Origin of the sequence: Stenotrophomonas sp. 169, assembly GCF_014621775.1 — a bacterium.
Classification (GTDB): domain Bacteria; phylum Pseudomonadota; class Gammaproteobacteria; order Xanthomonadales; family Xanthomonadaceae; genus Stenotrophomonas.
On the sequence record NZ_CP061204.1, the window covers coordinates 507,844 to 563,438 of the forward strand.

Annotated in this window: 53 protein-coding genes and 1 riboswitch (1 of these 54 running past the window's edge); of the genes, 30 read left to right on the plus strand and 23 right to left on the minus strand. The window is 66.7% G+C overall.

Annotated features, from left to right (window positions below):
* The first annotated feature begins 95 nt into the window (after positions 1-95).
* From ICJ04_RS02130 to ICJ04_RS02160, 7 genes are all read left to right on the plus strand, one after another.
* Entirely contained in the window at positions 96-512 is a 417-nt protein-coding gene (locus ICJ04_RS02130) for a YciI family protein (protein WP_188325922.1), read from the plus strand.
* Between the two features lie 17 nt (positions 513-529).
* Complete coding sequence (locus ICJ04_RS02135; RefSeq protein ID WP_188325923.1) at positions 530-958, plus strand: VOC family protein; 429 nt, start codon at positions 530-532, stop codon at positions 956-958.
* Positions 955-2,247 carry a sigma-70 family RNA polymerase sigma factor gene (locus ICJ04_RS02140; protein ID WP_188327171.1) on the plus strand — a complete coding sequence of 431 codons (1,293 nt, stop codon included), beginning with the start codon at positions 955-957 and terminating at the stop codon, positions 2,245-2,247. Before ICJ04_RS02135 ends, ICJ04_RS02140 begins: the two co-directional genes overlap by 4 nt.
* A 129-nt stretch (positions 2,248-2,376) precedes the next feature.
* Positions 2,377-4,026, plus strand: a complete 1,650-nt coding sequence (locus ICJ04_RS02145; RefSeq protein WP_188325924.1) for a M28 family metallopeptidase — start codon at positions 2,377-2,379, stop codon at positions 4,024-4,026.
* Between the two features lie 185 nt (positions 4,027-4,211).
* Complete coding sequence (locus tag ICJ04_RS02150) at positions 4,212-5,471, plus strand: histidine kinase (RefSeq protein ID WP_188325925.1); 1,260 nt, start codon at positions 4,212-4,214, stop codon at positions 5,469-5,471.
* Positions 5,461-6,231: a LytTR family DNA-binding domain-containing protein gene (locus ICJ04_RS02155; protein ID WP_188325926.1), complete on the plus strand. Its 771-nt coding sequence runs from the start codon at positions 5,461-5,463 to the stop codon at positions 6,229-6,231. Before ICJ04_RS02150 ends, ICJ04_RS02155 begins: the two co-directional genes overlap by 11 nt.
* Positions 6,232-6,263: 32 nt before the next feature.
* Positions 6,264-6,605 carry a hypothetical protein gene (locus ICJ04_RS02160; protein ID WP_188325927.1) on the plus strand — a complete coding sequence of 114 codons (342 nt, stop codon included), beginning with the start codon at positions 6,264-6,266 and terminating at the stop codon, positions 6,603-6,605.
* A gap of 88 nt (positions 6,606-6,693) precedes the next feature.
* Here the strand turns inward: ICJ04_RS02160 and ICJ04_RS02165 are convergent, their stop codons facing one another.
* Positions 6,694-7,308, minus strand: a complete 615-nt coding sequence (locus ICJ04_RS02165; RefSeq protein ID WP_188325928.1) for a hypothetical protein — start codon at positions 7,306-7,308, stop codon at positions 6,694-6,696.
* A gap of 317 nt (positions 7,309-7,625) precedes the next feature.
* Between ICJ04_RS02165 and ICJ04_RS02170 the strand changes: the two genes are divergently transcribed.
* A complete protein-coding gene (locus ICJ04_RS02170) occupies positions 7,626-8,537 on the plus strand; it encodes an oxygenase MpaB family protein (protein ID WP_188325929.1) in 912 nt (303 codons plus the stop codon).
* A gap of 46 nt (positions 8,538-8,583) precedes the next feature.
* Here the strand turns inward: ICJ04_RS02170 and ICJ04_RS02175 are convergent, their stop codons facing one another.
* Complete coding sequence (locus ICJ04_RS02175; RefSeq protein WP_188325930.1) at positions 8,584-10,701, minus strand: M13 family metallopeptidase; 2,118 nt, start codon at positions 10,699-10,701, stop codon at positions 8,584-8,586.
* Positions 10,702-11,004: 303 nt separating this feature from the next.
* On the opposite strand from ICJ04_RS02175, the gene ICJ04_RS02180 reads away from it, so the two are divergent.
* The 3 genes from ICJ04_RS02180 to ICJ04_RS02190 all read left to right on the plus strand — a co-directional run bounded on the left by ICJ04_RS02180 (position 11,005) and on the right by ICJ04_RS02190 (position 16,737).
* Positions 11,005-13,956: an EAL domain-containing protein gene (locus tag ICJ04_RS02180; protein ID WP_188325931.1), complete on the plus strand. Its 2,952-nt coding sequence runs from the start codon at positions 11,005-11,007 to the stop codon at positions 13,954-13,956.
* 187 nt (positions 13,957-14,143) lie between these two features.
* Positions 14,144-14,938, plus strand: a complete 795-nt coding sequence (locus tag ICJ04_RS02185) for a class III extradiol ring-cleavage dioxygenase (RefSeq protein WP_188325932.1) — start codon at positions 14,144-14,146, stop codon at positions 14,936-14,938.
* Between the two features lie 152 nt (positions 14,939-15,090).
* On the plus strand, positions 15,091-16,737 hold the full coding sequence (locus tag ICJ04_RS02190) for a Na+/H+ antiporter (RefSeq protein ID WP_188325933.1): 1,647 nt from the start codon (positions 15,091-15,093) through the stop codon (positions 16,735-16,737).
* Between the two features lie 112 nt (positions 16,738-16,849).
* Here the strand turns inward: ICJ04_RS02190 and ICJ04_RS02195 are convergent, their stop codons facing one another.
* Entirely contained in the window at positions 16,850-17,101 is a 252-nt protein-coding gene (locus ICJ04_RS02195; protein ID WP_188325934.1) for a DUF3297 family protein, read from the minus strand.
* Between the two features lie 148 nt (positions 17,102-17,249).
* Here ICJ04_RS02195 and ICJ04_RS02200 point away from each other — a divergent pair, with 148 nt between their 5' ends.
* Positions 17,250-17,792, plus strand: coding sequence for a hypothetical protein (locus ICJ04_RS02200; RefSeq protein ID WP_188325935.1), 543 nt, complete (start codon positions 17,250-17,252; stop codon positions 17,790-17,792).
* A gap of 6 nt (positions 17,793-17,798) precedes the next feature.
* Here ICJ04_RS02200 and ICJ04_RS02205 read toward each other — a convergent pair whose 3' ends face one another.
* From ICJ04_RS02205 to msrB (ICJ04_RS02225), 5 genes are all read right to left on the minus strand, one after another.
* Complete coding sequence (locus ICJ04_RS02205) at positions 17,799-18,077, minus strand: DUF4031 domain-containing protein (RefSeq protein ID WP_188325936.1); 279 nt, start codon at positions 18,075-18,077, stop codon at positions 17,799-17,801.
* 17 nt (positions 18,078-18,094) lie between these two features.
* The gene (locus ICJ04_RS02210) at positions 18,095-18,619 is read right to left on the minus strand and encodes a hypothetical protein (RefSeq protein WP_188325937.1); all 525 of its coding nucleotides are present in this window, start codon (positions 18,617-18,619) and stop codon (positions 18,095-18,097) included.
* A 77-nt stretch (positions 18,620-18,696) separates the two neighbouring features.
* Positions 18,697-19,653 (minus strand): flagellar motor protein MotB, encoded by a 957-nt coding sequence (motB, locus tag ICJ04_RS02215; protein ID WP_188325938.1) that lies wholly within the window; start codon positions 19,651-19,653, stop codon positions 18,697-18,699.
* 3 nt (positions 19,654-19,656) lie between these two features.
* Entirely contained in the window at positions 19,657-20,511 is an 855-nt protein-coding gene (gene motA, locus ICJ04_RS02220) for a flagellar motor stator protein MotA (protein ID WP_188325939.1), read from the minus strand.
* Between the two features lie 102 nt (positions 20,512-20,613).
* Positions 20,614-21,081 carry a peptide-methionine (R)-S-oxide reductase MsrB gene (msrB, locus tag ICJ04_RS02225; protein WP_188325940.1) on the minus strand — a complete coding sequence of 156 codons (468 nt, stop codon included), beginning with the start codon at positions 21,079-21,081 and terminating at the stop codon, positions 20,614-20,616.
* A gap of 143 nt (positions 21,082-21,224) precedes the next feature.
* On the opposite strand from msrB (ICJ04_RS02225), the gene ICJ04_RS02230 reads away from it, so the two are divergent.
* Both ICJ04_RS02230 and ICJ04_RS02235 read left to right on the plus strand, forming a co-directional pair.
* Positions 21,225-21,638 carry a classical arabinogalactan protein 4 gene (locus ICJ04_RS02230; protein WP_188325941.1) on the plus strand — a complete coding sequence of 138 codons (414 nt, stop codon included), beginning with the start codon at positions 21,225-21,227 and terminating at the stop codon, positions 21,636-21,638.
* A gap of 617 nt (positions 21,639-22,255) precedes the next feature.
* Positions 22,256-22,399, plus strand: coding sequence for a lana protein (locus ICJ04_RS02235; protein ID WP_188325942.1), 144 nt, complete (start codon positions 22,256-22,258; stop codon positions 22,397-22,399).
* Positions 22,400-22,458: 59 nt separating this feature from the next.
* Here the strand turns inward: ICJ04_RS02235 and ICJ04_RS02240 are convergent, their stop codons facing one another.
* Positions 22,459-22,938 (minus strand): Lrp/AsnC ligand binding domain-containing protein, encoded by a 480-nt coding sequence (locus tag ICJ04_RS02240; RefSeq protein WP_188325943.1) that lies wholly within the window; start codon positions 22,936-22,938, stop codon positions 22,459-22,461.
* A gap of 148 nt (positions 22,939-23,086) precedes the next feature.
* On the opposite strand from ICJ04_RS02240, the gene ICJ04_RS02245 reads away from it, so the two are divergent.
* Together ICJ04_RS02245 and alr are read left to right on the plus strand one after the other, a co-directional pair.
* Positions 23,087-24,394, plus strand: coding sequence for a D-amino acid dehydrogenase (locus ICJ04_RS02245; RefSeq protein ID WP_188325944.1), 1,308 nt, complete (start codon positions 23,087-23,089; stop codon positions 24,392-24,394).
* On the plus strand, positions 24,373-25,443 hold the full coding sequence (alr, locus tag ICJ04_RS02250; RefSeq protein WP_188325945.1) for an alanine racemase: 1,071 nt from the start codon (positions 24,373-24,375) through the stop codon (positions 25,441-25,443). Before ICJ04_RS02245 ends, alr begins: the two co-directional genes overlap by 22 nt.
* Before the next feature lie 60 nt (positions 25,444-25,503).
* On the opposite strand, the gene ICJ04_RS02255 is transcribed toward alr, so the two are convergent.
* Positions 25,504-26,076 carry a DUF3016 domain-containing protein gene (locus ICJ04_RS02255; RefSeq protein WP_188325946.1) on the minus strand — a complete coding sequence of 191 codons (573 nt, stop codon included), beginning with the start codon at positions 26,074-26,076 and terminating at the stop codon, positions 25,504-25,506.
* Positions 26,077-26,366: 290 nt separating this feature from the next.
* On the opposite strand from ICJ04_RS02255, the gene ICJ04_RS02260 reads away from it, so the two are divergent.
* Together ICJ04_RS02260 and ICJ04_RS02265 are read left to right on the plus strand one after the other, a co-directional pair.
* Positions 26,367-28,304 (plus strand): ATP-binding protein, encoded by a 1,938-nt coding sequence (locus tag ICJ04_RS02260; protein WP_223203030.1) that lies wholly within the window; start codon positions 26,367-26,369, stop codon positions 28,302-28,304.
* Positions 28,305-28,350: 46 nt separating this feature from the next.
* On the plus strand, positions 28,351-28,647 hold the full coding sequence (locus ICJ04_RS02265) for a DUF3247 family protein (RefSeq protein WP_188325948.1): 297 nt from the start codon (positions 28,351-28,353) through the stop codon (positions 28,645-28,647).
* 48 nt (positions 28,648-28,695) lie between these two features.
* On the opposite strand, the gene ICJ04_RS02270 is transcribed toward ICJ04_RS02265, so the two are convergent.
* A complete protein-coding gene (locus ICJ04_RS02270) occupies positions 28,696-28,959 on the minus strand; it encodes a hypothetical protein (protein ID WP_188325949.1) in 264 nt (87 codons plus the stop codon).
* Between the two features lie 163 nt (positions 28,960-29,122).
* Between ICJ04_RS02270 and ICJ04_RS02275 the strand changes: the two genes are divergently transcribed.
* From ICJ04_RS02275 to ICJ04_RS02285, 3 genes are read left to right on the plus strand one after another with little or no spacing between them, the layout of a single operon-like run.
* Entirely contained in the window at positions 29,123-30,181 is a 1,059-nt protein-coding gene (locus tag ICJ04_RS02275; RefSeq protein ID WP_188325950.1) for a class I SAM-dependent methyltransferase, read from the plus strand.
* Positions 30,178-30,879, plus strand: coding sequence for a pseudouridine synthase (locus tag ICJ04_RS02280; protein ID WP_188325951.1), 702 nt, complete (start codon positions 30,178-30,180; stop codon positions 30,877-30,879). The genes ICJ04_RS02275 and ICJ04_RS02280 overlap by 4 nt, the downstream gene beginning before the upstream one ends.
* Positions 30,876-31,562, plus strand: a complete 687-nt coding sequence (locus tag ICJ04_RS02285; RefSeq protein WP_188325952.1) for an HAD family phosphatase — start codon at positions 30,876-30,878, stop codon at positions 31,560-31,562. The genes ICJ04_RS02280 and ICJ04_RS02285 overlap by 4 nt, the downstream gene beginning before the upstream one ends.
* A gap of 96 nt (positions 31,563-31,658) precedes the next feature.
* Here ICJ04_RS02285 and fabB read toward each other — a convergent pair whose 3' ends face one another.
* Both fabB and fabA read right to left on the minus strand, forming a co-directional pair.
* Positions 31,659-32,867 (minus strand): beta-ketoacyl-ACP synthase I, encoded by a 1,209-nt coding sequence (fabB, locus tag ICJ04_RS02290; RefSeq protein WP_188325953.1) that lies wholly within the window; start codon positions 32,865-32,867, stop codon positions 31,659-31,661.
* Positions 32,867-33,382, minus strand: a complete 516-nt coding sequence (gene fabA, locus ICJ04_RS02295; RefSeq protein ID WP_188325954.1) for a 3-hydroxyacyl-[acyl-carrier-protein] dehydratase FabA — start codon at positions 33,380-33,382, stop codon at positions 32,867-32,869. Before fabA ends, fabB begins: the two co-directional genes overlap by 1 nt.
* A gap of 193 nt (positions 33,383-33,575) precedes the next feature.
* On the opposite strand from fabA, the gene dinB reads away from it, so the two are divergent.
* A complete protein-coding gene (gene dinB, locus ICJ04_RS02300) occupies positions 33,576-34,661 on the plus strand; it encodes a DNA polymerase IV (protein WP_188325955.1) in 1,086 nt (361 codons plus the stop codon).
* A 31-nt stretch (positions 34,662-34,692) separates the two neighbouring features.
* On the opposite strand, the gene ICJ04_RS18215 is transcribed toward dinB, so the two are convergent.
* Together ICJ04_RS18215 and ICJ04_RS02305 are read right to left on the minus strand one after the other, a co-directional pair.
* Positions 34,693-34,899: a hypothetical protein gene (locus tag ICJ04_RS18215; protein ID WP_223202964.1), complete on the minus strand. Its 207-nt coding sequence runs from the start codon at positions 34,897-34,899 to the stop codon at positions 34,693-34,695.
* A 14-nt stretch (positions 34,900-34,913) separates the two neighbouring features.
* Positions 34,914-35,330 carry an NAD(P)H-binding protein gene (locus tag ICJ04_RS02305; RefSeq protein WP_223202965.1) on the minus strand — a complete coding sequence of 139 codons (417 nt, stop codon included), beginning with the start codon at positions 35,328-35,330 and terminating at the stop codon, positions 34,914-34,916.
* Positions 35,331-35,428: 98 nt separating this feature from the next.
* Between ICJ04_RS02305 and ICJ04_RS02310 the strand changes: the two genes are divergently transcribed.
* Both ICJ04_RS02310 and gph read left to right on the plus strand, forming a co-directional pair.
* Positions 35,429-36,331: a LysR family transcriptional regulator gene (locus ICJ04_RS02310; RefSeq protein WP_188325956.1), complete on the plus strand. Its 903-nt coding sequence runs from the start codon at positions 35,429-35,431 to the stop codon at positions 36,329-36,331.
* A 98-nt stretch (positions 36,332-36,429) separates the two neighbouring features.
* Positions 36,430-37,104, plus strand: coding sequence for a phosphoglycolate phosphatase (gene gph, locus ICJ04_RS02315; protein ID WP_188325957.1), 675 nt, complete (start codon positions 36,430-36,432; stop codon positions 37,102-37,104).
* 346 nt (positions 37,105-37,450) lie between these two features.
* Here the strand turns inward: gph and btuB are convergent, their stop codons facing one another.
* The gene (gene btuB, locus ICJ04_RS02320) at positions 37,451-39,289 is read right to left on the minus strand and encodes a TonB-dependent vitamin B12 receptor (protein ID WP_188325958.1); all 1,839 of its coding nucleotides are present in this window, start codon (positions 39,287-39,289) and stop codon (positions 37,451-37,453) included.
* 116 nt (positions 39,290-39,405) lie between these two features.
* Positions 39,406-39,622, minus strand: a riboswitch (cobalamin riboswitch).
* 165 nt (positions 39,623-39,787) lie between these two features.
* Between btuB and ICJ04_RS02325 the strand changes: the two genes are divergently transcribed.
* Positions 39,788-40,375 carry a histidine phosphatase family protein gene (locus ICJ04_RS02325; RefSeq protein ID WP_188325959.1) on the plus strand — a complete coding sequence of 196 codons (588 nt, stop codon included), beginning with the start codon at positions 39,788-39,790 and terminating at the stop codon, positions 40,373-40,375.
* A 165-nt stretch (positions 40,376-40,540) separates the two neighbouring features.
* On the opposite strand, the gene ICJ04_RS02330 is transcribed toward ICJ04_RS02325, so the two are convergent.
* From ICJ04_RS02330 to msrB (ICJ04_RS02355), 6 genes are all read right to left on the minus strand, one after another.
* The gene (locus tag ICJ04_RS02330; protein WP_188325960.1) at positions 40,541-40,873 is read right to left on the minus strand and encodes a TfoX/Sxy family protein; all 333 of its coding nucleotides are present in this window, start codon (positions 40,871-40,873) and stop codon (positions 40,541-40,543) included.
* Positions 40,870-41,352: a GAF domain-containing protein gene (locus ICJ04_RS02335; RefSeq protein WP_188325961.1), complete on the minus strand. Its 483-nt coding sequence runs from the start codon at positions 41,350-41,352 to the stop codon at positions 40,870-40,872. The genes ICJ04_RS02330 and ICJ04_RS02335 overlap by 4 nt, the downstream gene beginning before the upstream one ends.
* 9 nt (positions 41,353-41,361) lie before the next feature.
* Positions 41,362-42,807, minus strand: coding sequence for a PLP-dependent aminotransferase family protein (locus ICJ04_RS02340; protein ID WP_188325962.1), 1,446 nt, complete (start codon positions 42,805-42,807; stop codon positions 41,362-41,364).
* A 146-nt stretch (positions 42,808-42,953) separates the two neighbouring features.
* The gene (gene msrA, locus ICJ04_RS02345; RefSeq protein ID WP_188325963.1) at positions 42,954-43,691 is read right to left on the minus strand and encodes a peptide-methionine (S)-S-oxide reductase MsrA; all 738 of its coding nucleotides are present in this window, start codon (positions 43,689-43,691) and stop codon (positions 42,954-42,956) included.
* A gap of 9 nt (positions 43,692-43,700) precedes the next feature.
* Positions 43,701-45,470, minus strand: a complete 1,770-nt coding sequence (locus ICJ04_RS02350; protein WP_188325964.1) for a cytochrome c biogenesis protein DipZ — start codon at positions 45,468-45,470, stop codon at positions 43,701-43,703.
* 37 nt (positions 45,471-45,507) lie between these two features.
* Positions 45,508-46,065: a peptide-methionine (R)-S-oxide reductase MsrB gene (msrB, locus tag ICJ04_RS02355; protein ID WP_188325965.1), complete on the minus strand. Its 558-nt coding sequence runs from the start codon at positions 46,063-46,065 to the stop codon at positions 45,508-45,510.
* Between the two features lie 145 nt (positions 46,066-46,210).
* Here msrB (ICJ04_RS02355) and ICJ04_RS02360 point away from each other — a divergent pair, with 145 nt between their 5' ends.
* Together ICJ04_RS02360 and ICJ04_RS02365 are read left to right on the plus strand one after the other, a co-directional pair.
* Positions 46,211-46,933, plus strand: coding sequence for a response regulator transcription factor (locus tag ICJ04_RS02360; RefSeq protein WP_188325966.1), 723 nt, complete (start codon positions 46,211-46,213; stop codon positions 46,931-46,933).
* Entirely contained in the window at positions 46,930-48,402 is a 1,473-nt protein-coding gene (locus ICJ04_RS02365; protein WP_223202966.1) for an ATP-binding protein, read from the plus strand. Before ICJ04_RS02360 ends, ICJ04_RS02365 begins: the two co-directional genes overlap by 4 nt.
* Positions 48,403-48,801: 399 nt before the next feature.
* Here the strand turns inward: ICJ04_RS02365 and queD are convergent, their stop codons facing one another.
* Positions 48,802-49,167: a 6-carboxytetrahydropterin synthase QueD gene (gene queD, locus ICJ04_RS02370; protein WP_188325967.1), complete on the minus strand. Its 366-nt coding sequence runs from the start codon at positions 49,165-49,167 to the stop codon at positions 48,802-48,804.
* Positions 49,168-49,342: 175 nt separating this feature from the next.
* On the opposite strand from queD, the gene ICJ04_RS02375 reads away from it, so the two are divergent.
* The 3 genes from ICJ04_RS02375 to ICJ04_RS02385 form a co-directional block, all read left to right on the plus strand.
* Positions 49,343-51,988: a TonB-dependent receptor gene (locus ICJ04_RS02375; protein WP_188325968.1), complete on the plus strand. Its 2,646-nt coding sequence runs from the start codon at positions 49,343-49,345 to the stop codon at positions 51,986-51,988.
* Between the two features lie 98 nt (positions 51,989-52,086).
* Positions 52,087-54,678 carry a M14 family zinc carboxypeptidase gene (locus tag ICJ04_RS02380; RefSeq protein WP_188325969.1) on the plus strand — a complete coding sequence of 864 codons (2,592 nt, stop codon included), beginning with the start codon at positions 52,087-52,089 and terminating at the stop codon, positions 54,676-54,678.
* A gap of 702 nt (positions 54,679-55,380) precedes the next feature.
* A protein-coding gene (locus ICJ04_RS02385; protein ID WP_188325970.1) for a DUF4198 domain-containing protein crosses the window boundary here: on the plus strand, positions 55,381-55,595 show its start. 580 nt of this gene lie beyond the right edge of the window; only the first 215 of its 795 coding nucleotides appear in the window; it begins with the start codon at positions 55,381-55,383; its stop codon lies beyond the right edge, outside the window.

Sequence of the window (55,595 nt, forward strand, 5' to 3'; positions counted from 1 at the left end):
GAAGGAATCTGCGCCCGGCGTGTCGATTCCACGCGCTCTGGTTCGTCGTCATGATGAAGGCCCGGCAGAACCGGTGCCACGCGCGGAGCACGGTCATGAAGGTGATGGTCCTGGTGAAATCCAACCCCCGGATCGAGGCGGGCGAGATGCCCAGCCACGATGCGCTGGAAGCAATGGGGACGTTCAACGATGCGCTGGTCAAGGCCGGCGTACTTCTGGCGGGCGAGGGGCTGCATGCCAGTGCGCGGGGACACCGGCTGCGCTTCGACGGGGCGGCGCCGCAGGTGCAGGCGGGGCCGTTTGCCGACCCGCATGGACTGGTCGCGGGCTTCTGGCTGTGGCAGGTGCGGTCGATGGACGAAGCGCTGGAATGGGCGCGGCGTGCGCCGTTTGTCGAAGGGGATGAACTGGAGCTGCGCCCGGTGATGAGCGAAGAGGACTTCGGTGAAGCCTTCACCCCCGATCTGCGCGCGCAGGAGCAGCATCTGCGCGACGTGTCTGCCGACCGTTGAAACGCCGGAGAATCCACATGAAACTGATTCCGTTCCTTGATTTCGACGGCCAGGCACACGACGCGATGGCGTTCTATGCGCACGCGCTGGGTGGCGTGGTGACGTCCGAGACGACCTACCGCGATATGCCGCCCTCCGACGGCCCGGGCTGCAACGAGATGCCGGTGGACACCCTGGACCGCGTCGCCCACGCGCAACTCGATGTCGGCGGCGCGACCCTGATGGCGGCGGACGGGCCCAGCGCCGGAAGTGCGGGAGGCACCACCATCAACGTGGAGGTGACCTCCATCGAGGAAGCCGAGCGGGTCTTCGCTGCACTCGCTGCAGGCGGCACCGTCCACATGCCCTTGGCGGAGACATTCTGGGCGCACCGCTGGGGCATGCTGCACGACCGCTACGGCAAACCGTGGATGGTCAATTGCATGAAGACACCGCACGCGGCATGACGGGGATGCAGCAACGGCTGGAGACCCTGTGGCGCATGGAATCGCCCCTGCTGATCGCCCGCTGCGCGCGGCTGCTCGGCGGTGACATCGGCCGTGCCGAAGAGTTGGTGCAGGATGTCTGGCTGGTGGCGTTCGAGCGCTGGCCAGTGGAGGGCATGCCGGACAACCCTGGAGCCTGGCTGATGACCGCGACGCGCAACCGTGCCATTGATGTGCTGCGTCAGCATCAACGCGTGGCCGATCAGCACGCGCGCTGGGGGGAGGTGCTGCATCCGGCGAGCCCGGTGGCGCCGGATGACAGTGAGGCCCTGGTCGATGACATCGGCGATGACCTGCTGCGGCTGATGTTCGTCGCCTGCCACCCGCAGTTGCCCGCGGACGCGCGGATCGCCTTGACGCTGCGCCTGCTGGGTGGACTGACCACGCAGGAAATCGCGCGTGCGTTCCTGCTGCCCGAACCGACGATTGCGCAGCGGATCGTGCGGGCGAAGCGCACGCTCGCGCAGCACCAGGTGCCCTTCGACGTGCCGCGCGCGGCGGATCTGCCAGCGCGGTTGGGGGCGGTGCTGGAGGTGATCTACCTGGTGTTCAATGAAGGCTACGCTGCCAGCTACGGCGAGGATTGGATGCGCCCGGCCCTGTGTGAGGAAGCCCTGCGGCTGGCGCGGATCCTGGCGCAGCGGATGCCTGGCCATGCGTCGATCCACGGATTGCTGGCGTTGATGGAGCTGCAGGCATCGCGCAGCGCGGCACGTTCCGATGGCGCTGGTGCGCCGGTCCTGCTCGAGCAGCAGGACCGGTCGCGCTGGGATCGGCTGCAGATTGCGCGGGGCCTGGCATCGCTGCAGCAGGCGCATTCGCTGATGGGCCAGGAAGACCCGTACGTGCTGCAGGCGGGAATCGCGGCATGCCATGCCCGCGCGCTGGCGCCTGAGGACACCGATTGGGCCGGGATCGCCGCGCTGTACACCCGGCTGCTGCAGGTCCAACCGTCGCCGGTGATCGCCCTGAACCGGGTGGTCGCGATATTGCGCGCCGACGGTCCCTTGGCTGCGTGGGGCCTGCTGCACCCCCTTCTGGACGAACCTCGCCTGCAGCAGTACGCGCCGTTGTGGGTGGTGCGCGGGGAAGTGTTGTGTCGACTGGGCAGGAACGACGACGCACGCGCAGCCTTCACCCACGCTGCTTCGCTCACCGGCAACGAGCGCGAACGGATCCTGCTGCTTGGAAAAGCGGGGGCGGGGGTAGAGCCGACTTCAGTCGGCTGCGCTGCTGGCAGAGTGAGGTAGAGCCGACTTCAGTCGGCTGCGCCGGCAATGCAGCCGACTGAAGTCGGCTCTACCAACCCCGATCCCCCTCCGTCTGTTTTTTAAGCGGCTACACTCGGGGGCTTGTCGCAATCCCTGCTGGAGAGAGCAATGAAGCGTGTAGTGATGACTGTGCTGGCCTTGTCGGTGTCAGGTGCGTTGATGGCGGCGACGCCGAAGTTCGATGGCGCGCGGATCTCTGCTGATGTCCGCGAGCTGGCATCGGATGCCTACGAGGGTCGTTCGCCGGCCACGGCCGGGGAAACCAAGACGATTGAGTTCCTCAGCAAACAGTTCGCTGCGGCGGGCTTGCAGCCGGGCGGTGACCTGCAGGACGGCAAGCGCTTGTGGACCCAGGCGGTGCCGTTGCTGAAGGGAGACATCGTGGGCACGCCGCAGTTGGCGTTGCATCAGGGCCAGAAGACGCTTCCGCTGGAACAGGGCAAGCAGATCGCAGTGCGCGCGGCCATGAATGGTGCCGACAAGGTCGCCATCAGCAAGGCGCCACTGGTGTTCCTGGGCTACGGCGTGAAGGCGCCGGAGAAGAACTGGGACGATTTCAAGGGCGTGGACCTGAAGGGCAAGATCGCCGTCGTGCTGATCAACGACCCGGACTTCGAGACCGGCCAGGGTGACTTCGATGGCAAGGGCATGACGTACTACGGTCGCTGGACCTACAAGTACGAAGAGGCTGCCCGACAGGGTGCGCTCGGCGTGCTGATCGTGCACGAGACCGCACCGGCGTCGTACGGCTGGGCCACCGTGGCTGGCTCCAACACCAACACCATGTTCGACGTGGTGCGTGACGATCCGGCCGGCAGCCATCCGCTGCTGGAGGGCTGGATCCAGCGTGATCTTGCAGTGGACCTGTTCCGTTCGGCGGGACTGGATTTCGAGGCGTTGAAGAAGCAGGCGCAGCAGCGCGACTTCACCGCCGTGCCGCTGACCGGTGCCAGCCTGGATGCGAATTACGCGGTGAAGACCGAAGTGATCACCTCGCACAACGTGGCCGCGCGCCTGGAAGGCAGCAAGCACCCGGATGAGACCGTGGTGTACAGCGCGCACTGGGACCATATCGGCGTGGGTGAGCCCGATGCCCGCGGTGACCGGATCTTCAACGGCGCATTGGACAATGCCAGCGGCACCGCCGCCTTGATCGAGCTGGCGCGTGGCTACGCCAAGGCCCCCAAGCCGGAACGTTCGGTCTTGTTCCTGGCGGTGACAGCCGAAGAGAAGGGGTTGCTGGGCTCGGAGTACTACGCCACCCATCCGCTGTATCCGCTGGAAAAGACCGTGGCGGTGATCAACATGGATGGCATGGCGCCCTTCAGTCCGTCGCGTGACTTCGGCATTTACGGTTCGGCGCGCTTCGAGCTGCTGGACCAGTTGAAGGCCGTGGCCCAGCGCTGGGACATCCGCTACACCCCGGATCCGAAGCCGGAAGCCGGCCTGTTCTTCCGCTCGGATCATTTCCCCTTCGCCAAGCGCGGCGTGCCGGCGCTTTCGTGGTCGGCGGGGCAGGACTGGGTGGACGGTGGCGTCGCGGCGGGCAAGAAGGCGTCCGACGATTACACCGCCAAGCGCTACCACCAGCAGGGTGACGAATGGCAGCCGGACTGGAAGTTCGCCGGCGCCGCACGTGACCTGGAGGTGCTGTACACGCTGGGGAACGAACTGGCCAACTCACGCGACTGGCCGAACTGGGACGCCGCCGAAGCGTTCCGCACGGTCCGTGACCAGAGTGCCGCGCAGCGCCGCTGAGGCAGCGGCTGGGTAGCGCCGGGCCATGCTCGGCGTGGTTGACCAACGGCGCCGCCGGCTGAGGGCCAGCGGCCGTCGCTACCAAGGCGGGATTCGTCGCCTGATTCCCGGCGTTCGTCGCCGGGTGCTTGCCGTGGCGGGCCGGCGCACTATGCTCGGCCCATCCCATCGCCAAAGGCACTCCCGTGTTCGCCAGCGTTTCTCTGATCTTCCGACATCTGCTGGCCTGGGCCGCTGCGCTGGTCGTGGCGGGCATGGTGTGGAGTGGCATATTCAGCGGCATGGAAGATGGCCCGGGCTGGGTGTTCGGCCTGCTTGCGATGTTCCTGATGCTGTCCGCACTGGGCAGCGCGATCACCCACGTGCGCCGGGTCTGGCTGATCACCGGCAAGCTGGATGGGAGCACGCTGTCCAACCGCCAGCGGCGGCAGATCGAACTGCCCCTGGATGCCGGACCGGCCTTCCTGCTGCTGGAGCGCGCCATCGCCGAGTTGCCGCGTGTGGAGGACATCGAAAGTTCTGCCGGTAGCCTGCAGGTGCGTGCCTATGTACGGCGCGTCGATCCGTGGAATGGTCGCCAGCCGTCTCGCTGGAACCTGCCCGCGCGTCTGGCGATCAAGCGCAACAGCGTGCTGGCCACGGTGACGCCGGGGCAGGGAACGAGCACGGTCACCCTGTTGTTCGAGCCCGACGCGGGCTGGTGGGCCGATCTGCTGGCGCTGGACGAAGGCAGCAACTTCGAGAACGCCGAAGCGCTGACCCGCGCCGTCAGCGGCCGCGTGGCCGACCAGCGACGCGACGAACAAGCGGCGGCCGAGCAGACCCACGTGGAGAAAGAACTGTCGGTCGCGCGCTTGAACCTGCTGCATGCGCAGGTGGAACCGCACTTTCTGTACAACTCGCTGGCCAATGCGCAGGTGCTCACCCGCACCGATCCAGCGCGTGCCGACCAGATGATCGGCCACCTGATCCAGTACCTGCGCAGCTCGCTGCCGAGCATGGAAGAGTCGGTGTCCACCTTGGGCGTGGAGCTGGAGCGCACCCGTGCGTACCTGGAGATCCTGCGTATCCGGATGGGCGCACGGCTGGGCGTTGAAGTGCAGGTGCCCGATGCGTTGCAGGGCGTCCGGCTGCCGGCGATGGCGCTGCAGACGCTGGTGGAAAACGCGATCAAGCACGGCCTGGAACCCAAGCCGGGCGGTGGCACGATCTGGATCATCGCGCGCGCCTTCGATGACCATGTCACGGTGACCGTGGCCGACGATGGGCTTGGCTTCGGCCATGGCACCAGCGGCACCGGCATCGGGCTGAAGAACCTGCGCGAGCGCCTGCGCCTGACCTGCGGCGAGCAGGCCGGTGTAGCGATCGTCACCAATTTCCCCAGCGGCGTCGCCGCCACCATGACGTTGCCGCAGGCCTCGAAGGACGCCGCTCATGCCGCTTGACGCGTTGATTGCCGAAGACGAAGAGCTGCTGCGCGCCGCCTTGGTGGAGCAACTGCAGCGGTTGTGGCCGGAGCTGCGCATCGTCGCCGAGTGCGAGGATGGCGCCACGGCACTGGAACAACTGGCCGAACGCCAACCGGACATCGCGTTCCTGGACATTCGCATGCCGGGTATCAGCGGCATCCAGGTGGCACGCGCGCTGGCCGAACTGAGCCCGCGCACGCAGGTGGTGTTCGTTACGGCCTACGACCAGTACGCCATCGATGCGTTCGAACAGGGCGCGATGGATTATCTGCTCAAGCCGGTAAGCGATGAGCGCCTGCTGGCGACGCGCGAGCGCATCCTGGCGCGGCTGCCGTCGGCACGCCACGACGATGCCGTGCTGGAGCGGCTGCTGCAGCGATTGGGGGCCCCAGCGGAGCGTGCAGACGTACCGCCACTGGCATGGATTACCGCAAGCAATGGACGTGACACGGTGCTGATCATGCTGGAGGACGTGGTGTATTTCCGCGCAGACAACAAATACACCACGGTGGTGACCGCCGACGGCGAGAGCCTGCTGCGCACGCCATTGCGGGAGCTGGTGGCGGCGTTGGATCCACAGCAGTTCCGCCAGGTGCACCGGTCCACCATCGTCAACATGAAAGCCGTTGCCGCGGTGAGCCGCGACGACACCGGGCGGGGCGTACTGCGCCTGCGCGAACGCCCCGAAACACTCACCGTCAGTCAACCGTTCATGAGCCTGTTCCGCGGCATGTAAGCCGCGGCAGGCCACTAGGGAAGGGCCATGCCATGCGTTTTCTCACTACGATACTGAGTTGCCTGCTGTCCTTGTTCGGCTGCCATGACAAGGTGACCACGACCTCGATCACCCGCATCAGCGCGCACGGCATGGATCAGCTGTTCAGTCGCACGTCCGTGCGTACGGACGGCGCGTGGTTCGAGTGCGTGAGCAGTGACAGCGGCCGATGCTACTACCAGGTATTCCAAGAGGCCTGCGATGGGCAACAGCATTGCGAACGCAGCGCCCTGCAGCAGTTCGACGTCCGCGCCGGCCAACGGCAGAAGCACGCCAGCCTGCCGCCGGGATTCAAGAGCTGCGTAGCCACCACCCCCGCCGCCCGCTGCCAATGACGACAAAAAGGGGACGGAGGGGATTAAGTCGTTTTCAACCCATAGGGGCCAGAAACGACTTAATCCCCTCCGTCCCCTTTTTTGGGGTTCAGAAGGCGGGTTGCAGGGTGAGGTCGCGGTGGCTGGTGGTCTGGCCGACGTGGTTCAGGCGGCCAACCAGTTCGGTGTGCTGCTTCATGCGGCCGATCTCGGACATGATGCGGATGTCCTCGTGGCGCAGTTCGCGTTTCTCGGTCACGGACTGCTTGTAATCCAGCACTTCCGGGTAGTGTTCGGCCATTCCGAGTGCGTCGGCCACGCATTCCACGCTGTCGGCGCTGGAGGTGATGCGGGCGCGGCTGTTGAAGGCTTTCATCCAGCGTTCGAACCCGGCTTGCTGGTCGAACATGTTCGCCATGAACCAGATCACGAACAGGATCGATACCCAGGAGCCGATGATGATCACGACGCGGGTGAAGGTGATATGGAAGTCATCCCGCCAGAGGTAATTGGCGATCAGCCCGAGGATCAGCAGAGATGCGGCCTGCCAGCCGACAATGGAGGCGATCAGCCACTGGCTTTTCGCCTGGGCCAGCACGGCCACCTCCTGGCGGATCTGCTGCTCGCTGAGACCACGCCAGTGGGCAACCTGTTTTTCGAACGGGCTGTGGTACAGCTCGTTGTCGCGCAACAACAATCCTAGACCTTTGAACAAAGCAATCATGGCGGGCTCCCTGTTGGAACGTGCGGCGATGCATTGACCGGTGAGGCGGGTTCAGTTCTAGCACTTCCAGCGAGGGGCGCAATAAAGGGGATGCGAAGGCGCGGACGCATACGCGGATGAATACGGAGGCGCACGCGCACCTTGGTGCGCCGCAACATCGGTCTGACGGCCTGCGACAAGATGTCGCACTGAAAATCGTGCTGCGCGTGCACACGGGCGGGGTCGGGCCCCGCTTTCACAAAGGATCGGGTGTCGAGTGGCCGACAATGGGGCCAAATCGCGCAAGCCGCGCCACTGCCAGGTCCTATGATCGCCCCATGCCTTCTTTGTTTTCGCCGCTGACCGCGCCCATCCGCCGCTGGGTGATGGATGCCTTTCCCCGCGGACAGAGCGAGATCGACTACGACCATCCGATCGGGGACCCGGGCTGGTTCGGGCCGGACAGCGTCACCTGGCGGGTCCATGCCGAACTGCCGTCGATGCTCGCCGGCGGGCTCTGTGCCCTGATGCTGCAGGCGCTGCATCCGCGTGCGCTGGCGGGGGTGTACGACCACTCCAACTTCCGCGAAGACCTGGTCGGGCGCCTGCGCCGCACCACGGCATTCGTCGCGGGCACGACCTATGCCCCCACGGCGGAAGTCGACACGCTCGTGGCCCGGGTGCGCCGGATCCATTCGCGCGTGCGCGGCAGCGTGGAGGGTGTGCCCTACGCCGCCGATGACCCGCTGTTGCTCACCTGGGTGCATGTGACCGAGGCCTATGGCTTCCTGCAGGGATTTCGCCGCTATGGACGGGCGATGCCCGACGCGATGGTTGATCGCTACTACGACGAGTTCCGGCGTGTCGCCGAAGCATTGGGGGCGAGGGATGTGCCGCGTAGTGCAGCGGAAGTGGATGCGTTCTTTGCGATGCAGCGGCCGCAGCTGTGCCTGGATGCCCGGGCGCGCGAGGTGTTGCAGGTGCTGTCTGCGGTGAAGTTGCCCGTGCCGGTGGCAGGACTGTCGCGGGATGTGTTCATGGGCGCGGGGGCGGCGTTGTTGCCGGAGTGGGCAAGCGAGCTGCTGGAGCACGGCACGCGGCAGCGGGTCCAGGCACAGGCATCGATGCGGCTGTTGCAGGGGGCTGCGCCGCTGTTCCGGCGTGCGCTTCCGGATGGATTGGCGAGCCGGGCGTGTGCGCGGGTGGGTGTTGAAGCGGCGCACTTGCAGCGGTGGCCGGCGGGCCTGTAACGGCCCACCGGTGCGCTCGCCGAGCGTGGCTCGGCGCTACCAGGGATTACCAGACCTTTACGCGCTTGTCGGGCGCCAGATAGAGCTTCTGGCCTTCCTTTACGTCGAATGCGGGATACCAGGCATCGATGTTGCGTACGGTCAGTGCGCGGAACTGGCCCGGTGCATGCACGTCGGTCAACAACGAATTGCGCAGGGCCTGCTCGCGGCTCTTGCTGCGCCACGCCTGGGCGAAGCCGAGGAAGAAGCGCTGATCGGGCGTGAAGCCTTCCAGCGTCTGTCCCGGCTTGCCCTGCAGCGAGAGCTGGTAGGCATCGTAGGCGGTGCCCAGTCCGGCCACGTCGGCGATGTTCTCGCCCAGCGACAGGCGGCCGTTGACGTGCACGCCGGGGAAGGGCTCGTAGCTGCTGAACTGCGCGGCCAGCGCGTCGCCCGCTGCGTTGAACTTCTGCAGGTCCTGCGGCGTCCACCAGTTGTGCAGGCGGCCGGTGTCATCGAACAGCGCGCCCGCGTTGTCGAACCCGTGGCTGATCTCGTGGCCGATCACCGCACCGATGGCGCCGTAGTTCACGGCATCGTCGGCGGCGCCGTCGAAGAAGGGCGGCTGCAGGATCGCCGCCGGGAACACCAGGCGGTTTTCAAGCGGCACGTTCATCGCGTTGATGGTCTGCGGCAGCATCGCCCACTCGCCGTGGTCCGGTGCCTTGCCCAACTTGGAAAGATTGCGCTGGTACTCGAACTGTTCGGCGCGCTGCGCATTGCCCAACGGGTCATCCCGCTTCACCTCCAGGCCGCTGTAGTCGCGCCACGTCTCCGGATAGCCCATGCCCACGGTGAGTCCGGCAACCTTGGCCTTGGCACTGGCCTTGGTCTGCGGTGACATCCACTCCAGGCCATCGATGCGCTTGGAGAAGGCGGCGATGATGTTCTTCGCCATCGCGTCGGCGCGTTCTTTGGTCTTGGCGTCGAAGTGCTTTTCCACGTAGCGCTTGCCGATGGCTTCGCCCACGGCGTGGTTGGCATCGTCCACCGCCCGCTTCCAGCGATCACTCTGCTGCGGGGTGCCACTGAGTGCGGTGCCATGGAAGGCGAAGCGCGCATCGGCGAACGTCTTCGGCAGGTAGGGCGCGGCCCGGTCCAGGGCGTGGAAGGTCAGGTAGTCCTTCCAGTCTTCAAGGGGTTCGGTGGCGACCAGCCGCGACAGGCCGGCGACGGCCTTGGGCTGCCAGACGATGAAATCCTGCTGCTGGCCCAGCCCGGAGGCCTCCAGGAACGCGGCCCAGTCCATGCCCGGCGCCTTCGCACTGAAGTCTTCGCGGGTCCAGGGGTTGGCCCCCTTGGCGACGTCGTTGGTTTCTTCCTGGCTCACGTGGGCCTGGGCGATCCTGGTTTCCAGCGCCACGATGCGCTGCGCCTTCGCGGCGGGGTCGGCGACGCCGGCCAGCTTCAGCACCTGGCCTACGTAGTCCTGGTACTGCTTGCGCAACGCCGCCATGCGGCCATCGCCCAGGTAGAAATCACGGTCCGGCATGCCCAGCCCACCCTGCACGAGGTAAGGCGCGGTGCGCTCCGGCTGCAGCAGGTCGACCGACACCCACAGCCCGAGCAAGCGGTCGGTGTAGAAGTTCGTGGCGTTGAGCAGGTCCACGTCGGCGCGCACGTCGGCACCGAGTGCGCGGGCCAACGCGGCCTTGTCGGCGAGCGCCTCGATCGCCTGCAACTGCGGCTGCACCGGGGCGAGTCCGCGCTGTTCGATGCCGGCCTCGTCCATGTAGGCCGCGTAGTAATCGCCGATCAGCTTGTCTTCGCCGGTGGCCTGCGCATTGTTCGCCGCGCCTTCCAGGATGGCGCGCGTATCGGCCTGGGTTTTTTCAGCGATCACGTTGAAGCTGCCGAACCGCGAGCGGTCGGCCGGGATCTCGGTGTTCTTGACCCAGCTGCCGTTGGCGAAGTCGAAGAAGTTGTCGCCCGCGGCCACGCTGCGGTCCATGCCCGATGCATCGAAACCGAAGCTGCCCAGCTGTGCCTTGGCGGGAGCCTCGGCGGCGGCTTGCTGCTGGGGCTGTGGCGCATCGGCCGGGGTATCGCCACCGCAGGCCGACAGGGTCAGGGACAGGCTGGCGGCGATGGCCAGCAGCAGGGGAGAGCGGCGCAACCTGGGCATGGAATTCTCGAACGGCGGAAAAATACCAGTCTACTGCCTGCTACCGGGGCTGGTTGCAGTGGCAACCGTGCCGCAACAGGGCGGCGCCTGTGCCGGATGTGGCTGAACGGGGGATGCTCCTCTTCCTGTCGTCATCTGCCTGATGCATGCTGCAAACGGGGCCGGGCTGGGCGCGCTGCGCGCGACATCACCGGGAAACAATCAGGGCAGTCAAGAAAGTGCATCCGCGGCCGCTCTGGTCAGGATCACAGGAAGCGTTTTGCGCATGAGAGCAACTGCCCACCATTGGCAACGTTCGCACCGATGTCCGCACTGAGTCGCGCCTTGCTGCGCCCGCAGCGCGCCTTCCTGTGGGGCGGCGCGCTGCTGGGTGTGCTGTTCGGCGCTGGGCTGGCCACGATGCTGGCCAGCGATTTCCAGCGTCGCGCAGACGTGGCGCAGCGCCAGAGCCGCACCTTGGCGGTGGGCAGCCAGCGCCTGTTATGGCTGGAAATGCGCAATGTGGAACGGGCGATGCATGGCATCGGGGCCGATGCGGCGCAGCTGTTCCGCAGCGTGCCGGCGCAGGCCCCTCAGTTGCTGGACCAGAACATCGCCGGCGTGCTGCACCGCCATGCCGAGCTCGACAGCATCGTAGTGGTGGACCAGCACGGGCGCGCGATCACCAGCGGAGTCGGTGACCTGCAGCTGCCGTTGTGGGTGGACGGCCAGCGCCGTGGCTCTGGCAGCGATCTGTACCTGGGTCCGCCGCAGCGTCACGATGGACTGAACTGGGTGCTGCCGCTGGCACTGCAGCTTGAGCAGGATCGCTGGTTGCTGGTGCGGCTGCATACCAGCGAACTGCAACGGATCATCAGCGGCCTGGATATCGGTAGCCAGGGCGTCGTATCGATCACCGACGTGGAAGGACACGTGCTGGCCCGCGCGCCGGCAAGCGGCGACATCGTGGGGCAGCGCTTCGACCTGCCGCACCGGTCCGCGTTGGGCACCGATGCGGTGCACTCGCTTGGCGTGGAAACCAGCGCCATCGACGGGACGACCCGCATCTCGGCGATGAGCACGCTGCACCAGTATCCGCTGGCGGTGTATGCGGGATTGGGAAGGCGCGACGTGCTGTCTGCGTGGTGGCCGTATCTGTACGCGGCATCGGCGATGTTCCTGCTGTACTGGGTGCTGCTGGGTGCCTTGGTGTGGGTGGTCCGTCGTACCAGCCGACGCCAGCTCGTGCTGGCCGAAGAGCTGCGCACCGGCCATGCCGAGCTGCTGCTGGCGCATCAGGTGGGTCGCGTGTGCACCTGGTATGTCGATGAGGATGCCTGCCAGCTGCACTGGTCGCCGCTGGCGCGTGAGCTGTTCGGCGTGCCGGTGGACACCCTGCCGGTTTCGGATTTCTTCGCCCGCGTGCACCGCGAGGATGCGGGTCGCCTGCAGGCCGCCTTCGACAGCGCGTTTGCCGGTGATGCGGTATTGGATGAAGTGTTCCGCCTGGTGCTGCCCGGCGGCGAGATACGCTGGGTGAGCGCGCGTGGACGCCGCGTGGCGATGTCCGACCGGCAGCGGCGCGTGATCGGCGCGGTGACCGACATCAGCGAGCGGTACCAGGCCCGTGAGCGACTGGTACAGGCGGAGCGTCAATTCCGCCTGCTGTTTGACCGCAATCCCGCGCCGTTCTGGGTGTTCGACCCGGACACGCTGCGCTTCATGGAGGTCAACCGCGCGGCGATCAGCCAGTATGGCTATACCCGCGAAGAGTTCCTCGGGATGAGCATCCTCGACATCCGCCCGCGCGAGGGCTGGGAAGAGATCCGCGGCGCGATCGCCGATGCCCGCGTCGGCGAAGTACAGGATGCCAAGATACGGCTGCACCAGCGCAAGGATGGCAGCGTCTTCGAAGTGCGCGCCCATCTGTCGCGGCTGGATTTCGATGGCCGTTCGGCGTGCCTGGTGTTGGCCGAGGACGTGAGCGAGCGGCTGGCCTACGAGCGCGAACTTGCCTACCACGCCAGCCACCATCCGCAGACCGGTCTGCTCAATCCGCGCGCACTGGCTGCTGCACTGGACGACTGCGGCAGCGGGTACACCGTCGCCTTCATCCAGTTGCGCGGACTGCAGCTGGTGTCCGATGCGCTGGGGGGTGATATCGGGGATGCGGTGTTGCAGGCGATGGCCACGCGGCTGGGTGGGCTGGGCGCACGTTACGGCTGGCTGGCCTTCCAGCCGGGCGAGGACTTCGTGTTCGCCTTCCGTGATGGGCAGGAAACACAGAGCGCGCTGGACGCGTTGGTGCAGATCGTATCGGAGCCCGTACGTGGCAAGGAGTCGCTGCATCAGTTCGAGCCGAGCGTGGGGGTGGCGGTGCATATCGCGGGCGATGGCCTGCAGGCTACCCAGGTGATCGGTATGGCCGCACAAGCGGCCCACAGTGCGCGGGCCGAGGGCGACGCGCTGGCATGGTTCGACCCCAGCGTGACCGCGCGATTGGCCGAGCGGCTGCGTTTGGCCGGGCGGATCCACAACGCGATCGACGCCGAGTTCGAGCTCTACTTCCAGCCGATCTGTCATGCCGCCGATGGCACGCCGGCCGCGCTGGAGGCGTTGCTTCGCTGGCCGCAGGCCGATGGCAGCTTCATTCCGCCGGGCGACTTCATCCAGCTGTGCGAAGACACCGGCCTGATCCTGGCGCTGGGGCGCTGGGTGATCCGCGCGGCGGCGCAGGCGCAGCGGCAGCTGGTGGATGCCGGCTGGGGTGACCTGCCGATTGCGGTCAATGTGTCGGCGGTGCAGTTCTTCAACAGTGATCTGGTGGGTGAGTTCGCGCGCGCCATGCAGGAGTTCGGCCTGCGTCGCGGTGCACTGCAGGTGGAGCTCACCGAGAGCAGCCTGATGCGCAAGCCTGCACAGGCGATGCAGACGATGCAGCGGCTGCACGAGCAGGGCATCTGCGTATCGCTGGATGACTTCGGTACGGGGTATTCGAGCATGTCCTACCTGCAGCACCTGCCGCTGGATATCTTGAAGATCGACCGCAGCTTCGTGGCGGATGTGGAAACCAATCCGCGCAATGCGTCGATCTGTCGGGCGCTGTTGTCGCTGGGGCACAGCATGGGCTTGACGATCATTGCGGAGGGCGTGGAAACCCCGGGCCAGCTGCAGTGGCTGGGCGCGCACGGCTGTGATCAGGTGCAGGGCTACCTGCTGGGGCGCCCGGCGCCGCTGGCGACGGTGATCGCGCAGCTGGATGCGGTGGAGGCCTGAGAGCGCGCAGGAGGGGGCGCGCAGGGCCCGCTGCGCTCGCCGACCATGGGTCGGCGCTACGGATGCTGGCCGCTCGGCGCGACGGGGCGGCATTGCGGTCATTGCTGGGACGGACCGGCTCGTCGGTCCTGTTTATCGCGTCGTCGGCGAGGCCTACGCTGGTCGCAGGTTTTCCGAGGCCCGCACCATGCGCCGTCTGCCCAGTCTGTACATCTCCCACGGTTCGCCGATGACGGCGCTGCAGCCGGGCCAGGTCGGCCTTCGCTTGGCGGAGCTGGCGGCCGACCTGCCACGGCCCCGCGCCATCGTCATCGCCAGTGCGCACTGGTTGAGTGACCTGCCGCGCGTCGGCGCGCATCCGCAACCCCCGACGATCCATGATTTCGGTGGCTTCCCCGAGGCGCTGTACCGGATCCGCTACCCGGCCCCCGGCGACCCCGTGCTGGCTGCGCAGGTCCTGCAGAGGCTGCAGGACGCACACCTGGACGCACAGCTGGACGTGAGTCGCGGGCTGGACCACGGGGCGTGGGTGCCGCTGCGCCTGCTGTTCCCGGACGCGTCGATCCCGGTCGTGCCGATCTCGCTGCAACCGCAGCGCGGTCCGCTGCACCAGCTTGCACTGGGCCGTGCCTTGGCGCCGCTGCGCGACGAAGGGGTGCTGCTCATCGGCTCGGGCAGCATCACCCACAACCTGCACGATTTCGGTACGTATCAGGATGGCAAGGAGGCGCCCTACGTGCGTCCTTTCATCAACTGGGTAGAGCAGCGCCTGGCTGCCAGCGATGTCGATGCCTTGCTCGACTACCGGCGCCAGGCCCCCTACGCGGCGCGCGCACATCCGACGGACGAGCACCTGCAGCCGCTGCATTTCGCCATGGGGGCGGCAGGGACGGGCGGGTTGGGCGCGCAGCGCATCGATGCCGGGATCGACGCGGGCATGCTGGCGATGGACATCTACCGCTTCGACGGCGAGCGCAGCTGACGACCCGCGCACTCCCTCGCGCTCGCTCCGTATCTGCCGACCGCCACACGCTCCGCTTATGGGCGATATCAAATGGGTGTGCTAGTTTTTTCGCGTTAGTGGCGCTTGGCCTGTCGGCCATCCTTCCCCCCGCGCCGTCATCTGGATGATGCATGCATACCATTGAAGTCGTACTGGCGATGCTGGTCGCGGTAGTCGCCAGCGGCTACCTCGTCCGGGTCCTGCCGTTTTCGCTGCCGTTGCCGCTGGTGCAGATCGCGCTGGGCGCGGTGATTGCCGGGGTGTTCAACCGGGGTCATGACCTCGACCCGGACATGTTCTTCCTGCTGTTCCTGCCGCCGTTGCTGTTCCTCGACGGCTGGCGCATTCCCAAGCAGGGCTTGTTCCGCGACAAGGGCGCGATCCTGGAGTTGGCCTTCGGCCTGGTGGTGTTCACCGTGCTCGGGGCCGGCCTGCTGATCCACTGGATGATCCCGGTGATGCCGCTGGCCGTGTGTTTCGCATTGGCGGCGATCATCTCGCCGACCGACCCGGTGGCGGTCGGTGCGATCGCCTCGAAGGCCCCCATTCCCAAGCGTCTGATGCACATCCTGGAGGGCGAATCGCTGCTCAACGATGCCTCGGGCCTGGTCTGCTTCCGCTTTGCCGTGGCCGCGGTGATGACCGGCAGCTTCTCGCTGGCGACCGCGTCGCTGACCTTCCTGTGGGTGGCCGTGGCCGGCCTGGCCGTGGGTGTCGCGGTGACCTTCGGGGTATCCACCTTCCAGCGCTGGTTGTGGCGGCGCTTCGGCGAAGAGCCGGGCGCGGCGATGCTGGTCAACCTGCTGATCCCGTTCGCGGCCTACCTGCTGGCCGAAGAGATCAACGCCTCGGGCATCCTCGCTGCGGTGGCCGCCGGCATCACCATGAGCTACGTAGAGCTGACGGGCCGCGTATCGGGCAGCATGCGGGTGCAGCGCTCGGCGGTGTGGAACATGCTGCAGTTCACCTTCAACGGCATCATGTTCGTACTGCTGGGCGAACAGCTGCCGGGCATCGTGGAGCGCGCCATCGAGACGATGGGCGAGAGCGGCCACCAGAATCCGTGGTGGCTGGCGGTGTATGTGCTGGTGATCAACCTTGCGCTGATCCTGCTGCGTCTGTTGTGGGTATGGCTGTCGCTACGATGGAACCTGTTGCGTGTGCGCCGTCGCGGGCAGAAGCAGGGCGAAGCGCCCGGCTGGCGCATCGTGGTGGCGACCTCGGTGGCCGGCGTGCGCGGCGCGATCACCCTGGCCGGCGTGCTGACCCTGCCCTTGTTCCTGCCCAGCGGTGATCCGTTCCCGGCACGTGACCTGGTGATCTTCCTGGCCGCCGCGGTGATCCTGTTCTCGCTGATCGGAGCCAGCGTGGCGCTGCCGCAGCTGTTGAAAGGGCTGCAGTTGCCGGCTGATTCGGGTGAGCGCAAGGAAGAGGACGTGGCCCGCAAGCTGGCTTCGAAGGCGGCGCTGGCCGGGGTGGAGCGGATGCGGCAGCAGTTGGTGCTGAAGCAGACCACCGAGAACGTGCAGCTGTACAACGATGCGGCGTCGCGGGTGAGCCTGCTGTACCAGCGCAATCTGGAAAAAGAGAACGGCCCCGATGTCGATCCGGAGAAGGTGCGGCGCATGGAGCGCGGCTACCGCCAGCTGCGCAGTGCCGGCTTGGTGGCCGAGCGCGAAGAACTGTTCCGGCTGACCCGGCGCGGGGTGATCTCCGACGAGATCTCACGCAAGCTGATCCGCAACCTGGACCTGCTGGAATCCCGGCAGCGGGAATGATCGGCCCCTGGTAGAGCCGGCTTCAGCCGGCTGCTGTTGCCGATTGCCTGCGGTAGAGCAGCCGACTGAAGTCGGCTCTACCCAGTCGGTTGCCCCCCGTGACCGCGAAAGCTCAGCCCTGCGGCTTCAGGTCCAGGAAGCGCACGTCGACGTTGCCTTTGATCTTCAAGGTCATCGGGTTGCCGCGGCGGTCACGGGCCTTGCCGGCCTGCACGCGGATCCAGCCTTCGCTGACCGAATACTCTTCGACGTCGGTGCGCTCGACATCGTTGAAACGCACGCCGACGCCGCGCTCCAGCGCCTGGGCGTCGTGATGGGGGCTGGCCGGGTTGATGGCCAGGTGGTCGGGAGGCGTATCGCTCATTGCAGGATTCACTGTGGCGGCCAACACGGCCGGCTTCATGCGGTAAAGGATACCCGGCCCGGCGGCGTGGCCCAATCCCGGTGCTTCCGGCTCGAGCCGCCAGGCCTCAGAATGCAGGCCACGCACCACGCATCCCAGGAACACGCCCATGCCCGACAACAGCGATTATTTCGACTTCCAGGAAGAAGAGCACGACTTCGACGAGGCCGACTTCGAGGCACGTGCGTGGAACCTGCTGGTGCTGATCAACCCGGGCGACGAAGAGCTGGCGCTGCAGCAGTTCAACCGCTTCCGCGAGCTGCTGGCCGAGCAGGGCGAGCCGATGGAGGCCGACAGCGACTGGCTGCCGCCGCTGTTCGGGGCGATCGGCTGGCAGAGTGGCTTCGAGGTGGAGCGCGACGATCTGGAATCGCTGATGTCGGCCGTCAACGAGCTGTCTGCACGGTTCAACCTGCAGGTGGAGTGGGGCGGCGACCTGGACGATGAGGATTTCACGGCGGACCTGGACGGCGCGCAGCTGATGTCCACCGCGTTCGATCGGCTACGCGAACGCAACTACACGCTGTGGAGCGTGGATGCCGGCAGCGAAGGCTTCACCGGCTGGATGGCGCTGACCCGCGATGACGACGCGATGCTGGCGCTGTGCTCGCTGATGAACGTGGAAGTGCGGTTGGGCAGCGACCCGTTCTGACGCGGCTCAGTCGGGCTGGTACTGCGCGCGGGCGTTGGCGATCACCGCCTTCATCCGCGCACGATCGGTGTGCCGGGAGATCGGCATCGCCCCGAGGGCGATGGCCTGCACGCGCATCGGCGCGCTGACATCGTAATGCGCGCCACTGGCTTTGTTCTGGAACGCGCGGTGGGGCATGCCGAGCTGCGCCGCCATGGCGTGCAGCTCGGGCAAGGTGTCGGCCATCAGGTGCGCCCAGCGCTGTCCGCGCCAGGCGTGTACTGCGTCGTCGACGTAGACCGTCACCGTGATTCCGCCAGGCCTCAGGCCTTCGGCTTGTCGTCGGCGTCGGCGTCAGCGTCGACAGCGGCGTCAGCCTCGACGTCGACGGCATCGGTCGATGCGTCGGCTGCAGCTGCGTCCGCATCGGTGTCAGCGGTGGCTTCGGTAGCTGCGTCTTCCGCGTCGATGGTATCGAACTCGGCAGCCAGCTCATCCAGGTAAGCGTCAGCGTCCAGGTCCTTCTCGGCCGCCATCACCTTGATCAGCTCGCCCAGGCCATCGGAGTACTGCAGGTCGACCTTGCGGCCTTCCTTGCCCTGCACATTGGCCAGATGCTTGAGCATGGCCAGCATCGGCATCGGGTCGTCCGCGTTGCCCATCGTCTGGCCACCGATCGACAGCAGCCACTGGCGGCCCTGCAGGCCAATCGCGGCCACGACCTGGCCTTCTTCATTGGTCAGCACGGCGTGGTTCTGCACCTGCTGCTGATCGCTCAGGCGGGCGAACGGGCGCTTGGGCTGCTGCTTCTTGCGCTTGTCGCGCTTGGACTTGGACAGCTTGGACATGATGCGGCTACCTGCAAAAAAGGAGGCCCCCATTGTAAGGGCCCAAGGCAGCGAGCGCAGGGACATGCCCTGCGCGCTCAGGGGGCGGCGTCGCCGACCTCGATGGGCGCCTGCGCGGCCTGCACATCGGGGTCTGCCACTGCGGCGGACATCGCAACCGGCGTGCCGGCGCCGGACAGTGCGGCGGCTTCCGCATCCTTGGTCATCACCACGATGCTGATGCGGCGGTTGATCGGATTCTGCGGGTTGGTCTTGTCGAACAACACCGAGGAGGCCAGGCCGACCACGCGGGTGACCTTGCTGTCATCCAGGCCACCGTCCACCAGCGCACGCCGGGCGGCATTCGCGCGGTCCGCGCTGAGTTCCCAGTTGCCATAGCCATGGACGCTGCTGTACGCCGTGGTGTCGGTGTGGCCGGTCAGGCTGATCCGGTTCGGTACGTGGTTCAGGTAGGTCGCCAGCTCATGCAGGATCGTGCGGGTGTACGCCTTCAGGGACGAGCCACCCAGGTCGAACATCGGCCGGTTCTGCTTGTCCACGATCTGCACGCGCAGCCCTTCCGGAGTGAGGTCGAGCAGCAACTGGTCCTTGAAGGGTTCCAGGGCCTGGCTCTTGCTGATCGCTTCCTGCAGTTCCTTCATCAGCGATTCCAGCTGCTGTTTCTCGCGCTCGCGGCGATCGATGGCCTGCGGGATGGCTTCACGCTGGTTCTGGAACGGGTCGCTGCTGTTGCCGCGGCTGACGTCGGCCGCGCCGCCCAGCTTGATCATCGACGTGCTGGCACCGCCGGGCCCGGCCATGCCCGGAGCCGGCGTGGTGCTCTTGCCCGACAACGGACTGGGGTTGCGGAAGTACTCGGAAATGGCGCCGCGCTCGGGCTTGCTGGTGGACGCCACCAGCCACAGCACGAGGAAGAACGCCATCATCGCGGTCACGAAGTCGGCATACGCCACTTTCCACGAGCCGCCATGATGCGCGGCGTGGCCGTGCTTCTTGACCCGGCGAACGATGACGGTGGGCTTGGTGTCCGACATGGCTTATTTGACCGTCTTCAGGTGCTGCTCGAACTCCGAGAAGGCCGGGCGCACATCGGAGGGCAGGGTCTTGCGGGCGAACTCCAGGGCGATCTTCGGGTTGTAGCCGCGCAGGCAGGCCAGCAGGGCGGTCTTCACTGACTCATAGATGCGGCTGTCCTGCTCGGCGCGCGCTTCCATGGCCGCTGCCATCGGGCCGACGAATCCATAGCCCAGCAGGATGCCGAGGAAGGTGCCGACCAGCGCGCCGGCCACGTGTGCGCCGACTTCTTCGATCGGGCCACCAATGGAGCCCATGGTGATGACGATGCCCAGCACGGCGGCCACGATGCCGAAGCCGGGCAGGCCGTCGGCCACCTTGGTCACGACCTGCGAAGGCGCCAAGGCTTCGGCGTGGTGCTTCTCCAGCTCCAGCTCCAGCAGCGGCTCCAGTTCATGAGGTTCGATGTTGCTGCCGATCATCAGGCGCAGGCAGTCGGTGATGAAGTCCACCAGATGGTGGTCGGCCTGCACCTTCGGGTAGTTCGCGAAGATCGGGCTTTCGCCGGGCTTCTCTACGTGGTCTTCCAACGACATGAAGCCTTCGCGACGCGCCTTGTTGAGCAGTTCGTAGACCAGGCTGAGCACATCCAGATAGTCCTGCCGCTTGTAACGCGGCCCCTTGAACACGGCCACGCTGGCCTGCAGGGTCTGCTTGACCGTCTTTGCCGGCGTACCCACCAGGAACGCGCCCACGGCGGCACCGCCGATGATGACCAGCTCATACGGTTGCCACAGGGCACCCAGCCGACCGTGGGCGCCGAGATAGCCGCCAAGCACGCTGGCGATGACAACGAGGAAGCCGATGAGGATGAGCATGGACGCGACGCAGGAAGCAGGGGTATCTCCCTTTACGGCGCGTTCACGGGTTTTCTGAAGAGCGGATGTGTGAAATCCATCCGCTCTGGTGCCGTCAGGTGATCAGGCGGCCGGCTGGGCCTCAGCACCGCCGCGCTTGAGCGGATCGGCGTAGGGCGCGCCATTCTCGGTGAATGAAAGTGAGACGGAGTTCAGGCAGTGCCGCTCGAACGTGGGCGGCGGTCCATCCGGGAACACATGACCCAGGTGGCTGCCGCAGCGGGCACAGGTGATCTCCGTGCGGATCATGCCGTGGCTGATGTCGCGGATTTCATGCACGTGTTCGGCAGCGAAGGGCGCAAAGAAGCTGGGCCAGCCCGTACCGGAGTCGAACTTGGTGTTGGAGCGGAACAGCGGCAGGGCGCACAGGCGGCAGCAGTAGACACCGTCCCGCTTGTTGTCCAGGAACACGCCGCAGAAGGGCGCTTCGGTGCCGTGCTGGAGCAGCACGCGCGCCTCGTCGGGGCTGAGGCTGGCTTCCAGCGCTTGGCGTTGGGCGTCGCTGGGGGGCGTGAGGTCGAAGGCGCTCATGCGGGATCTCCATGGGGGACTGTCTGCAGATGGGGCCGGCGCCGACGGCATGCAAGCGCGGGCTCCCTTCATGGGCAGCACCATTCATGGGCAGCACACAGGGCCGGGTGCAGGCTGGGGTCACACCGTGTGGGAGCCGTGCCATGAACCGATCATTGTTGTTGCTGGGCGTGCTGCTGCTGCCCACCCTGGCCTTGGCGCAGATCGCCTCGCCGTCCAGCCCGACGTCCACCCGCGGGGCGACCACGGTGACGCCGCCTGCAGCGCAGCCTGTGCCTGCCCAGCCGCCGCGACCGGTGCAGCCATCGCCCCCGTCCCCGGTGCAAACGCCGCGCCCCCTGATGAATCCACCGCCGGCGGCCGGACCGATCCGCAGCACGGGACCGGCGCAGATAGCGCCGCCCCCCACCAGCACCGCCCCGGCGAAGGTGTATGACCGCGATGGGCGGATCATTCCAGGCGTGCGGCCGGCCGGCCAGAACCGCGTGTTTGACTCGCGCACTGGTCGATACCACGACAGCGTGCCGCAGGGCGCGGACTCCAAGATCAAGCCGTAACGCACTGCGGCCATCGGTAGCGCCGAGCCGTGCTCGGCGGAATGTTTCCGCCAACGGCCCGCTGCGCTCGCCGACCCTGGGTATGCCAGTCGTCCTGACCGGCACCCTACGGGCCGTCGCAAGCGACGTTGGCCGCGGCTCCTGCCGCTGCCTTCGGCGCTACCGCTTTTTTTTCTTCTTCATTACGCGGCTGGCTGGCGTCCATCGGTAGCGCCGAGCCGTGCTCGGCGGAATGTTCCCGCCAACGGCCCGCTGCGCTCGCCGACCATGGGTCGGCGCTACTGCTTTTCTCTTTTTTCATACGCGGCTGGCGGCCACGGAACCTGTCAGGGGGCCGGGCGGTGGGGCGGGGCGGGGGCGTTGAGCGCCATGGATGGCGCGAAACGAGGCCCGCAGGAGCGGTTTTTGCCGTCCCCCGACCCGCCCCACCGCCCGGACCCAACCCAGCGGCAGCTCCAACACCCAGCCGCGAGGGGGTCTCACCCGCTCGACCCGCCCCGCTGCCCAGTCAGCACAATCAAGACGCCAGCTCACGCGACATTCGCCCGCCAGTAACCCAGGCAGGCAGAAGGTGGGCCTGCGCCGACCAAGGCGCCATCCCTCAAGTGAGCGCCATCATGGGTACGCAGAACAAAGACGATAAGTCGCAGGACAAATCGCAGCAGGGTCGTCAGCCGCAGCAGCAGCAACAGCAGGCGGATGCGCAGAAAACCAAGCAGCCGCAGGACAAGCCGCAGCAGGGATCCAAGCAGCAGCGCTGACGCCCCATCGTGGGAGCGAGGAAAGGGTGCCGGCCAAGGGCCGGCACTGCCGTATCCGGTCAATCAGGAATCGGCAGGCTCCAGGTCTCCTTGACCTCTTCCATCACGATGTAGCTCTTTGATTCGCGCACATGCGGCAGGGTCAGCAAGGTGCTGCCCAGCAGCTTGCGGTACGACGCCATCTCGCTGATCCGTGCCTTCAGCAGATAATCGAAATCCCCCGACACCAGATGGCATTCCAACACGTTGGGCAGCTTCAGCGCCGCGCGGCGGAACTCCTCGAAGATGTCGCCGGACTTGTACGCCAGGCTGATTTCCACGAAGACCAGCAGGCTTGCCTTCACCGCCGCGGGGTCCAGATGCGCGTGGTACCCGGTGATGACCGCCTCGCGTTCCAGCCTGCGCACCCGGTCCGTACACGGCGTCGTCGACAGCCCGACGCGTTCGCCCAGTTCAGTGAAGGAAATACGGCCCTCCGCCTGCAGGATGCGCAGTATTTTTCGGTCAATTTTGTCGAGGTCGCGAATACGCGTGGCCATCGGGTCACCTGCGGAGTATGGATTTCAGGTAAATATCCTGATCTGCTTTCAAAAAACGCGCAAATTCACTGGTTTGTGCTGACTATACTTCTCCGAATAGGGTCCCAGCGTGCCTGTACGCAGGGAATGATCGGGTTGGAGAAGTCTCATGCGCGTTCTCATCCTTGGCAGCGGCGTCATCGGCACCACCAGTGCCTGGTACCTGCGCCAGGCCGGTTTCGACGTCACCGTGCTCGACCGTCAGCCGGGACCGGCGCTGGAGACCAGCTTCGCCAATGCCGGCCAGCTCTCGTTCGGCTACACCTCACCGTGGGCGGCGCCGGGTGTGCCACGCAAGGCGATCGGTTGGCTGTTTGAAAAACACGCGCCGTTGGCGATCCGCCCGGGCATGGACCTGGCCCAGTACCGCTGGCTGTGGCAGATGCTGCGCAACTGCACGCACGAGCGCTACGCGATCAACAAAGCGCGCATGGTGCGCATGTCCGAGTACAGCCGCGACTGCTTGAACCAGCTGCGCGCGGAAACCGGCATCGACTACGAAGGGCGCGAGCTGGGTACCACGCAGCTGTTCCGCACCCAGCAGCAGCTGGACGCGTCCGCACAGGACATCGAGGTGCTGGCGCAGTACGGCGTGCCGTATGAGGTGCTGGACCGTGCCGGCATCATCGCGGCCGAGCCCGCACTGGCGCATGTGGACGGGCTGGTGGGGGCGCTGCGGCTACCGCGCGACCAGACCGGTGACTGCCAGCTGTTCACCCGTCGGCTGGCGGCGATGGCCGCCGAGGCGGGCGTGGAGTTCCGCTACGACGTGGATATCGCCGGCGTGCAGTATGACGGCGACCGCATCACCGGCGTGCGCGTGGACGGCAAACTGGAAACCGCCGATCACTACGTGGTGGCGCTGGGCAGCTACTCGCCGGCCTTGGTCGCCCCCCTCGGGCTGGACCTGCCGGTGTACCCGTTGAAGGGCTACTCGCTGACCCTCCCGATCACCGACCCGGCCATGGCGCCGACGTCGACGATCCTGGATGAGAGCTACAAGGTAGCGGTCACCCGCTTCGACAACCGCATCCGCGTAGGCGGCATGGCCGAGGTCGCGGGTTTCGACCTGTCCCTGTCGCCGCGCCGCCGCGAGACGCTGGAATTGGTGGTGCGCGATCTGTATCCGAAGGGCGGTGACCTGTCGCGCGCCGAGTTCTGGACCGGGCTGCGCCCGGCCACGCCGGATGGCACGCCGGTGGTGGGCGCCACGCCGTTCCGCAATCTGTTCCTCAACACCGGCCATGGCACGTTGGGCTGGACGATGGCTTGCGGCTCGGGACGCTACCTGGCCGACCTGATGAGCGCGCGCCAGCCGCAGATCAGCACGGAAGGGTTGGATATTTTCCGCTACGGCGGCAAGGCCGTTCCGGCATCGCACAGGGAGAGCCTGCAATGCGCCCCGCACGTGCGTTGATCGACCTGGAAGCGCTGCGCAGCAACTATCGGCTGGCGCGGGAGCTGGGCGGTGGCAAGGCGTTGGCCGTGGTGAAGGCCGATGCCTACGGACACGGTGCCGTGCGCTGCGCGCAGGCGCTGGAAAGCGAGGCCGATGGCTTTGCGGTCGCCACCATCGAAGAAGCGCTGGAGCTGCGCGGGGCAGGTATCCGCGCGCCCATCCTGCTGCTGGAAGGGTTCTTCGAGGCCAGCGAGCTGCTTTTGATCGCCGAGCATGGCCTGTGGACGGCCGTGGGCGCGCCCTGGCAGGTCGAGGCGCTGGCTGCTTTCGCATCGCCGGTACCGTTGACGGTGTGGTTGAAGCTGGACAGCGGCATGCACCGGCTCGGCCTGGACGTACCGACGTTCCGCGCCGCGCACGCGCGTCTGTCCGCATTGCCGCAGGTGGGCGAGATCGTGCTGATGACGCACTTGGCGCGCGCCGACGAGCTCGACAGTGAACGCACGCATGAGCAGGCGGCGCTGTTCGCCGCAGCGATCGACGGGCTGGCGGGCCAGACCAGCGTGTGTAATTCGCCGGCCCTGTTGGGCTGGCCGGATGTGCGCAGTGACTGGGTACGGCCGGGCCTCATGCTGTACGGCGCCAATCCCCTTGCCGTCGGTTCGGACGTCACCGCACGGCTGCGGCCGGTGATGACCATGTGCTCCAAGGTCATCGCCGAACGATGGATCGAGGCCGGCGAGCCGGTGGGCTACGGGGCGCGCTTCGTTGCCCCCCAGCGCACCCGGGTCGGGGTGGTGGCGATGGGATACGCCGACGGCTATCCCCAGTTCGCTCCGAATGGCACGCCGGTGGTGATCGACGGGCAGCCCGGTGAAGTCATCGGCCGGGTATCGATGGACATGCTGACCGTGGACCTGACCCGGCACGCAGCGGCGGGCGTGGGTAGCGAGGTGCAGCTGTGGGGTGGGCAGGCGCTGTCACTGTCCGAGCTGGCGCCGCGGTGCGGGGTGAGCGCGTACCAGCTGCCGTGTGCGGTCAAGCGGGTAAGGCGCGAGTACTGCTGAGCCGCGATGGGCTCGGCGCCTTCCACGCTTGGCGTGGAAGGCCCATGCCCCAGGATCCGCTCAGTTGGCGGCGATCCGCTTGGCCAGGTCGCGGCGCACCCAATCGTCGATGAGCTTCTTTTCGTAGCGCAACGGGTCGCTGCTGCTGTGCAGGCCCACGCTGCCGTGCAGGTAGCCGCTGTCACGCAGCGCGGCTTCGCCCTGGTCGATCACGGTGCCGTCCGCCCCCGTCAGGGTGTAGGCCAGGGTGATCCGGGGTGGATAGATGTCACGCATGATGCGGATGTCGCTGGCCCGCGGCCCCTGCCACGGCTCGAAATCACCGGCACGCTTGATGTCCACGAAGGTGACATCCAGCAGCTGGCCGGGCTGCAGGCTCTTGCTGGCGGTCTTGCGCGTGTACTCGGCCAGTTGCTGTACCCAGTTGCCGCGCTCGGCCTCGAACCGGTTGGTGCTGTTGCGCAGTTCGGTGAACCCGCTGGGGTCGTTCCACTTCACGCTGACCGGGCCGTCGGCTTCCAGTGCGCGCGGCGCCTGGGGATCGGTAACGGTACGCGGCGCCGCCGTGGCGGTGATCGCCGCGGTAGCAAGCAAGGTGGCCAGCAGCAGCCGGGGTGTCGAGAGGCGGGTCATGACCTGGCTCCAGCGCCGCAGGCGGCGCAGTGGGTGTGCGATCCAGTGTGGGCCTGTCGTCGGGGCCGGACAAGGGCCCGGCGGTCGCAGGCAGTCCGCGCTCAGGGGCAATTCATCACCTGATAAGTGACCGTTGGCGCTTGACGCTGCGAATACGCAGTCTGGACCATGCTGTGCTGACTGTTCCCAGGCTGACCATGCCCTTGTCCTCTCTCGATACGACCGTGGAAACCCCGTCCCGCCCGGCTGTGCCCAGTGCTGCGGACCACCACCGGCATGTGCTGGAACGCATGTATGCGGGGTTCTGCGTGATCAAGGTGCTGTTCGAGAACGAGCGGCCTGTGGATTACCTGTTCCTTGAAGTGAACGATTCCTTCGCCCGCCATACCGGTCTGATCGATCCGGTGGGCAAGCGCATGTCCGAGCTGGAGCCTGGCCACGAAGCGGACTGGTCCCGCATCTACGGCCGTGTCGCCCGCACGGGCCAGCCCGCCCAGTTCGAGATGGAGGCGCGGGCGCTGGGCCGCTCTTACTCGGTCGATGCGGTGCAGGTCGGGGCAGCGGGCGATGATACGGTCGCGGTGTTGTTCTTCGACGTCAGCGCACGCAAGCAGATCGAGGGCGAGCTGGGCGAGAGCGAAGCGCGTTTCAGTGCACTGGCGGATGGATTGCCGATGCCGGTGTGGGTGCTGGACGAGCTCGGCCATTCGCGGTTCGTCAACAGTGCGTTCACCGAGTTCTTCGGCGGCGAAGAAAGCCGCCTGCCGGAAGACGTGTGGCGGGGACTGGTGCATCCCGACGATGCGTCGGTGTTTGAGTACGAACTGCGCGAAGCGCTGTCGGCGCAGCGCTCGATGCAGACGCTGGTACGGGCGCGCCGCGCCGATGGCGAATGGCGCTGGCTGGAGATGAACGCACGTCCGCGGTTCTCCCGTCAGGGTCACTTCGTCGGCCTCGCGGGCAGCAGCCCGGATGTCACCGAACGCCGGGAGATCGAACTGGCGCGCGAAGAGCTGCTGCAGTCCGAGCGCGCAGCACGCAGCGCGGCAGAGAACACGGCGCGGCTGAAGGACGAGTTCCTGGCCACGTTGTCGCACGAGCTGCGTACGCCGTTGACCACCATCCTGGGCTGGAGCGAGCTGCTGCTGCAGCGCGTCGAGGCGGACAGTCCGCTGCGCAAGGGCCTGGGCGTGATCGCCAGCAGTGCCAATGCGCAGAAGCGCCTGATCTCGGACATGCTGGACCTGAGCAGCATGCTGCTGGGCAAGGTGCAGCTGGAAGTGGAAGTGCTGGATCTGCGCGACCAGCTGAACGAGGCGCTGGGTGCGCAGGAACTGGTGGCAGAGGGCAAGGCGCTCGACGTCAGCATCGAGCTGCCCGATGGTCCCTGCCTGGTGCTGGGCGATGCGACACGCATGCAGCAGGTGTTGTGGAACCTGCTGTCGAACGCGATCAAGTTCACCCCGGCCGAGGGCTTCCTGAAGCTGCGGCTGGAAGACCTGCCTGACGGCTGGCAGGTGACCGTGCAGGACAGCGGCGATGGCATCGCACCGGAATTCATCGGCCATCTGTTCGGACGCTTCCGCCAAGCCGACGGAACCACCACGCGACGCCATGGGGGACTTGGCCTCGGCCTGGCCATCGTGCAGCAGCTGGTGGAGCTGCATGGCGGCACGGTGTCCGCTGCCAGCGAAGGCCACGGCCATGGCGCGACGTTTACCGTGCGGCTGCCGCGCTATGTGCAGGACCAGGGCTCGCGCCCGCTGCGCGAGGTGATCAGTGGCGGCCCCATCATCGAGCGCGTGGTGGAGCCGTATCCACTGCGCGGCCTGCACGTGCTGGCCGTGGAAGACCAGGTGGAAGTGCTGGAATACCTGCGCCGCATGCTGGAAGAGCAGGGTGCAGCGGTAACCGCCGCGGCGTCCGCCGGCGAGGCGCTGGCATTGCTGGACGAGAACCGCCACGAACGCTTTGATGTACTACTGACCGATATCGGCATGCCGGGGATGGACGGCTACGGCTTGATCCGTACGCTGCGCGAGGATATGGCCGTGGATGCGGCGGCGTTGCCGGCCGTGGCGGTGACCGCACTGGCACGCGCGGATGATCGACGCCGTGCGTTGGCGTCCGGGTTCCAGGAGCATGTCGCAAAGCCGTATTCGGTGGCGCAGCTGGTGGCCGCCGTGCGGCACGTGCAGGTTCCCGCCACGCAGGCCGCGTTGCACTGAGTTTTCACGACCCATCAGCGACGCTGCAGGCAGGAGGTACCTACCCATGTCCAGAACCGCCCCACGTATCCATACCGACCCGGCGCGCATTGCCGCGCTGGAAGCCTTGATTCCCCGCCTCGATGGCGACTCACGTGTGCAGCTGATCCTCGATGACGGCCGCCGTGTGCTGGGTACCGTCGCGGTACGCCCGACGATCCAGCAGTATCGCGATGAAGCCGGCGATGAAGGCAGCAATGGCCAGCTGCGGCTGGATGATCTCGATACGCCCGCCCAGCAGCACAACGTGTGGTTGGACGAGATCGTCGAGATCCGCGACCTGCCCCCGGTGACGGGGCGCTAGCGCAACCACACAGGGACGGGCCGTTGGACGGCCCGCTCCCGCTGGGGATCAGTGTTCGAACGGTGTTGCGGTTGCTTCGAAGCGGCGCTCGTAGGCGCGCTCGTCTGCGACGCGGCTGATCTCCTCATCGGCCAGGTCCGGCGCCCCATAAACCGCATAGGCAACGCTGCCATCGCCGGTCTTGCCGACCTGATGCAGGCGGTAGCGGGCATGTCCACCGCCGGTATCTTCGGGATAGTGCACGGGCGGCTGACTGCCCTCCAGGTCCATCTCACTGTTGTCGACCACGCCACCGACGAACAAGGCACGCATGCGGTATCTCCAAGGATTGCGGGGGTGTCCCTACCCTGACCGCTGGGGTGTTCGCGTTGCATCAAGGGGATGTTGGGTTTTCGCAAAGCGGACGGTCAGCAAGCCGGTGGCGCGGAGCCGCTACAATGGTCGCCCCCTGAAGATTCCAAGGCTTACGTGCCCGATGGCCGCCCGCGACGACGCCCCGCTGCAGACCTTGTTCCTGCCCTTGTCCCAAGGCCTTCTGCGCTGGCCGCAGGGGCCGGCGGCCTTCCTGCGCGCGCGCGATGGCTGGCCATTGCGCGAGCAGGCGCAGGGTCGGGAGGTCATCTGCGAGCAGAGCTTCGCCCCCTTCGCACAGGCCCTGGAGGCCGGTGGCTTCGAGGTTGCCGCCGAACTGGGTGCCGAGCAGGCGGGCCGCTATGCGTTGGTGCTGATCCTGCCGCCGCGCCAGCGCGACGAAGCGCGTGCGCTGTTCGCCCGTGCGCTGACCCTGCTGGCACCGGGCGGGGTGATCGTCGCCTGCCAGCACAACGATGAAGGCGCACGCTCGGGCGAGGGCGACTTCAAGCAGTTGACCGGGCTGGGCGGCAGCCTGACCAAGCACCATTGCCGCGTGTACTGGAGCGCCCCCGCAGCGGGCCAGCACGACGAGGCGCTGGCCAAGCGCTGGGCGGCACTGGATACCCCGCGCCCCATCCTGGGCGGGCGCTTCATCAGCCGCCCCGGGGTGTTCGCGTGGGACCGTACGGACCCTGCGTCGGTGCTGCTGGCCGAGCATCTGCCCGCCGATCTGGCCGGGCGTGCGGCCGACCTGGGCGCCGGCTACGGCTATCTGTCGCGCGAACTGCTGGAGCGCTGCCCCGCCATCAGTGCGCTGGACCTCTATGAAGCGGAAGGTCGTGCGCTGGACCTGGCGCGGTTCAACCTTGCCGAGCCGCCGCGCGCGCTGCCGGTGCAGTTCCTGTGGCGCGACGTCACCGCCGGCATCGAGCCGGGCTACGACGTGATCATCAGCAATCCACCCTTCCACACGCCCTCGCGCGAGAACCGGCCGGACATCGGCCAGCGGTTCATCGCCGTGGCCGCGCAGGCGTTGAAGCGGGGCGGCCGGTTGTTCGTGGTCGCCAACCGTCACCTGCCCTACGAAAACGTGCTCAACGACAGCTTCGGCACCGTGCGGGTCGTGACCGAGCGTGATGGGTTCAAGCTGATCGAGGCGGTGCGCGGAGGCAGCCGGTGAAGCTGGTCAAGCTGATCGCAAACCTGGGCTATGGCAGCCGCAAGCAGGTGCAGTGGCTGTTTCGCGAGGGCCGCGTCACCGATGCGGAGGGCGAGGTCCTGTACGCCGACGATCAAGTGGCGCACGAGGCCATCCGCGTGGACGGCGAGCCGCTGGACGCCCCGGTCGGGTTGACCATCGCGCTGCACAAGCCGCGCGGTGTCACCTGTTCGACCAAGGACAAGGGGCGGCTGGTGTATGACCTGCTGCCGCCGCGCTACCGCGATCGTGACCCGGTGTTGTCCACGGTGGGTCGACTGGACCGCGATACCAGTGGCCTGCTGCTGCTGACCGACGACGGTGGGCTGCTGCACCGGATCATCTCGCCGAAGGCCAAGCTGCCGAAGGTGTATGAGGTGGAGCTGGCCGAGGACCTGCGCGGTGACGAGGCAGGACAGTTCGCCAGCGGCGCGCTGATGCTGGAAGCGGAGAAGACCCCGCTGCTGCCGGCGGAGCTGACCGTGCATGGCCCGCGCAGCGCGACGCTGGTGCTGCATGAGGGCCGCTATCACCAGGTACGGCGGATGTTCGCTGCGGTCGGCAACCACGTCGACGCGCTGCACCGCAGCCGTGTGGGTGGGCTGGGACTGCAAGGGCTGGAAGAGGGGCAGTGGCGTCCGTTGGATGCGACCGATCTGGACACCCTGTTCGCGCCGTGAGTGAGATTGCCGCTTTGCCGTTCCGCCCCGACGCCGTCATCTTCGACATGGACGGTCTGATGATCGACAGCGAGCGGGTGTCGATTGCCTGTTGGAGCGAGGCATCGGCGGCAATGGGCATCGCGCTGCCCGATGGATTCTTCCTGCAGATGGTGGGGCTGGGCGATCGTGACTGCGAGCGGCTGCTGCTGCAGCACATCGACGAGGCGCGGATCGCCTCCCTGTTTTCGAACTGCCATGACCTGTACGAGGCGCGCACCCAGGCCGGCCTGCCGCTGCGCCCGGGCATCCTGGAACTGCTCGATCTGCTGAAGACGCACGGCGTGCCGCGTGCGGTGGCGACCTCTACCCGGCAACCCCGCGCCAACCGCAAGCTGGCGGCCAGTGGCCTGCTGCCGTACTTCGACGCGGTGGTGACCAGCAGCGATGTGCAGCACCCCAAGCCGGCGCCGGACATCTACCTGCGGGCCGCGCAGCAGCTGGGCAAGGACCCGGCGCGCTGCCTGGCGCTGGAGGATTCGCCCGCCGGCACGCGGGCCGCCGTGGCCGCGGGCATGACCGCCATCCAGGTGCCCGATCTGGTGCATCCGGATGACAGCCTGCGTGCGCTGGGCCACCGCATCGTGGACTCACTGCATGACGTGCGGGCCCTGCTGGTGCCCTGGTTGGCGGCTGCACCCTGAGGCACCCTCACGCCGTGTGGGGTGACGCCGAGCATGGCTCGGCGCCACCTGTAGCTCCCGTCACGACCGTTATCCGGTTGCGCCCAGCGGATCGGCTCAGACCCGGCCGAACACCAACGCGGCGTTGGTGCCGCCGAAGCCGAAGCTGTTGGACATCACCGTATCCAGCTGCTGCTCGCGGCTCTCGCGCACGATCGGGAATCCTTCCACCTTCGGATCAAGCTCGGTGATGTTCGCCGAACCGGCAATGAACCCATCGCGCATCATCAGCAGGCAGTAGATCGCCTCGTGCACGCTTGCCGCACCCAGCGAATGGCCGGACAGCGCCTTCGTCGACGACAGCGGCGGAATGGCCTCGCCGAATACTTCGCGGATCGCACCCAGCTCGGTGACGTCGCCCAGCGGCGTGGACGTGCCGTGCGTATTGAGGTAATCCAGCGGACGGTCCACGTGTTCCATGGCCATCTTCATGCAGCGCACGGCACCTTCGCCGGACGGAGCGACCATGTCGGCGCCATCGGAGGTCACGCCATAGCCGATCAGCTCGGCATGGATGGTGGCACCGCGCGCAATGGCGTGGTCGTAGTCTTCCAGCACCAGCATGCCACCGCCGCCGGCGATGACGAAGCCGTCGCGGTCCTTGTCATACGGGCGCGAGGCCGTGGCCGGGGTCTCGTTGAAGCCGGTGGACAGCGCGCCCATCGCATCGAACATCACGCTCATCGACCAGTGCAGGTCTTCACCGCCACCGGCGAGCATGATGTCCTGCGCGCCATGGCGGATCAGGTCGGCGGCCGCGCCGATGCAGTGTGCCGAGGTGGCGCAGGCGGCCGACAACGAATAACTGAGACCCTTGATCTGGAACGCGGTGGCCAGGCAGGCCGACACCGTGCTGCACATCGTGCGCGGCACCATGTACGGGCCGACCTTGCGCACGCCGCGGCTGCGCAGGATATCGGCCGCTTCCACCTGCCACTCGCTGGAGCCACCGCCGGAACCGGCGATCAGGCCGGTACGCGGGTTGCTCACCTGCTCGGTGGTCAGGCCGGCATCGGCGATGGCATCGCGTGCGGCGATGAAGGCGAACGCCGAGGCATCGCTCATGAAGCGCTTGAGCTTGCGGTCGATCAACGCATCCAGGTCCAGGTCCACGCGACCACCGACCTGGCTGCGCAGGCCGGCTTCGGCATGGTCAGGCAGGGCGGTGATGCCGGGGCGGCTGGCACGCAGGTTGGCCGATACGGTGTCCAGGTCGTTGCCCAGGCACGAGGTGATGCCCATTCCAGTAATGACGACGCGACGCATCAGAAGTTCTCGGTGGAAGTGAAGAGGCCCACGCGCAGATCCTTGGCGACGTAGATTTCGCGGCCATCCACCAGCATGCGGGCGTCGGCCTGGGCCATCACCAGCTTGCGGTTGATGACCCGGGTGATGTCGACTTCATAGCTGACCAGCTTGGCGTCGGGCAGGACCTGGCCGGTGAACTTCACGTCACCACAGCCAAGCGCACGGCCGCGGCCGGGGGCGCCGATCCAGGTGAGGAAGAAGCCGGTGAGCTGCCACATGGCATCCAGCCCCAGGCAGCCGGGCATGACCGGGTCGCCGGCGAAGTGGCACTTGAAGAACCAGAGGTCCGGACGGATATCCAGTTCTGCGCGTACCATGCCCTTGCCGTGCGGGCCGCGGTCATCGCGGATGTCGGTGATGCGGTCGAACATCAGCATCGGGTCGTTGGGCAGGCGCCCGGCGCTGGCGCCGAACAGTTCACCGCGGGCGCTGGCCAGCAGCTGGTCGCGGTCGAACGCGTGGAGACGAGTCATGGAAAGCACGATCCTGGAAGCGAAGAACGGGTAATCAAGCGCCCGAGGATGCATGACGGGAATGGTTTCAATCAAACATTTCCACCGTACGCACGCGTAGTGTGTACAGCTGAAAACGCGCATCCTGTTGATGTGCAACGACCATACTTCGGCGTGTGGCCCACCAAGGTCGAATGCCCCCTTTCCCTTCATCATGAGCACTATGCGCAAGATCATCCACGTTGACATGGACGCGTTCTACGCGTCGGTGGAGCAGCGCGATGACCCGTCACTGCGCGGAAGGCCGGTGGTGGTGGCGTGGCGTGGGGCGCGTTCGGTGGTATGCGCGGCCTCCTACGAGGCCCGGGTGTTCGGCATCCGCTCGGCCATGCCGGCACTGCGGGCTGAACGGCTGTGCCCGGATGCCGTGTTCGTGCCACCGGACTTCGCCCGCTACAAGGCGGTTTCGCGGCAGGTACGCGAGATCTTCCTGCGCCACACCGACCTGGTGGAGCCGCTGTCGCTGGACGAGGCGTACCTGGATGTGACCGTGCCGAAATCCGGCATCGCGTTGGCAACCGACATCGCCCGCGAGATACGCACGCAGATCCGCGATGAGACCGCGCTGACCGCCTCTGCCGGCATTGCGCCGAACAAATTCCTGGCGAAGATCGCGTCGGACTGGCGCAAGCCGGATGGGCAGTTCGTGGTGACGCCGCAGCGGGTGGATGCGTTTCTGCTGCCGCTACCGGTGAAGAAGGTCCCGGGCGTCGGCGCGGTGATGGAGGGCAAGCTGGCGGCGTTGGGCATCATCACCTGCGGCGACCTGCGCGCCTGGTCGGCGGCGTCGCTGGAGGAAGCCTTCGGCAGTTTCGGCCGCAGCCTGTACAACCGCGCGCGCGGCATCGACGAACGTCCGGTGGAGCCCGACCAGCAGGTGCAGTCGATATCGTCGGAGGACACTTTCGCCGAAGACCTGCCGCTGGATGCACTGGAGCCGGCCATCGTGCAGTTGGCCGAGAAGACCTGGACGGCTACGCGCAAGACCGACCGCATCGGGCATACCGTGGTATTGAAGCTGAAGACCGCGCAGTTCCGCATCCTGACCCGCAGCTACACGCCGGAGCGCGCGCCGGAGTCGATGGAAGCGCTGCGTGACATCGCACTGGCCCTGCGGGCCCGCGTGGACCTGCCAGAAGACACCCGTTACCGGCTGGTTGGCGTCGGGCTGGGCGGCTTCCGCGAGCGCGAACCCGTCCTGCAGGGTGACCTCTTCCAGAACGGGGACGGAGGGAATTAATCGAAATTAATTCCCTCCGTCCCCGTTTTCGTCAGTAGGCGGCGGTGATGATTTCACGCGGGTGGGCGTTGGTTTCGAGTTCTTCGACAAAGGCGGCGCCATAGTCGGCGTAGCTGATGCGGCTGTGGCCGTCGGCGTCGGTGAGGAACGTCCTTGCCTGTACGCGATAGGTTCCGCGTTCTTCACCGGGGCCGATTTCTGCGGCGGGCGAGAAGAACGTCCAGTCGATGTCCTGCACCGGGCGCAGCTGGGTCAGTGCATCGCGTGCGGCGAGTGCGAAGGGTTTGTAAGCGGCCGGGAAATCCGGCGTGTCGACCAGTTGCAGGCCCGGGGCGACCTCCAGGCTGCCCGCACCCCCACCACCACCAGCCGCGGCACGTTGGCTTCGCGTGCGGCTGCCACCAGTTGCGCGGCCACGGCGGCGATCTGGCCGATGTCATCTCCGGGGCGCGGGCCGTAGGCGCTGGCCAGCACATCATGTCCACGGATGACGGCGGCGAGTGCGGCGGCATCGTCCAACGGGGCGATGGCCAGGGAGGCGCCCGCCAGCTCGGCGGGGAGCGCTTTTTCACTGCGCACGATGGCCTTTACCTGATGGCCCTTGGCCAAGGCGTGGCGGGCGATCTGGCGACCGATGTTGCCGGTGGCACCGACGAGGGCGATCTTCATGGGGGAGCTCCGTAGCGGTTGGGAGCGATCACTGTAGGCGTCGCCACTGGTTCGAAAAACAGCGTATAACGACCGTGTTTGTTGCATGGATCGAACAAGTGGACCGACTTACTGCCATCGATGTGTTCATCGAGGTCGCCGAGCGCGGCAGTCTGACGGCTGCGGCGGAGGCCCTGGACATGTCACGGCCCATGGTGACCCGTTATCTGGCGGAGCTGGAGCAGTGGCTCGGCGCGCGCCTGCTGCACCGGACGACCCGCCGGGTGGGGCTGACGGGGCCGGGCGACGTTGCGCTGTCGCATTTCCAGCAGATGCGTGGCGTGCGCCAGGCGCTGGAAGATGAGCTGGCCAGCCAGGATCCCGAGCCGCACGGTGTGTTGCGCGTAACGGCCAGCGTGTCGTTCGGGCAGCTGCATTTGGCGCCCGCCGTTGCGGACTACGTGAAGCGCCACGCGCAGGCACGGATCGAACTGCTGATGGTGGACCGCATCGTCAATCTGGTGGAAGAGCGCATCGATCTGGCGGTGCGCATTTCACGGCAGATCGATCCGGCGCTGATCGCGCGGCGGTTGGCGGACTGCCGGTCGGTGCTGTGCGTGGCCCCGGCCTACCTGCGGCAGCACGGCACGCCGCAGAGCGCGGAAGAGCTGGCATCGCACAACTGCCTGACCCATCACTACGTCGGCAAGGGGGTATGGCGGCTGCGGCGGGACGGGCGCGAGGTGGCGGTGAGTGTATCGGGCAACATCAGTGCCAACGATTCGTCGTTGCTGCTGGAGGCGGTGCGCAGCGGGACGGGGATCGCCATGCTGCCCGCTTACCAGGTGAACCCGCTGTTGGCCAGCGGCGAACTGGTGGCGCTGTTACCGGACTACACGCTGGACGTGATGGGGCTGCATGCCGTGTATGCCTCGCGTCGACAGCAATCGACATTGCTGCGCAGTTTCGTCGACTTCCTGGTGGAGCGCTTCTCAGGCCCTGCGTTCGTGCCTTATTGCTGAGCCCGTGCGGACGCAGCAGAGACCAGGCCGCAGACACCACGCGGTGTTACGGCGCAGGTCCCTACACTGTGCCTCCCCCCGCACTGCGCAGCCGCCCCGTGAGCGAAGCAACAACGTATCCCTATCCGTTGGTCGTATTCGACCTTGATGGCACGCTCGTCGACAGTGCCGCTGATATCGCAGAGGCGCTCAACCGCACCTTGGTGGACTGGCAGCTGCCGCGCGTGCCGGAGGCCACCGTGTTGACGTGGATCGGCGATGGCGTGCGCCGACTCGTGGAGCAGGCCTTCACCGCGGCCGGCAGCACGATCGATCTGGACACGGTGATGCCGGGCTTCATGGTGCATTACCGCGAGTGCCTGCTGCGCAGTCCGCGGCTGTTCGATGGCGTGGCTGAGGCGCTGCAGGTGCTGCAGGCGCGCGATGTGCCCATGGCCATCTGCACCAACAAGCCGTCGGCGCTGGTGCAGCCGCTGCTGGATCACCTGGGCATCGGCACTGTGTTCGCGTTGGTACTGGGAGGCGATTCGCTGCCGCAGCGCAAGCCGAGTGGCGAGCCCTTGCGGCACATCGCGGCGCAGTTCGGCGAAGACCCGGCCGCGTGCCTGATGGTGGGCGATTCCTTGACGGATTACCGTGCCGCACTGGATGCGGGCATGCCGGTTGCCCTGGTGCGCTATGGCTATCCGCGGGGGCTGGATCTGCAGCACAACGAAGCGGTCGCCGTGATCGATGACCTGCGCGATCTGCCTGGGTTGCGCGCCGGGGCGTAACGGTAGCGCCGAGCCGTGCTCGGCGGAATGTTTCCGTGCACGGCCCGCTTCGCTCGCCGACCATGGGTCGGCGCTACCGATCTCGGGCGCTGTTGTAGCGCCGAGCCGTGCTCGGCGGAATGTCTCCGTGCACAGCCCGCTGCGCTCGCCGACCACGGGTCGGCGCTACCGCTCTCGGACGCTGTGGTAGCGCCGAGCCGTGCTCGGCGGAATGTTTCCGTGCACGGCCCGCTTCGCTCGCCGACCATGGGTATGCCGGTCGTCCTGACCGGCACCCTGCGGGCCGTCGCACGCGACGTTGGCAGCGGCTCCTGCCGCTGCCTTCGGCGCTACCGCTCCCGCCGCATTACTGCGGCTGGTAGCGCACGCTGAGCTGGTACTCGCGGCCGGGCTGGTTGTACCAGGCGACGGTTTCGTAGCGGCGATCGAATACGTTCGCCGCACGCGCCAGCAACGACCAGTCTGGACCCAGCGCGTACTCAAGACGCACGTCCAGCGTGCCGTAGCCGCCCAGCTTCACCGTGTTGGCGGCATCGTCATAACGCTTGCCGGCACCGAAGCCGGTGACGCCCACACGCACGTCACCAAAACGGCGGTCCATATCGATGCGCGCGGTCTGCTGCGCGCGACGCGCCAGCCAGTTGTCGTACTGGGTGCCGACGGTGTGGTTGCGCGGATCGGTGTAGCTCAGCTGCGCGTTGACGTCGATACCGGCCACGCGGGTGGTGCCGGTCAGCTCGGCTCCACGGATGCGGGCCTTTTCCACCTGTGTCATGCGGAAGGTTGCCGCGTCATACGTGATCAGATCGTCCACGCGCGTCTCGTAAACATCCAGGCCCCAGCGCCAGCCTTGGCCCTGCTGAGCGACGCCGACATTGGTGCTGCGTGCCTTCTCCGGATCAAGGGTGGCAACACCGCTCCACGGGTCGTACAGATCGCTGAAAGTAGGTGCCTTGAACGCGGTGCCATGGCTGGCGGTCAGCTTCCAGCCGCCGCCCAGTTCCATGCCCCATGCCAGCGAACCGGTGGTGTGGTTACCGAACTGCTCGTTGTCATCGTTGCGCACGCTGGCCTGCAGTTGGTGCTGACCGAAGCGTCCCTGGTACTGCAGGAACACGCCGGTGTTGTCACGGCTGTCGACCAGATAACCAGCGCTGCTGCCGTCCAGACTGTCATCGCTCCAATCCACGCCGCCGCTCAGCAGCTGACCGTCGGCAAGGCCGATGTCAGCCTGCACCGAGGCACTGTCACGCTGTGTCTGTGCACGGCCGAACGCATCGAACGGGCCGCTGTTGTCGGACTCGTTGTCGCTGCGGCCGATGTTGGCGGTCACGGTCAATCGCTCAGAGGGGGCATAGCGGACCTTGCCAGCCAGTACCTGCTGCAGGGTCTCGGAATAGTTGTAATAGCCGTCGTAGTGGTTCTCCGCTTCGGCGCGCAACGCGCTGCCCTCTACGGTCCACTGGTCGTTGACGTGGTAGCCGCCGCGCGCGCTTTTGGACAGGTTGCGGTAGCCGTCGCGGTCTGGCTCATCCGCGCCGCAGCCTTGGAAGGTGGCCGCCGAGCCCCGGCAGGCATCGATGCCATCGCTGTGCTGGTAGGCGATATCGATGCCGAACCAGCCCCGTTCCGTTCCCCCGCCGATACCACCGCTGGCCTGGCGAAGTCCGTTGCTGCCGCCGCCCAGCTCCAGGCGCGGTGCGAATCCGCCTGTGTTGCGGCGGGTGAATATCTGCACGACGCCGCCAATGGCATCCGCGCCATACAGGCTGGACTGCGGCCCGCGCACGATCTCCACGCGCTCTATCTGCGCCAGCGGCAGGTCCTGCAGCATGGCCAGGCCGAAGTCGGCGGTATTGATACGCACGCCGTCCACCAGCACTACGGTGTGCGACGAGTTGGTGCCGCGCAGGAACAGCGAGGTCTGCTTGCCGAGCCCGCCGGTGTTGGTCAGGTTGATGCCGGCGCGGCCGCGCAGCAGGTCCTGCAGCGAGGTCGCCTGGCTGGATTCGATTGCGGCGCGGTCGATCACCTGCGCCGGGTTGAGGCTGTCGGTCAGCGCGATCGGTGTGCGCGTGGCGGTGACCAGCACTTCGTCGAGCGCGGTCGCTGCGTTCTGCGCGTGGGCAACGCCCGGCAGTGCGGCAAGCACGGCCAGGGAAAGGATTCGGGACTGCACTGACATGAGGGAACTCCGGCTGCCGCGCACGCCCGCGCGGACATAAAGGGAGCTGCAGCACGTGGGGCTGGGCGATGCGCACCGCGAATGCTCGCGATGGCCGTCGCCGATGCCCACCGCATCGCAACCTGGTGCTTCCTGGCCGGTCTCCGGGCTTGCCGTCGGTGGGAACCCACCGGGCGGACGCCTTCCCATGCTGGGCACAGTGGCGTGATGTCCGCTTGTGACGCGCTTACCGTTGCGGGGGCAGCGCCGGAGTGGCATCTCACGATGTGTCACCGGCTTCCCGTTTCAACCTGCCAGCTTGCGCCGCAGGTCACCTTGAAGTGCGCGCAGTCTAAGCGATCACACGCGGCAATGCAGGGCGATGCGGCCGGTGCACTAGAATGGACTCTGTTTCGTTCCAGATCTGCCGATGACGTCGATGCCGTGTTGTGTTGTTCCCCTGTTCGAACGCCTGGGCGTGCGCCCGCTGATGCACGACAGGCACACCGGGGGCGGGCGATGATCCTGGACCTGGTGCGCCATGCCAGTACCGGACGCGATACCCACCTGGACGGACGCACCGATCCACCGTTGTTGGCTGGTGCGCATGACGGTCTGTGTGCCGCCTATGACCTGCACGAATGGGAGCGTGTGATCTGCTCGCCCCGCCTGCGTGCACTACACACCGCCGTGGCGCTGGCCGTGCCGCGAGGGCTGGAGGTGCAGCCGGACGCGGAGTGGGAAGAGCTGGACTTCGGCGACTGGGATGGTGTGGCCATCGACACGCTGCCCGAGCAGGCACTGCTGGGCTTTCATCGTGATCCGCACGCGTTTCCACCGCCGAACGGCGAAAGCTGGGGACACTTCGAGCGACGGATCGCGCGCGCGCTGGATCGGTTGTTCGATGCAGAGGAAGCCGACGATGCGGCGCCAACGCTGATCGTCAGCCACGGCGGTCCGCTGCGGATGGTGCTGTCACAGGTATGTGGGTTGCCGGTGGCCCTGTGCTGGGCGTTGCGTATCGACCACGGCACGCGGCTGCGGCTGCGGGTGGAGCGGGGCGACGGCGGGCTGTGGGGCGAGCTGCTGGAGCTGCAACAGCCGTGATGCGGTCGTTGTAGCGCCGAGCCACGCTCGGCGGAATGTCCCCGCGCGCGGCCCGCTGCGCTCGCCGACCATGGGTCGGCGCTACCGGGAAGCGGCGCGTCGTGCTCGGCGGGATGTGTCCGCGTACGGCCCGCTGCGCTCGCCGACCTTGGGTCGGCGCTACCGTCAGTCCTGCGTGTCGGCGTCGTCGAAACGTCGTTCGTGCACGGGGCCGGAGGCCGGTCCCGGCGCTTTCAACGGCTGCAGGGCGATGCGTGCTTCGTAGTCCTGCACCAACGCACCGCGTTGTGCTTCGGACAGGTCCTGCCAGTGGCAGTCCAGCAACGCGCCTTCCAACGAATAAAGCAGGTTGAGGCTGGGCTTGAAGCCCGCGCGCCTGATCTTGACGAAGGCGCCGACCGAGCCGATCGCGAGCAGTTCTTCGCGGCTGCGCAGCCCCACCTGGCGCAGCCAGGCAGCGCTCTTCGGACCGATGTTGCGCAGCTGCAGGGTGCTCATTGCAGGGCGTCGACGAATACCGCAGCGATGGCTTCCAGGCCGGCCTGGTCATCGGCATCGAAGCGCGCCGGGTCCGGGCTGTCCAGGTCGAGCACGCCGATCAGCGTATCGCCCTTCACCAGCGGTACCACCAGCTCGGAACGGGAGGCGGAATCGCAGGCGATATGGCCCGGGAAGGCGTCCACATCATCGATGCGCTGGGTCACGCGCTGGGTGGCGGCAGCACCACAAACGCCCTTGTGCAGGGGGATGCGTACGCACGCAGGCAGGCCCTGGAACGGGCCGACAACCAGCTCGGTACCGTCGAACAGGTAGAAGCCGGCCCAGTTGAGCTGCGGCACGGCGTGGTAGATCAGCGCGGAGAGGTTGGCCGCATTGGCGATGCGGTCGCTCTCGCCATGGACCAGGGCACGGGCCTGTTCCAGCAGCTGGGCGTATTGTTCCGGCTTGCTGCCGGTCAGCGAAGAGGTGGCGAACATGGCGTCAGTCTAGCAAGGCACGGCGTCGCGGGCGGCAAGGCCGCGCGCAAGCGCGCCGATCCGCGCTATGCCGGCCACGTAGTGCTCATCCAGCGCCTGGCAGCAGGAAAGCCGCAGGCATTGCCGGTAGCGTGCGCCCCGCGAATACACCTGGCCGGGCATGAACACGATGTCCTCTGCCAGCGCCTGCTCGAACAGCTGGCCGGTGTCCACGCCCGGTATTTCCAGCCACAGCAGGAAACCGCCGGTCGGCTCGGTCGCCAGCGTGCCGGGCGGAAAGTGCTGGGCGACCAGCTGTCGGACGCGCCCGGTCTGTTCGCGGTACAGCCGGCGCATGCGCCGGAGATGGTGCTCGTAGTTGCCCGCCTCGAGGAACGCCGCGACAGAATCACCGAGCAACCGCGACTCGGCACCGCTGGAGTGGAACTTGAGCAATGCGATGCGCTCGCTGAAGCGGCCGCCCTCGAGCCAGCCGATGCGGTAGTCCGGCGCCAGCGTCTTGGAGAAGCCGGCGCAGACCATGACCCAGCCCTCGCGGTCGAATGCCTTGAGCAAGGGTTCCAGCGGTTCGGTGTGCTGCAGCTCGGCGTACACGATGTCTTCGATCACCGGCAGCCGCCGGGCGCTGGCCAGCGCGGCCAGGCGTTGCTTGGCGGCGACCGGCATGGTGCAGCCCAATGGATTGTGCACGGTGGGCATCACCACCAGCGCGGCCAACGTCGTGGTATCGAGCAGGGTGGCCAACGCGTCCACGTCCAGCCCGTGTTGCGGGTGGGTGGGCAGTTCGATCGCCTGCAACCCGAGGCTGGCAAGCAGCGGATACAGGTTGAAGTAGGACGGGGCCTCCAGCCCCACGGCGTCGCCGGGCTGGGTGACCGCGCGCAGCGCCAGCTGCAAGGCCTCCATCGCCCCATGGGTCAGCACGATGCGTTCCGGCACGGTGTGCAGCCCCAGGCGCGGGCCGCGCTGCACGATCTGCCGGATCAGCGCCTGCGAACCATTCTGTCGCGCGTAGGTTTCCACCGTGGCCATGCCCCGACGCAGCACCTGCGCCGTCGCGCGCTGCAGGTGGGGGCCGGGATAGAAGGCCGCGCCCCGCGGCCCGGCGAAGGCGAGGTCCAGCACCTGCGGGCGCTGCTGCGCGGCAAGGACGCGTGCCATCATCGCCTGCTGGCCGGGGGCGGTGGGGGCCGACGGGACATCGCGTAACGAGCGCTGCGGCACCTGCAGGCGCTGCGCGACTTCGAACCCCGAACGCGGCAGCGGAATCACCAGACCGGCATCTTCGAGTTGCCGGTAGGCCCCGATCACGGTGTTCAGGCTGACCTTGCGCTGGTCGGCCATCTGCCGCAGCGAAGGCAGACGCGCCCCGCTGGGCAGGCGTCCGGCGTGGATCGCCGCCGCCAGTTCATCAGCAAGGCGCTGGTAGCGAGGGGATGTGGTGAGCTCATCCATCTGTACCCATCCCGCTGACCATCCGCCGTGCCTGTAACCGTGGGATGGCCAGCCTAGCATGGGCCTGCCGCGCGCCGCTTCGTAGCGGGTCAGCGCGCTTTTCTGCCTGCGACCGCGGCCCAGCGCACCCACTCAGCCGTGCGGCGTCAACGCATCGGCACCAGCATCGGATCCTTGCGGTACAACTGCGGGAAGCGCTGCTGCAACGCGACCAGCTTGGGCGCATCGTAGTAGCGGATGTAGGCGGCCTGCGGATTCCGCTCCAGGTAATTCTGGTGATACGCCTCGGCGGGATAGAAGCGCTTGCCCGTGCCCAGCTCGGTCACCACCGGCGAGGTGAACGAGGCGCCGATCTGTCCTACGTAGGCGCGGTTGGCTGCCTGTTGGCGCGCGTCGTCGCTGAAGATGGCGGAGCGATACTGCGTGCCGCGATCCGGGCCTTGTCGATTGAGCTGGGTCGGATCATGCGCAACCGAGAAGAACACCTGCAGCAGCTGGCCGTAGCTGACCTGGCGCGGATCGTAGTCCACCCGCACCGCCTCGGCGTGGCCGGTGCGACCGCCGCTGATGGTTTCATAGCGCGCGGTCGATGCCTCGCCCCCGATGTAGCCGGACACCGCGTTGCTGACGCCCTTGACGTGCTGGAACACGCCCTGCACGCCCCAGAAGCAGCCGCCGGCGAACACCACGCTGGCCTGCGTGCGGTCATCCTTGAAGGCAGCGGTTCCGGTGGGCGCGGGCAGCGCACGGCTTTCTTCGCTGATGCGAGCCGCACCGGCAGCGGCGCCAAGGGCCGGTCCCGCATCCACCGCAAAGGCGACCAGCGAGCCCACGACCAGCGTCGCGACGGCGGCGGCGATACCCTGTTCCAGTGAGAGTTTCATACGATCTCCTCAACCAAACGTAAATGCGTAGGCCTGGACGCCGGGGTCCAGGAATTCGATCTCGAACAGGTGCTCGCCGATGTTGTCGCGCTGGCGTACCAACTGGTAAAGACGGTGCTCATCGACCACGCCGGTGCCATCGGGATGGACGTCGCCGCCTGCATCGGCGGACGGAAGCGGCTTGCCATCCATCAACACGCGGAAACGAACCGGCGCGCCGTTTTCCGCCGGCGCCAACACCAGGTGCAGGTCGCGGGCGTGGAAACGGAAGGCGATGCGGCCACCGGCCTGCTGCAGTTCCGCAGCCTCTTCGCTCACGGTCCAGGGTCCCCGCAATGCCCACTGGTTCAGCGTGAAGCGATCCGGCAGCGTGTAGTCGGCCCGTTGTCCGTTGCGGATGCCACCGGGAGACGCGAAGTTCTCCGCGCGGGCATGGCCCAGATAGGTCTCCGGCGAGCGCAGGTTGCCCATGTCGGCCTGCTCGGCAACGCCCTGCAGGCTGGTGGCGGCCGCGGGGTCGGCAGGCGGGGGCAGGTCGGTCTGGCCCGCCTCCTGCAGCAGCCGACGGATCACCTGCTCGGAGTGCGCATAGTTGCCCTCGCCGAACTGGTGCGCGCGGATGCGCCCCTTCGCATCGACGAAGTAGTGGGCCGGCCAATAGCGGTTTTCGAATGCGCGCCAGATGGCATAGTTGTTGTCCAGCGCGACCGGGTAGTCGACCTTCAGTTGTTCAACGGCGCGCATCACATTGCGCGGATTTCGCTCGAAGGCGAACTCGGGCGTATGTACGCCGATCACCACCAGGCCATGGTCGCGGTAGCGCTCCTGCCATTCGTGCACGAAGGGCATCGCGCGCAGGCAGTTGATGCAGGAATAGGTCCAGAAATCGATCAACACGACCTTGCCGCGCAGCTGCTCGCGGGTCAGCGGTGGGCTGTTGAGCCAGCCGGTGCTGCCGTCGAGGGCCGGCAGTTCGCCTTCGACCGGCAACGGCGTATCGGCCGCCCCGGCTGCGCCCGTGCTGGACAGCGTGGAGGCGGCGGGCTGCACGCCAGGAACCGCGTTGAGCAGCCCCTGCTCCAGTCGCGCCGTGCTTACCGCAGAAAGGCGCGTCAACACACCGGTGTCCCAGCCCATGGCGATGGCGACCACCGCCAGCAGCGCGGCAACGCCCAGCAGGCGGCGCAGCGTATTGCCCAGGCCCAGCCGTGCCTTCAAGGCATTGAAGACGCGACCGCCGATCCACACCGCCAGCGCGAGGGCCGTCACTGCGCCCAGAGCGTAAGCCAGCAGCAGGCTGCTGGTGCTGGCACTGGCGCCATTCAATGCCGCGCCGGTCAGCACCAGACCGAGGATCGGGCCAGCACATGGCGCCCACAGCAGGCCAGTGGCGATACCCACGAGCAGGGAGGTGCCCGCTCCGCCCCGTCCGGCTTCATCGGCCGCATCGGCCCGCGCACTGAGTCGTGCGCCGGCCCGCTGGAACGGTGCCAGCAAGCGGTCGGAAAAGCGTGGCCACAACAACGCCAGAGCGAAAACCGCCATTACGACCAGCGCGATCCAGCGACCGATCTGGTTGGCCTGCGCCACCCAGGCGCTGCCCACGGCCGCCAGGCTGGCCACCACGGTGAAGGTGATCGCCATGCCCAGCAGCAGCGGCAGGGTGCTGCGCAGGAAGGAGCGGCCTGCGCGTGCAAACACGAACGGCAGCACCGGCAGGATGCAGGGACTGAGCAGGGTCAACACACCCCCCAGGTAGGCCAGCAGCAACAGCATCATCGACGCTCCATCAAGGGGATCAGCAGGAAGAGGGACATCACACGGGCACGCGCCAGCGTTCGCCGCTGTCGTTGGCATCGGCGGCGGCAGAGGGTTCAAACGTCATCGCTGCACCGTTCATGCAATAGCGCAGACCCGTCGGGCGGGGGCCGTCGTTGAACACATGGCCCAGATGGCCACCACAGCGGCGGCAGTGGATTTCCACCCTTACCATGCCGAACAGCGTATCGCGCTGCTCGCCTACCGCGTCCTTCAGCGGCTGCCAGAAGCTCGGCCAGCCGGTGCCACTCTCGAACTTGGTGGCCGACGAAAACAGCGGCAGCGCGCAGCCCGCGCAGTGGAACGTGCCCCGGCGCTTTTCCCGGTCCAGCGGACTGCTGCCTGCGCGCTCGGTGGCCTGCTGGCGCAGCACGGCGTACTGCGCAGGGGTCAGGCGCTGCTTCCATTCGGCATCGCTGCGCATGATGTCGAAGCGGCGGGCCGGCGCGGCCTCGGCGGCTGCAGGGGCAGCGCGGCTGCAGGCCCCCACGCCCAGCACGCTGGCGGCGGCTGCCATGCCGCCCAGGCCAAGCAGGTGACGACGGGTAAGCGACATGGGCGATCTCCAGCGAAGGACGATGTGGCCATGCTGCGCCCACGCGCATCAACGAATCCTCACGGAGAGTTCAATTTTCCGTGATACATCCACCGGCCGGCCGAAGGACAATGACGGCACGTCTTCCTGCCGCCACCCTGCCTCCATGACTGCTGCCCAGCGCGTCCTGATCGTCGAAGACGATGTCCACATCGCCGACCTGCTGCGCCTGCATCTGGCCGATGAAGGCTACACGGTGGTGCATGCGGCCGACGGTGACGTCGGCATGCGGCTGCTGGAGCAGGAGGGGCCCTGGGATGCGCTGGTGCTGGATGTGATGTTGCCCGGCGTGGATGGGCTGCAGATCTGCCGCCGCGCGAGGGCGATGGCGCGCTATGTGCCGATCATCATCATCAGCGCCCGTGGCAGCGAGACCCAACGGATCGTCGGGCTGGAACTCGGCGCGGATGACTACCTTGCCAAGCCGTTTTCGATGCCGGAACTGGTGGCGCGAGTACGCGCGCTGCTGCGCCGTGCCGACGCGATGGCACAGAACGCGCGGCTGGATGCGGGGGCGATCGAACTGGGCCCGCTGCGCCTTGACCCGCTGGCGCGGGTGGCTGCCCATTCCGGCAAGGAGCTGGAGCTGACGCCGCGCGAGTTCGACCTGCTGCTGTTCTTTGCCCGCCATCCTGGGCAGGTATTCACCCGCGCCGAGCTGCTGGACCAGGTCTGGGGTTACGGCCATGATGGCTACGAGCACACCGTCAACACGCACATCAATCGCCTGCGCAACAAGATCGAAGCGGACTCGGCCAATCCGAAGCAGATCCTCACGGTATGGGGCCGCGGCTACAAGCTGGTGGGCACCACCGGAGGTGACGCGTGACGCTTCGGCTGCGGCTGTGGCAGAAACTGGCGGCGGTGTTCGCCGCGCTGCTGGTGCTGTGCAGCCTGGCGCTGCTGGGCATGCAGATGCGCATGGCGCTGCGGCATGAGCAGGAAGTGGTGCAGCGCCTGTCGCTGGGGCTGGCCGCGCACATCGCCCAGCGCAGCGAGCTGATGGACCAGGCGGGCATGCGCGAACTGGAAGTGCGCGCGCTGTTCGGCCAGCTGATGGCGGTCAATCCCAGCGTCGAGGTGTATCTGCTGGACGAGCAGGGCCGCGTGCTGGGCCATGACGCACCGAGTGGCCATCTGCATCGCGACAAGGTGGACCTGGCGCCGCTGAAAGCGCTGCTGGCCGGCGGGGCACTGCCGATCCTCGGCGACGACCCGCGCAGTGCCAGCGGACGCAAGGTCTTCAGCGTGGCGCCGCTGGTGGTGCAGGGCAAACCAGCAGGCTATGTCTACGTGGTGCTGGTGGGTGAACAGCGGCAGATGCTGGCGGATGACCTGGCCAGCAGCAGCCAGTGGCGCACCACGCTGTGGTCGGTGGTGCTGGTTGCGGTGCTGGGCATGCTGGCCGGACTGGTGGCGTTCTATTGGGTGACGCGGCCGCTGCGTGAGTTGACCCGGCGCATTCAATCGTTCGACATCGATGCCCCCACGGAGCTGCCTGCGCTGCCCGCGCTGCGCGGTGACGAGCGCGACGAACTGCTGATTCTGGAGCACGCACACGCACAGATGGCCCACCGACTTGGTGAGCAGTGGCAGCAACTGCGTCAGCAGGACCTGCAGCGACGCGAGATGGTTGCCAACATTTCCCATGACCTGCGCACGCCGTTGGCGTCGCTGCATGGCTATCTGGAAACGCTGGCGATGAAGGAAGCTACATTGAGCGTTGAAGAACGCCGTCGTTATCTGGCGATCGCGCTTTCGCAGAGTGCCAAGGTCGGCGGACTGGCGCGCGCGCTGTTCGAGCTGGCACGGCTGGAGCACGGCCAGGTGCAACTGCAGTGGGAAGTGTTCGCGCTGCCGGAACTGCTGCAGGATGTGCTGCAGAAGTTCGAATTGTCCGCCGAAGCCAAGCAACAGCGGCTGGATGCATCGTTCCCGCAGGGGCTGCCGCTGGTGCGTGCCGACGTGGGGCTGGTGGAACGGGTACTGACCAACCTGATCGACAATGCGCTGCGGCATACGCCGGAGGGCGGTCATGTGCAGGTTCGGCTCTTCGCAGCGCCGGACCACGTGCGCGTGCAGGTAAGCGACAACGGCCCCGGCGTGGATCCGGCCCTGCGCGCGACGCTGTTCCATGCGCCAGCCGCGCTCGGTCCGCGTCGCGGCGAGAATGGCGGGCTTGGGCTGCTGATCGTGCAGCGCGTGGTGCAACTGCATGGCCACGACATCCGGCTGCTGGACACCGAGCAGGGCGCGACCTTCGAGTTTGCGTTGCCGCGGGCGAAGCCTGCAGGCTGAGCGTCGGATGATCTGCGTGCAGGATCGCCCGGTTTGATGTCGGCCGGCCGGGTCCGTGCGCTGCCGACTGAAGTCGGCACTACCAGGCGAGGCGCAGAGCGGGAGATAGCAGGCGCGCCGGTCCACAGGCGCAGAGCGGGCAGCAGGCCGCATGCACGCGTCGGGGAGTAGGTAGCGGGTGCAACGCCGAGCCAAAAAAAAGGACCCGACAGAGGGAGGGATCTGTCGGGTCCTGCGACTGCACGGGGGGAGGGACCCATGCAGTGTTCTGGTGGTCTGCGGAACCGGGAAGATTCGCGACCTGTTGCAATGCAGCATACGCCTTTCGTGCTGCATTGCAACAGGATCGTCTGCCGTGTCCTGAACGAGGCTGAATGTCGTTCAGTATCAACCACTTGCTCAGCGGGTCGCGGGCCCACGATAGCGGCATCCGGACGTGCAGGTCTCATGCACGGTGATCTCGCTGAGGGCAGGCAGCACCGGCTTGAGCTCCTGCCAGATCCAGACCGCCAGATTTTCGCTGGTCGGGTTTTCCAGCCCCGGGATGTCATTGAGGTAGTGGTGGTCCAGGCGGTCGTAGATCGGCTGGAATGCGGCTTTGACGTCGCCGAAATCCATGATCCAGCCGGTCTGTGCACCGGGTTCGCCCTCGACTTTCAGTTCCACCCGGAACGAATGGCCGTGCAGGCGCGAACACTTGTGGCCCGGCGGCACGTTGGGCAGCCGATGCGCTGCTTCGATCATGAAGATTTTGAAGATTTCCATGATGCGGATTGTACCGGTCCGCAGTGCCAGGCCCGTTACAACGGCAGTTGAATCCTTTTCATCGCGATGAAGAGATGTTAGCTTCTCTTATATCCGTATGAAGAGATGTTATTGGCTGCGCAGCAGCCGTTCATGTGCTACTGCGGAACTGCCACCACCACCCCACGAAGACCACATGCCCCAGCACACCTTGCTCGTGGCGGCCTTGGCCGCTGCCTTGGCCGCGCCTTTGCCTGCCGCAGCCGACACCTCTGCCGACACCTCCGCCAGTGGCGATGCCAGCACACTGGCCGCCGTGCGGGTCACCGGGTCCAACATCAAACGCACTGACACGGAGACCGCCAACCCGGTCCAGGTGATCGGCCGCGAACAGCTGGAGGCCACCGGCAAGGCGTCGGTCGCCGATGTACTGCGCTCGATCTCGGCCAACACCGGCAATGCAGCGAACGAGACCTCCAACAGTGGCTGGGCCTCTGGCTCGGCAGGTATCGGCCTGCGTGGCCTGTCGCAGAAAAACACGCTGGTGCTGCTCAATGGCCGGCGTTTGGCCAACTATGGTTTCCCGGCCAATGGCCTGTCCGACACCTTCGTCAACCTCAATGCGCTGCCGCTGGTCGCCGTGGAACGGATCGAAGTGCTCAAGGACGGCGCGTCGGCGGTGTATGGCTCGGATGCCGTGGCCGGCGTGGTCAACATCATCACCCGACAGAACTACCAGGGCGCGGAGATCGGCGGCAGCGTCGGCACGGCGGACCAGGGCGGGCTGGACGAAACCAAGCTGAAGTTCGTCGGCGGGCTGGGTGACCTGGAGCGCGATGGCTACAACATCCTCTTCAGCCTGGAAGCTTACAACCGCGATCGCCTGGACCAGGACGAGCGCGACCTGACCCAGAGCGGCATCTACAGCGACAAGTCCGGTGGCCGCTGGAACGGCTGGTCGGCGAAAGGCGCGCGGTACCTGATCAATGGGGCGTCGGTGCCCATGCTCGATGCCAATGGCCAGTGCCCGGACGGCACCACCCTGGTCGCCAGCGCGCCGATCGATGGACTGGCCGGCAACACCTGCGGCTTCAACCAGGCACCGTTCACCACGTTGATTCCGTCGACCAAACGCTGGCAGGCCTATGCGAACGGCACGTTCCGCGTCAGTGACAACGTCGAAGCCTTCGGCGAAGTCCTGTACAGCGAGGTAAAAGGCGTTTCCTGGTTTGGCAGCAGTCCCTTCTTCACCCTGGAAAGTGGTCGCTTCGCGCTGAACGCGGATACCGGACTGGCCGAGCCGGTGTCTTCGAGCCTGCCCGCCAACAACCCCTACAACCCGTACGGACGGGCCGTGCCGATCGAATACACGTTCTTCAACCTCGGCGGCACGGTGAAGACCAACCGCTCGCAGTCCTACCGCGGACTGGTCGGCCTGCGCGGCAGCAGCGAGCGCTGGGATTGGGAGGTGGCCGCGTTCGGTGCCCGCAGCAGCGAGCGCGAAACCGTGTCCGGTGGCTTCGCGAACCGCTGGGCGTTGGCCGACGCGTTGGCCACCGGCAGCTACAACCTGTTGGATCCGTCGGCCACGCCTCAGTCGGTGCTTGATGGCATCAACATCGCCACCTTGCGCCCGGCCGAATCCAAGCTGCAGGGCATCGATGCGAAAGTGTCCGGCACGCTGGGCCGTACCTGGGCCGGCGACATCGGCTTCGCCTCGGGGCTGGAGTGGCGCCGCGAGAAGCTGGATTCCAACAATCCCTGGCAGATCGATGCCGGCCTGCAGGTACGCCCGGCCATCGCCGAAGTGCATGGCGAGCGGACCGTGACCGCAGCGTATGCCGAGGCGATCGTGCCGCTGGCCTCCAGGCTGGAGCTGTCGGTCGCCGCGCGTGCGGATCATTACGACGACTTCGGCGATGCGTTCTCGCCCAAGCTGGGCCTGCGCTGGCAGCCGCTGGACTTCCTGCTGGTGCGCGCGGCCGCGTCGAAGGGCTTTCGTGCGCCTTCGCTTTCGGAGAACTCGGACAGCACCAGCATTTCCTACGGCAGCGTGGTCGACCCGCGTGACCCGGACCTGCCCGGATCGCGGCAGAACCCCACGTTCTTCACCGTCGGCAACACCGACCTGAAGCCGGAACGCACGCGCAGCTATAACTTCGGCGTGGTGCTGTCGCCGTGGGCGAACACCAACCTGAGTGTCGACTACTACAAGATCGAGCTGGAGAACCTGGTCGGCACCAACAACACCCAGACCCTGGTCACCAACGATGTGCCCGGCGCGGTGCAGCGCGATGAGCGCGGCAAGATCCAGGCCGTGTATAACCGCTACCAGAACCTGAGTGACCTGAAGACGTCCGGCATCGATGTCGAGCTGCGCCAGCGCGTGCCCACCGATCGCTTCGGCACCTTAAACCTGAGCTCGGCGTACACCCATGTGCGCGACTACCGCCGGCCCACGGTGATCGGCGGTCCGCTCGTGGACTACGCCGGCAGCAACCTCGGTGCGACCTTGCCGAAGAACAAAGCGACGACGTCGTTGGACTGGGCGTACGGTGATGTACGCACGGCGCTCACCTGGTACTACACCAGTGGTTATGACCAGAAGGCCAGCACGACGGCGCAGGCCGTGCAGGACCGGGTCGACTCGTACAGCCAGTTCGATCTGTACGTCGGGTACACCGGATTCGAGCAGCTGACCCTGTACGCGAAGATCCAGAACCTGGGCGATGAGGCACCGCCGTACGACGCGTCGTTCCCGGGCATCCGCGCGCCCTACGATTTCAGCCAGTACGACCTGCGCGGACGCTACTTCACGGTCGGGTTCGACTACCGGTTCTGATCAGCCTGCTTCGTTGCACCGCAATGTCCGCCTGGTCGCCGCGTGCGGCCAGGTGGCTGCCCTCGGCGCTCCAGCGCCAACCTTCATGGGGAATCGTTGTGTCCTTCCATCGCAGTGTGTTGTTGTCCTTGTTCGTTGCCGCCATCGCGGTCGCCGCTCCGGTTCTCCCGGCGCAGGCGCAGAGTGCTTACTTCTTCCCGCAGGGCCAATCCACCGATTTCGATCCGGCCGTGCCGACGCCGCAGCAGTTCCTCGGCTACGAGGTCGGCAGCCGCTACACGCGGCATGATCAACTGGTGGCTTACTTCAACGAACTGGCCAAGCATTCCGACAAGATCACGGTGCAGGAAATCGGCCGCAGCTACGAAGGGCGTCCGCTGCTGATCGCCACGGTGACCTCGGCACAGAACCACGCACGGCTGGACACGCTGCGCCAGCAGCACGCCACCCTGGCCGATCCCGCGCAACCGCGCACCGCTGCCGGCGACAGCCCCGTGGTGGTGTGGCTGGGCTACAGCGTGCACGGCAACGAGACCTCCAGCGGCGAGGCGGCGATGCTGACGGCGTACTACCTGGTGGCCAACCGCAGCGCCGAGACGCAGCAGTGGTTGCAGAACGCCGTGGTGCTGTTCGATCCGGCGCAGAACCCGGACGGCCGTGACCGAGCTGCGAACTGGCACAACGCCTACGCATCCAGTCCGGCATCGGCCGACCCGGCCGACAAGGAGCACGTTGAGCCGTTCCCGCAGGGTCGCACCAACCACTACTTCACCGACCTCAACCGCGACTGGCTGGCCCTGACGCAACAGGAAAGTCGACCGAAGATCGAGGTCTTCCACCAGTGGTACCCGAACGTGCAGATCGACTTCCACGAAATGGGCAAGGACAGCACCTACTACTTCGAGCCGTCACCGAAGAGCATGCACAGTCCGTTGCTGCCGGCCGCGTCGTACGAGTTCAACAAGACCCTGGCGAAGTACCACGCCGCCTCGCTGGATGCGTTGGGCTCGCTGTATTACACCGGCGAGAACTACGACAACTTCTCACCGGTGTATGGCTCCACCTACCCGGATTTCCACGGTGCCGTGGGTGTCACCGTCGAACAGGCCAGCTCGCGCGGACGCGTGCAGGAGTCGGTCAATGGTCCGTTGACCTTCCCGTTCACCATCCGCAACCAGGTCGCCACCGGGCTGGGCACCTTGCGCGGTGCGGTGGCTGAGCGGGAAGGCCTGTTCACCCTGCAGAAGACGTTCTTCCAGTCCGCGCTCAAGCAGGCGGGGCAGCAGCCCTTGAAGAGCTTCGTGTTCGGCGATGCGCACGATCCTGCGCTCACCCGGAAGCTGCTTGAGTTGTTGCTGCTGCACCGGATCGAGGTGCATGCGCTGGCATCGACCGTCACCGTAGAGGGGCGCCGCTTTGAACCGGGCAGTGCCTACGTGGTGCCCGCTGCGCAGCCGCAGTTCCGGCTGGTGCATTCGATCTTCGCCGACACCCCGCCGATCAAGGGCGATGTGTTCTACGGCAGCACGTCTTACGCTATCGCACCGGCCTACGGGGTCGCTTTCGCCGCCAGCAAGGGGCGCATCGCGGAGGGCACGCAGGTAACCGCGTTGCCGCCGGTGCAGGCGGGGGTACGGGGTGGCCAGGCCGGCTACGCGTATGTGATCGATTGGCGCGACTACAACGCGGGCCGTGCGCTGTACGCACTGCAGTCCAAGGGTCTGTCCACGCGCGCGGCATTCCAGTCTTTCACCGCCAGCACGGTGGGCGGCGATGTGTCGTTCGCGCCCGGCAGCATCGTGGTGCCGGTGGCAGGACAGCCACTGCAGGGCGCGGCGCTGCGGGATGCCGTGCAGGCGGCCGCAACGGATGCAGGCGTGCAGGCCCATGCACTGGCCAGCGGCCAGAGCCGGGGCGGTGTCGATCTGGGCAGCGATGGGGTGAAGGCATTGCGCAAGCCCGCCGTCGCGCTGGTGATGGGTGAGGGCGTGAACGCCACCGAGATCGGCTCGGCCTGGTTCCTGCTGGACCAGCAGCTGCAGCTGCCCGCCAGCAAGATCGACCCGACCCAGCTGGGCAAGGTGGCGTTGGACCGCTACACCACGATCGTGTTGTCCGGTGGCAAGTACGAGGCAGTGGACGACGTCGCCGTGGGCGCGCTGAAGCGCTGGATCCAGGCAGGCGGATCGCTGGTGACGTATGGCACCGCCTCGCGCTGGGCAATCGACAAGAAGTTGGCCGACGGTGAGAAGCTAGGCCAGGACGAAGAGACCACTGCGGGCGAACGCAAGGCGTTCGGCGATCAGCGCGATATCGCGGCGATCGAGCGGGTGAGCGGCAACATCCTCAGTGCGGACATCGACACGAGTCATCCGCTGGGCTTCGGCGTACCGGGTCGCGCGCTTGCGGTGAACAAGGAAAACGCGGTGGTGCTGCAGCCGAGCGCCAATCCGTTCTCCACGGTGGTGCGGGTGGACGAGCAGCCGCGCGTCAACGGCTATCTGTCCGAGCGCAACCGGGCGCGGGTAAAGGGCTCGGCGTGGTTGCTGGTGTCGCCGCAGGGGCAAGGCAACGTGGTGTTGTTCGCCGATGACCCGGCGCACCGGAAGTATTGGCACGGGACGGACCGGTTGCTGGTCAATGCGGTGTTCTTCGGCAATCTGTTGAACCCGGCGAAGCCGAGGGGGTAGGTGGGTTGCCGGGCTTGCAGCCCGGCACCTGCAGAAGCAACTGCAGCGGCAACAGCAACAGCAACGGCAACGGCAACGGCAACGGCAACAGCTGCGGGGCTGCTTGGAGGTGGGGCGGGGTGGGTTGGCAGGGGACGGCAAGGGCCGCATCCATGCGGGCCTCGTTTCGTGCCATCCATGGCACGGGTCCACGTCATCGCATTCGCGCTGCCGCTCCCACGCTTTGCTTCGCAAACCGCGGGCCCCGTCTCACCAGCACCCACACCCCGCCGCTTCGCGGCCGCCCCTGACTCAGGGGCTCCCTCCACCCGACGGATTATCGCCATCTGTAGCGCCGAGCCGTGCTCGGCGGAATGTCCCCGCCAACGGCCCGCTGCGCTCGCCGACCATGGGTCGGCGCTACCGCTTTTTTCTTTTTTCTTACGCGGCTGGCGGCGCACGGAACCTGTCAGAGGGCTGGGCGGTGGGGCTGCGCGGGGGCGTTGAGCGCCATGGATGGCGCGAAACGAGGCACGCATGGACGCAGTTTTTGCCGGCCCCCGCACAGCCCCACCGCCCAGCCCCAAGCACGCAGCCTGCACTTGCAGCCCACCGCGAGGGGCTCCGCCGTTCGCTGTATAACAATCGTATTGCGAATCATTCGCAATAGGCATAGAGTGTGCGCCGCCGGACTGGGGCCGGTGCCTTCCACGAGATATGCCGATGAAAACCTGCTTGCTGGCTGGCCTGATGCTGGCCGCCGTCGTGTTGCCTGCCCATGCGCATACGCCATATCTGGCACCGGCGACGTTCCAGATCCAGCCGACCAGCCTGGTCACGCTCGATGCCAGCTTCGCTGAAACCTTCTTCGTTCCCGAGGTGGTGTTCGACAACAGCACCTTCGTGGTGACCGATCCCGATGGTGTGACCCATGTACC

What these genes read in the sequence shown, in the direction of transcription:
- ICJ04_RS02130 (WP_188325922.1), top strand. Translation starts at nt 96, where the DNA reads ATGAAGGTGATGGTCCTGGTGAAATCCAACCCCCGGATCGAGGCGGGC.
- ICJ04_RS02135 (WP_188325923.1), top strand. Translation starts at nt 530, where the DNA reads ATGAAACTGATTCCGTTCCTTGATTTCGACGGCCAGGCACACGACGCG.
- ICJ04_RS02140 (WP_188327171.1), top strand. Translation starts at nt 955, where the DNA reads ATGACGGGGATGCAGCAACGGCTGGAGACCCTGTGGCGCATGGAATCG.
- ICJ04_RS02145 (WP_188325924.1), top strand. Translation starts at nt 2,377, where the DNA reads ATGAAGCGTGTAGTGATGACTGTGCTGGCCTTGTCGGTGTCAGGTGCG.
- ICJ04_RS02155 (WP_188325926.1), top strand. Translation starts at nt 5,461, where the DNA reads ATGCCGCTTGACGCGTTGATTGCCGAAGACGAAGAGCTGCTGCGCGCC.
- ICJ04_RS02160 (WP_188325927.1), top strand. Translation starts at nt 6,264, where the DNA reads ATGCGTTTTCTCACTACGATACTGAGTTGCCTGCTGTCCTTGTTCGGC.
- ICJ04_RS02165 (WP_188325928.1), bottom strand. Translation starts at nt 7,308, where the DNA reads ATGATTGCTTTGTTCAAAGGTCTAGGATTGTTGTTGCGCGACAACGAG.
- ICJ04_RS02170 (WP_188325929.1), top strand. Translation starts at nt 7,626, where the DNA reads ATGCCTTCTTTGTTTTCGCCGCTGACCGCGCCCATCCGCCGCTGGGTG.
- ICJ04_RS02175 (WP_188325930.1), bottom strand. Translation starts at nt 10,701, where the DNA reads ATGCCCAGGTTGCGCCGCTCTCCCCTGCTGCTGGCCATCGCCGCCAGC.
- ICJ04_RS02180 (WP_188325931.1), top strand. Translation starts at nt 11,005, where the DNA reads ATGTCCGCACTGAGTCGCGCCTTGCTGCGCCCGCAGCGCGCCTTCCTG.
- ICJ04_RS02185 (WP_188325932.1), top strand. Translation starts at nt 14,144, where the DNA reads ATGCGCCGTCTGCCCAGTCTGTACATCTCCCACGGTTCGCCGATGACG.
- ICJ04_RS02190 (WP_188325933.1), top strand. Translation starts at nt 15,091, where the DNA reads ATGCATACCATTGAAGTCGTACTGGCGATGCTGGTCGCGGTAGTCGCC.
- ICJ04_RS02195 (WP_188325934.1), bottom strand. Translation starts at nt 17,101, where the DNA reads ATGAGCGATACGCCTCCCGACCACCTGGCCATCAACCCGGCCAGCCCC.
- ICJ04_RS02200 (WP_188325935.1), top strand. Translation starts at nt 17,250, where the DNA reads ATGCCCGACAACAGCGATTATTTCGACTTCCAGGAAGAAGAGCACGAC.
- ICJ04_RS02210 (WP_188325937.1), bottom strand. Translation starts at nt 18,619, where the DNA reads ATGTCCAAGCTGTCCAAGTCCAAGCGCGACAAGCGCAAGAAGCAGCAG.
- motB (WP_188325938.1), bottom strand. Translation starts at nt 19,653, where the DNA reads ATGTCGGACACCAAGCCCACCGTCATCGTTCGCCGGGTCAAGAAGCAC.
- motA (WP_188325939.1), bottom strand. Translation starts at nt 20,511, where the DNA reads ATGCTCATCCTCATCGGCTTCCTCGTTGTCATCGCCAGCGTGCTTGGC.
- msrB (WP_188325940.1), bottom strand. Translation starts at nt 21,081, where the DNA reads ATGAGCGCCTTCGACCTCACGCCCCCCAGCGACGCCCAACGCCAAGCG.
- ICJ04_RS02230 (WP_188325941.1), top strand. Translation starts at nt 21,225, where the DNA reads ATGAACCGATCATTGTTGTTGCTGGGCGTGCTGCTGCTGCCCACCCTG.
- ICJ04_RS02235 (WP_188325942.1), top strand. Translation starts at nt 22,256, where the DNA reads ATGGGTACGCAGAACAAAGACGATAAGTCGCAGGACAAATCGCAGCAG.
- ICJ04_RS02240 (WP_188325943.1), bottom strand. Translation starts at nt 22,938, where the DNA reads ATGGCCACGCGTATTCGCGACCTCGACAAAATTGACCGAAAAATACTG.
- ICJ04_RS02245 (WP_188325944.1), top strand. Translation starts at nt 23,087, where the DNA reads ATGCGCGTTCTCATCCTTGGCAGCGGCGTCATCGGCACCACCAGTGCC.
- alr (WP_188325945.1), top strand. Translation starts at nt 24,373, where the DNA reads ATGCGCCCCGCACGTGCGTTGATCGACCTGGAAGCGCTGCGCAGCAAC.
- ICJ04_RS02255 (WP_188325946.1), bottom strand. Translation starts at nt 26,076, where the DNA reads ATGACCCGCCTCTCGACACCCCGGCTGCTGCTGGCCACCTTGCTTGCT.
- ICJ04_RS02260 (WP_223203030.1), top strand. Translation starts at nt 26,367, where the DNA reads ATGTATGCGGGGTTCTGCGTGATCAAGGTGCTGTTCGAGAACGAGCGG.
- ICJ04_RS02265 (WP_188325948.1), top strand. Translation starts at nt 28,351, where the DNA reads ATGTCCAGAACCGCCCCACGTATCCATACCGACCCGGCGCGCATTGCC.
- ICJ04_RS02270 (WP_188325949.1), bottom strand. Translation starts at nt 28,959, where the DNA reads ATGCGTGCCTTGTTCGTCGGTGGCGTGGTCGACAACAGTGAGATGGAC.
- ICJ04_RS02275 (WP_188325950.1), top strand. Translation starts at nt 29,123, where the DNA reads ATGGCCGCCCGCGACGACGCCCCGCTGCAGACCTTGTTCCTGCCCTTG.
- fabB (WP_188325953.1), bottom strand. Translation starts at nt 32,867, where the DNA reads ATGCGTCGCGTCGTCATTACTGGAATGGGCATCACCTCGTGCCTGGGC.
- fabA (WP_188325954.1), bottom strand. Translation starts at nt 33,382, where the DNA reads ATGACTCGTCTCCACGCGTTCGACCGCGACCAGCTGCTGGCCAGCGCC.
- dinB (WP_188325955.1), top strand. Translation starts at nt 33,576, where the DNA reads ATGAGCACTATGCGCAAGATCATCCACGTTGACATGGACGCGTTCTAC.
- ICJ04_RS02305 (WP_223202965.1), bottom strand. Translation starts at nt 35,330, where the DNA reads ATGAAGATCGCCCTCGTCGGTGCCACCGGCAACATCGGTCGCCAGATC.
- btuB (WP_188325958.1), bottom strand. Translation starts at nt 39,289, where the DNA reads ATGTCAGTGCAGTCCCGAATCCTTTCCCTGGCCGTGCTTGCCGCACTG.
- ICJ04_RS02325 (WP_188325959.1), top strand. Translation starts at nt 39,788, where the DNA reads ATGATCCTGGACCTGGTGCGCCATGCCAGTACCGGACGCGATACCCAC.
- ICJ04_RS02330 (WP_188325960.1), bottom strand. Translation starts at nt 40,873, where the DNA reads ATGAGCACCCTGCAGCTGCGCAACATCGGTCCGAAGAGCGCTGCCTGG.
- ICJ04_RS02335 (WP_188325961.1), bottom strand. Translation starts at nt 41,352, where the DNA reads ATGTTCGCCACCTCTTCGCTGACCGGCAGCAAGCCGGAACAATACGCC.
- ICJ04_RS02340 (WP_188325962.1), bottom strand. Translation starts at nt 42,807, where the DNA reads ATGGATGAGCTCACCACATCCCCTCGCTACCAGCGCCTTGCTGATGAA.
- msrA (WP_188325963.1), bottom strand. Translation starts at nt 43,691, where the DNA reads ATGAAACTCTCACTGGAACAGGGTATCGCCGCCGCCGTCGCGACGCTG.
- ICJ04_RS02350 (WP_188325964.1), bottom strand. Translation starts at nt 45,470, where the DNA reads ATGATGCTGTTGCTGCTGGCCTACCTGGGGGGTGTGTTGACCCTGCTC.
- msrB (WP_188325965.1), bottom strand. Translation starts at nt 46,065, where the DNA reads ATGTCGCTTACCCGTCGTCACCTGCTTGGCCTGGGCGGCATGGCAGCC.
- ICJ04_RS02360 (WP_188325966.1), top strand. Translation starts at nt 46,211, where the DNA reads ATGACTGCTGCCCAGCGCGTCCTGATCGTCGAAGACGATGTCCACATC.
- queD (WP_188325967.1), bottom strand. Translation starts at nt 49,167, where the DNA reads ATGGAAATCTTCAAAATCTTCATGATCGAAGCAGCGCATCGGCTGCCC.
- ICJ04_RS02375 (WP_188325968.1), top strand. Translation starts at nt 49,343, where the DNA reads ATGCCCCAGCACACCTTGCTCGTGGCGGCCTTGGCCGCTGCCTTGGCC.